65 protein-coding genes and 1 pseudogene (2 of these 66 cut by a window edge) are annotated in these 54,618 nt (G+C 67.3%); 36 read left to right on the top strand and 30 right to left on the bottom strand.

The genetic code is table 11. From position 1 onward, the window contains the following. From ACOGXD_RS08220 to ACOGXD_RS08205, 4 genes are all read left to right on the top strand, one after another. Nucleotides 1-644, top strand: partial view of a hypothetical protein gene (locus ACOGXD_RS08220; protein ID WP_419914028.1) — the 3' portion only. 556 nt of this gene lie to the left of the window's left edge; 644 of the gene's 1,200 nt are visible here — the last part of the coding sequence; its start codon lies beyond the left edge, outside the window; the stop codon is at nt 642-644. A 766-nt stretch (nt 645-1,410) separates the two neighbouring features. Beyond that, nucleotides 1,411-1,632, top strand: a complete 222-nt coding sequence (locus ACOGXD_RS08215) for a hypothetical protein (RefSeq protein ID WP_419914026.1) — start codon at nt 1,411-1,413, stop codon at nt 1,630-1,632. 108 nt (nt 1,633-1,740) lie between these two features. Beyond that, on the top strand, nt 1,741-2,196 hold the full coding sequence (locus tag ACOGXD_RS08210; RefSeq protein ID WP_419914024.1) for a hypothetical protein: 456 nt from the start codon (nt 1,741-1,743) through the stop codon (nt 2,194-2,196). Next, the gene (locus tag ACOGXD_RS08205; protein ID WP_419914022.1) at nt 2,193-2,399 is read left to right on the top strand and encodes a hypothetical protein; all 207 of its coding nucleotides are present in this window, start codon (nt 2,193-2,195) and stop codon (nt 2,397-2,399) included. Before ACOGXD_RS08210 ends, ACOGXD_RS08205 begins: the two co-directional genes overlap by 4 nt. A gap of 120 nt (nt 2,400-2,519) precedes the next feature. Here ACOGXD_RS08205 and ACOGXD_RS08200 read toward each other — a convergent pair whose 3' ends face one another. Both ACOGXD_RS08200 and ACOGXD_RS08195 read right to left on the bottom strand, forming a co-directional pair. Further along, complete coding sequence (locus tag ACOGXD_RS08200) at nt 2,520-2,804, bottom strand: type II toxin-antitoxin system RelE family toxin (protein ID WP_419914020.1); 285 nt, start codon at nt 2,802-2,804, stop codon at nt 2,520-2,522. Next, nucleotides 2,801-3,070, bottom strand: coding sequence for a type II toxin-antitoxin system Phd/YefM family antitoxin (locus ACOGXD_RS08195; protein ID WP_419914018.1), 270 nt, complete (start codon nt 3,068-3,070; stop codon nt 2,801-2,803). The genes ACOGXD_RS08200 and ACOGXD_RS08195 overlap by 4 nt, the downstream gene beginning before the upstream one ends. Nucleotides 3,071-3,143: 73 nt before the next feature. Between ACOGXD_RS08195 and ACOGXD_RS08190 the strand changes: the two genes are divergently transcribed. The 4 genes from ACOGXD_RS08190 to ACOGXD_RS08175 all read left to right on the top strand — a co-directional run bounded on the left by ACOGXD_RS08190 (nt 3,144) and on the right by ACOGXD_RS08175 (nt 6,327). Further along, the gene (locus ACOGXD_RS08190; protein ID WP_419914016.1) at nt 3,144-4,154 is read left to right on the top strand and encodes a hypothetical protein; all 1,011 of its coding nucleotides are present in this window, start codon (nt 3,144-3,146) and stop codon (nt 4,152-4,154) included. Between the two features lie 115 nt (nt 4,155-4,269). Beyond that, on the top strand, nt 4,270-4,680 hold the full coding sequence (locus ACOGXD_RS08185; protein WP_419914014.1) for an RDD family protein: 411 nt from the start codon (nt 4,270-4,272) through the stop codon (nt 4,678-4,680). A gap of 43 nt (nt 4,681-4,723) precedes the next feature. Beyond that, on the top strand, nt 4,724-5,125 hold the full coding sequence (locus tag ACOGXD_RS08180) for an RDD family protein (protein ID WP_419917378.1): 402 nt from the start codon (nt 4,724-4,726) through the stop codon (nt 5,123-5,125). 50 nt (nt 5,126-5,175) lie between these two features. After that, nucleotides 5,176-6,327, top strand: a complete 1,152-nt coding sequence (locus tag ACOGXD_RS08175; protein ID WP_419914012.1) for an NAD(P)/FAD-dependent oxidoreductase — start codon at nt 5,176-5,178, stop codon at nt 6,325-6,327. Nucleotides 6,328-6,345: 18 nt separating this feature from the next. Here the strand turns inward: ACOGXD_RS08175 and ACOGXD_RS08170 are convergent, their stop codons facing one another. After that, complete coding sequence (locus tag ACOGXD_RS08170; RefSeq protein ID WP_419914010.1) at nt 6,346-6,711, bottom strand: VOC family protein; 366 nt, start codon at nt 6,709-6,711, stop codon at nt 6,346-6,348. A gap of 219 nt (nt 6,712-6,930) precedes the next feature. On the opposite strand from ACOGXD_RS08170, the gene ACOGXD_RS08165 reads away from it, so the two are divergent. From ACOGXD_RS08165 to ACOGXD_RS08140, 6 genes are all read left to right on the top strand, one after another. Then, complete coding sequence (locus tag ACOGXD_RS08165; protein WP_419914008.1) at nt 6,931-7,665, top strand: SDR family NAD(P)-dependent oxidoreductase; 735 nt, start codon at nt 6,931-6,933, stop codon at nt 7,663-7,665. A 71-nt stretch (nt 7,666-7,736) separates the two neighbouring features. Continuing rightward, on the top strand, nt 7,737-8,942 hold the full coding sequence (locus tag ACOGXD_RS08160) for a mandelate racemase/muconate lactonizing enzyme family protein (protein ID WP_419914006.1): 1,206 nt from the start codon (nt 7,737-7,739) through the stop codon (nt 8,940-8,942). A gap of 66 nt (nt 8,943-9,008) precedes the next feature. Continuing rightward, nucleotides 9,009-10,310, top strand: coding sequence for a TauD/TfdA family dioxygenase (locus ACOGXD_RS08155; RefSeq protein ID WP_419917340.1), 1,302 nt, complete (start codon nt 9,009-9,011; stop codon nt 10,308-10,310). Between the two features lie 31 nt (nt 10,311-10,341). Beyond that, nucleotides 10,342-11,103 carry an SDR family NAD(P)-dependent oxidoreductase gene (locus tag ACOGXD_RS08150; RefSeq protein ID WP_419917339.1) on the top strand — a complete coding sequence of 254 codons (762 nt, stop codon included), beginning with the start codon at nt 10,342-10,344 and terminating at the stop codon, nt 11,101-11,103. An 80-nt stretch (nt 11,104-11,183) separates the two neighbouring features. Beyond that, on the top strand, nt 11,184-12,032 hold the full coding sequence (locus ACOGXD_RS08145) for a hypothetical protein (RefSeq protein ID WP_419917338.1): 849 nt from the start codon (nt 11,184-11,186) through the stop codon (nt 12,030-12,032). Between the two features lie 96 nt (nt 12,033-12,128). After that, nucleotides 12,129-12,926: a YbaY family lipoprotein gene (locus ACOGXD_RS08140; protein ID WP_419917337.1), complete on the top strand. Its 798-nt coding sequence runs from the start codon at nt 12,129-12,131 to the stop codon at nt 12,924-12,926. 94 nt (nt 12,927-13,020) lie between these two features. Here the strand turns inward: ACOGXD_RS08140 and ACOGXD_RS08135 are convergent, their stop codons facing one another. Then, on the bottom strand, nt 13,021-14,361 hold the full coding sequence (locus ACOGXD_RS08135; protein ID WP_419917336.1) for an MFS transporter: 1,341 nt from the start codon (nt 14,359-14,361) through the stop codon (nt 13,021-13,023). Nucleotides 14,362-14,519: 158 nt separating this feature from the next. On the opposite strand from ACOGXD_RS08135, the gene ACOGXD_RS08130 reads away from it, so the two are divergent. Continuing rightward, nucleotides 14,520-15,398: an LLM class F420-dependent oxidoreductase gene (locus ACOGXD_RS08130; protein ID WP_419917335.1), complete on the top strand. Its 879-nt coding sequence runs from the start codon at nt 14,520-14,522 to the stop codon at nt 15,396-15,398. A 60-nt stretch (nt 15,399-15,458) separates the two neighbouring features. Here ACOGXD_RS08130 and ACOGXD_RS08125 read toward each other — a convergent pair whose 3' ends face one another. The 9 genes from ACOGXD_RS08125 to ACOGXD_RS08085 all read right to left on the bottom strand — a co-directional run bounded on the left by ACOGXD_RS08125 (nt 15,459) and on the right by ACOGXD_RS08085 (nt 22,828). Then, complete coding sequence (locus ACOGXD_RS08125) at nt 15,459-15,926, bottom strand: cupredoxin domain-containing protein (RefSeq protein WP_419917334.1); 468 nt, start codon at nt 15,924-15,926, stop codon at nt 15,459-15,461. Nucleotides 15,927-15,934: 8 nt separating this feature from the next. Then, nucleotides 15,935-16,741: an enoyl-CoA hydratase/isomerase family protein gene (locus ACOGXD_RS08120; RefSeq protein WP_419917333.1), complete on the bottom strand. Its 807-nt coding sequence runs from the start codon at nt 16,739-16,741 to the stop codon at nt 15,935-15,937. A 126-nt stretch (nt 16,742-16,867) separates the two neighbouring features. Continuing rightward, on the bottom strand, nt 16,868-17,953 hold the full coding sequence (locus ACOGXD_RS08115; protein ID WP_419917332.1) for a hypothetical protein: 1,086 nt from the start codon (nt 17,951-17,953) through the stop codon (nt 16,868-16,870). A 118-nt stretch (nt 17,954-18,071) separates the two neighbouring features. Next, entirely contained in the window at nt 18,072-19,169 is a 1,098-nt protein-coding gene (locus tag ACOGXD_RS08110; RefSeq protein WP_419917331.1) for a hypothetical protein, read from the bottom strand. Between the two features lie 65 nt (nt 19,170-19,234). Then, entirely contained in the window at nt 19,235-19,654 is a 420-nt protein-coding gene (locus tag ACOGXD_RS08105; protein WP_419917330.1) for a PIN domain-containing protein, read from the bottom strand. After that, nucleotides 19,654-19,860: a DUF2191 domain-containing protein gene (locus tag ACOGXD_RS08100; protein WP_419917329.1), complete on the bottom strand. Its 207-nt coding sequence runs from the start codon at nt 19,858-19,860 to the stop codon at nt 19,654-19,656. Before ACOGXD_RS08100 ends, ACOGXD_RS08105 begins: the two co-directional genes overlap by 1 nt. Before the next feature lie 89 nt (nt 19,861-19,949). Beyond that, nucleotides 19,950-21,125, bottom strand: a complete 1,176-nt coding sequence (locus tag ACOGXD_RS08095; protein ID WP_419917328.1) for an acyl-CoA dehydrogenase family protein — start codon at nt 21,123-21,125, stop codon at nt 19,950-19,952. Then, entirely contained in the window at nt 21,122-22,321 is a 1,200-nt protein-coding gene (locus ACOGXD_RS08090; RefSeq protein WP_419917327.1) for a CaiB/BaiF CoA transferase family protein, read from the bottom strand. The genes ACOGXD_RS08095 and ACOGXD_RS08090 overlap by 4 nt, the downstream gene beginning before the upstream one ends. A gap of 99 nt (nt 22,322-22,420) precedes the next feature. Beyond that, the gene (locus ACOGXD_RS08085; protein WP_419917326.1) at nt 22,421-22,828 is read right to left on the bottom strand and encodes a hypothetical protein; all 408 of its coding nucleotides are present in this window, start codon (nt 22,826-22,828) and stop codon (nt 22,421-22,423) included. 84 nt (nt 22,829-22,912) lie between these two features. Between ACOGXD_RS08085 and ACOGXD_RS08080 the strand changes: the two genes are divergently transcribed. From ACOGXD_RS08080 to ACOGXD_RS08065, 4 genes are all read left to right on the top strand, one after another. Continuing rightward, nucleotides 22,913-24,847 carry a hypothetical protein gene (locus tag ACOGXD_RS08080; protein WP_419917325.1) on the top strand — a complete coding sequence of 645 codons (1,935 nt, stop codon included), beginning with the start codon at nt 22,913-22,915 and terminating at the stop codon, nt 24,845-24,847. A 15-nt stretch (nt 24,848-24,862) separates the two neighbouring features. Next, nucleotides 24,863-25,984 (top strand): epimerase, encoded by a 1,122-nt coding sequence (locus ACOGXD_RS08075; RefSeq protein ID WP_419917324.1) that lies wholly within the window; start codon nt 24,863-24,865, stop codon nt 25,982-25,984. A 61-nt stretch (nt 25,985-26,045) separates the two neighbouring features. Further along, a complete protein-coding gene (locus tag ACOGXD_RS08070; RefSeq protein ID WP_419917323.1) occupies nt 26,046-27,461 on the top strand; it encodes an amidase in 1,416 nt (471 codons plus the stop codon). A gap of 93 nt (nt 27,462-27,554) precedes the next feature. After that, entirely contained in the window at nt 27,555-27,860 is a 306-nt protein-coding gene (locus tag ACOGXD_RS08065; protein ID WP_323672276.1) for a putative quinol monooxygenase, read from the top strand. A gap of 50 nt (nt 27,861-27,910) precedes the next feature. Here ACOGXD_RS08065 and ACOGXD_RS08060 read toward each other — a convergent pair whose 3' ends face one another. Next, a complete protein-coding gene (locus ACOGXD_RS08060) occupies nt 27,911-28,969 on the bottom strand; it encodes an ADP-ribosylglycohydrolase family protein (protein ID WP_419917322.1) in 1,059 nt (352 codons plus the stop codon). A gap of 207 nt (nt 28,970-29,176) precedes the next feature. Between ACOGXD_RS08060 and ACOGXD_RS08055 the strand changes: the two genes are divergently transcribed. From ACOGXD_RS08055 to ACOGXD_RS08040, 4 genes are all read left to right on the top strand, one after another. Continuing rightward, nucleotides 29,177-30,475, top strand: coding sequence for a serpin family protein (locus ACOGXD_RS08055; RefSeq protein WP_419917321.1), 1,299 nt, complete (start codon nt 29,177-29,179; stop codon nt 30,473-30,475). Between the two features lie 61 nt (nt 30,476-30,536). Then, entirely contained in the window at nt 30,537-31,007 is a 471-nt protein-coding gene (locus ACOGXD_RS08050) for an FxsA family protein (protein WP_419917320.1), read from the top strand. A gap of 19 nt (nt 31,008-31,026) precedes the next feature. Further along, on the top strand, nt 31,027-31,887 hold the full coding sequence (locus ACOGXD_RS08045) for a hypothetical protein (protein WP_419917319.1): 861 nt from the start codon (nt 31,027-31,029) through the stop codon (nt 31,885-31,887). A gap of 84 nt (nt 31,888-31,971) precedes the next feature. Further along, nucleotides 31,972-32,940, top strand: a complete 969-nt coding sequence (locus ACOGXD_RS08040) for a DUF1295 domain-containing protein (protein WP_419917318.1) — start codon at nt 31,972-31,974, stop codon at nt 32,938-32,940. A gap of 5 nt (nt 32,941-32,945) precedes the next feature. On the opposite strand, the gene ACOGXD_RS08035 is transcribed toward ACOGXD_RS08040, so the two are convergent. Then, nucleotides 32,946-33,350 (bottom strand): VOC family protein, encoded by a 405-nt coding sequence (locus ACOGXD_RS08035; RefSeq protein ID WP_419917317.1) that lies wholly within the window; start codon nt 33,348-33,350, stop codon nt 32,946-32,948. Between the two features lie 193 nt (nt 33,351-33,543). On the opposite strand from ACOGXD_RS08035, the gene ACOGXD_RS08030 reads away from it, so the two are divergent. From ACOGXD_RS08030 to ACOGXD_RS08020, 3 genes are read left to right on the top strand one after another with little or no spacing between them, the layout of a single operon-like run. Beyond that, nucleotides 33,544-34,473: an alpha/beta fold hydrolase gene (locus ACOGXD_RS08030; protein ID WP_419917316.1), complete on the top strand. Its 930-nt coding sequence runs from the start codon at nt 33,544-33,546 to the stop codon at nt 34,471-34,473. After that, complete coding sequence (locus tag ACOGXD_RS08025; protein WP_419917315.1) at nt 34,470-35,036, top strand: NADPH-dependent FMN reductase; 567 nt, start codon at nt 34,470-34,472, stop codon at nt 35,034-35,036. Before ACOGXD_RS08030 ends, ACOGXD_RS08025 begins: the two co-directional genes overlap by 4 nt. A gap of 7 nt (nt 35,037-35,043) precedes the next feature. Next, nucleotides 35,044-36,696 (top strand): FAD-dependent monooxygenase, encoded by a 1,653-nt coding sequence (locus ACOGXD_RS08020; protein WP_419917314.1) that lies wholly within the window; start codon nt 35,044-35,046, stop codon nt 36,694-36,696. Between the two features lie 73 nt (nt 36,697-36,769). On the opposite strand, the gene ACOGXD_RS08015 is transcribed toward ACOGXD_RS08020, so the two are convergent. Continuing rightward, nucleotides 36,770-38,356, bottom strand: coding sequence for a DUF3179 domain-containing (seleno)protein (locus tag ACOGXD_RS08015; RefSeq protein ID WP_419917313.1), 1,587 nt, complete (start codon nt 38,354-38,356; stop codon nt 36,770-36,772). Between the two features lie 174 nt (nt 38,357-38,530). Here ACOGXD_RS08015 and ACOGXD_RS08010 point away from each other — a divergent pair, with 174 nt between their 5' ends. Genes ACOGXD_RS08010 through ACOGXD_RS08000 form a run of 3 tightly spaced genes read left to right on the top strand, consistent with a single transcriptional unit; the run spans nt 38,531 to nt 39,992 of the window. Continuing rightward, nucleotides 38,531-38,974 carry a VOC family protein gene (locus ACOGXD_RS08010; protein WP_419917312.1) on the top strand — a complete coding sequence of 148 codons (444 nt, stop codon included), beginning with the start codon at nt 38,531-38,533 and terminating at the stop codon, nt 38,972-38,974. A gap of 51 nt (nt 38,975-39,025) precedes the next feature. After that, nucleotides 39,026-39,211: a hypothetical protein gene (locus tag ACOGXD_RS08005; protein ID WP_419854619.1), complete on the top strand. Its 186-nt coding sequence runs from the start codon at nt 39,026-39,028 to the stop codon at nt 39,209-39,211. A gap of 28 nt (nt 39,212-39,239) precedes the next feature. After that, nucleotides 39,240-39,992 (top strand): SDR family oxidoreductase, encoded by a 753-nt coding sequence (locus ACOGXD_RS08000; protein ID WP_419917311.1) that lies wholly within the window; start codon nt 39,240-39,242, stop codon nt 39,990-39,992. Between the two features lie 44 nt (nt 39,993-40,036). On the opposite strand, the gene ACOGXD_RS07995 is transcribed toward ACOGXD_RS08000, so the two are convergent. Beyond that, entirely contained in the window at nt 40,037-40,663 is a 627-nt protein-coding gene (locus tag ACOGXD_RS07995; protein WP_419917310.1) for an MSMEG_1061 family FMN-dependent PPOX-type flavoprotein, read from the bottom strand. 195 nt (nt 40,664-40,858) lie between these two features. Next, a complete protein-coding gene (locus ACOGXD_RS07990) occupies nt 40,859-42,310 on the bottom strand; it encodes an HNH endonuclease signature motif containing protein (RefSeq protein ID WP_419917309.1) in 1,452 nt (483 codons plus the stop codon). Between the two features lie 316 nt (nt 42,311-42,626). Between ACOGXD_RS07990 and ACOGXD_RS07985 the strand changes: the two genes are divergently transcribed. The 4 genes from ACOGXD_RS07985 (at nt 42,627) to ACOGXD_RS07970 (ending at nt 45,076) form a co-directional block, all read left to right on the top strand. Then, nucleotides 42,627-42,770 (top strand): hypothetical protein, encoded by a 144-nt coding sequence (locus tag ACOGXD_RS07985; RefSeq protein ID WP_419917308.1) that lies wholly within the window; start codon nt 42,627-42,629, stop codon nt 42,768-42,770. A 10-nt stretch (nt 42,771-42,780) separates the two neighbouring features. Then, entirely contained in the window at nt 42,781-43,353 is a 573-nt protein-coding gene (locus tag ACOGXD_RS07980; RefSeq protein ID WP_419917307.1) for a DUF1697 domain-containing protein, read from the top strand. A 135-nt stretch (nt 43,354-43,488) separates the two neighbouring features. Beyond that, on the top strand, nt 43,489-44,355 hold the full coding sequence (locus tag ACOGXD_RS07975; protein ID WP_419917306.1) for an ABC transporter ATP-binding protein: 867 nt from the start codon (nt 43,489-43,491) through the stop codon (nt 44,353-44,355). Further along, nucleotides 44,348-45,076 (top strand): ABC transporter permease, encoded by a 729-nt coding sequence (locus ACOGXD_RS07970; protein WP_419917305.1) that lies wholly within the window; start codon nt 44,348-44,350, stop codon nt 45,074-45,076. The genes ACOGXD_RS07975 and ACOGXD_RS07970 overlap by 8 nt, the downstream gene beginning before the upstream one ends. A 20-nt stretch (nt 45,077-45,096) precedes the next feature. On the opposite strand, the gene ACOGXD_RS07965 is transcribed toward ACOGXD_RS07970, so the two are convergent. The 5 genes from ACOGXD_RS07965 to ACOGXD_RS07945 form a co-directional block, all read right to left on the bottom strand. Then, nucleotides 45,097-45,456 (bottom strand): type II toxin-antitoxin system PemK/MazF family toxin, encoded by a 360-nt coding sequence (locus ACOGXD_RS07965; protein ID WP_419909593.1) that lies wholly within the window; start codon nt 45,454-45,456, stop codon nt 45,097-45,099. Continuing rightward, nucleotides 45,453-45,686, bottom strand: a complete 234-nt coding sequence (locus tag ACOGXD_RS07960; RefSeq protein ID WP_419909595.1) for a CopG family ribbon-helix-helix protein — start codon at nt 45,684-45,686, stop codon at nt 45,453-45,455. Before ACOGXD_RS07960 ends, ACOGXD_RS07965 begins: the two co-directional genes overlap by 4 nt. A gap of 69 nt (nt 45,687-45,755) precedes the next feature. Further along, nucleotides 45,756-46,232 (bottom strand): hypothetical protein, encoded by a 477-nt coding sequence (locus tag ACOGXD_RS07955; protein WP_419917304.1) that lies wholly within the window; start codon nt 46,230-46,232, stop codon nt 45,756-45,758. Between the two features lie 11 nt (nt 46,233-46,243). Further along, nucleotides 46,244-46,726, bottom strand: coding sequence for an ArsR family transcriptional regulator (locus ACOGXD_RS07950; protein ID WP_419917303.1), 483 nt, complete (start codon nt 46,724-46,726; stop codon nt 46,244-46,246). Between the two features lie 198 nt (nt 46,727-46,924). After that, nucleotides 46,925-47,050: a hypothetical protein gene (locus ACOGXD_RS07945; RefSeq protein ID WP_419917302.1), complete on the bottom strand. Its 126-nt coding sequence runs from the start codon at nt 47,048-47,050 to the stop codon at nt 46,925-46,927. A 137-nt stretch (nt 47,051-47,187) separates the two neighbouring features. Between ACOGXD_RS07945 and ACOGXD_RS07940 the strand changes: the two genes are divergently transcribed. Continuing rightward, the gene (locus ACOGXD_RS07940) at nt 47,188-47,562 is read left to right on the top strand and encodes a helix-turn-helix domain-containing protein (protein ID WP_419917301.1); all 375 of its coding nucleotides are present in this window, start codon (nt 47,188-47,190) and stop codon (nt 47,560-47,562) included. Nucleotide 47,563: 1 nt separating this feature from the next. Continuing rightward, nucleotides 47,564-47,827 (top strand): antitoxin Xre/MbcA/ParS toxin-binding domain-containing protein, encoded by a 264-nt coding sequence (locus tag ACOGXD_RS07935; protein ID WP_419917300.1) that lies wholly within the window; start codon nt 47,564-47,566, stop codon nt 47,825-47,827. Nucleotides 47,828-48,230: 403 nt separating this feature from the next. On the opposite strand, the gene ACOGXD_RS07930 is transcribed toward ACOGXD_RS07935, so the two are convergent. The 7 genes and pseudogenes from ACOGXD_RS07930 to ACOGXD_RS07900 all read right to left on the bottom strand — a co-directional run. After that, nucleotides 48,231-48,854 carry a nucleotidyl transferase AbiEii/AbiGii toxin family protein gene (locus tag ACOGXD_RS07930; RefSeq protein WP_419917299.1) on the bottom strand — a complete coding sequence of 208 codons (624 nt, stop codon included), beginning with the start codon at nt 48,852-48,854 and terminating at the stop codon, nt 48,231-48,233. Between the two features lie 7 nt (nt 48,855-48,861). After that, nucleotides 48,862-49,209 (bottom strand): hypothetical protein, encoded by a 348-nt coding sequence (locus ACOGXD_RS07925; RefSeq protein ID WP_419917298.1) that lies wholly within the window; start codon nt 49,207-49,209, stop codon nt 48,862-48,864. Further along, nucleotides 49,206-50,000: a DUF5131 family protein gene (locus ACOGXD_RS07920; protein ID WP_419917297.1), complete on the bottom strand. Its 795-nt coding sequence runs from the start codon at nt 49,998-50,000 to the stop codon at nt 49,206-49,208. Before ACOGXD_RS07920 ends, ACOGXD_RS07925 begins: the two co-directional genes overlap by 4 nt. Before the next feature lie 96 nt (nt 50,001-50,096). Continuing rightward, nucleotides 50,097-50,732: a hypothetical protein gene (locus ACOGXD_RS07915; RefSeq protein ID WP_419917296.1), complete on the bottom strand. Its 636-nt coding sequence runs from the start codon at nt 50,730-50,732 to the stop codon at nt 50,097-50,099. A 7-nt stretch (nt 50,733-50,739) separates the two neighbouring features. Further along, nucleotides 50,740-51,177 (bottom strand): helix-turn-helix domain-containing protein, encoded by a 438-nt coding sequence (locus ACOGXD_RS07910; protein WP_419917377.1) that lies wholly within the window; start codon nt 51,175-51,177, stop codon nt 50,740-50,742. 203 nt (nt 51,178-51,380) lie between these two features. Further along, nucleotides 51,381-52,178, bottom strand: a complete 798-nt coding sequence (locus ACOGXD_RS07905) for a TIGR04255 family protein (protein ID WP_419917295.1) — start codon at nt 52,176-52,178, stop codon at nt 51,381-51,383. Nucleotides 52,179-53,022: 844 nt separating this feature from the next. Beyond that, nucleotides 53,023-53,142, bottom strand: a pseudogene (locus tag ACOGXD_RS07900) (topoisomerase DNA-binding C4 zinc finger domain-containing protein); the annotation flags it as partial. A gap of 233 nt (nt 53,143-53,375) precedes the next feature. Between ACOGXD_RS07900 and ACOGXD_RS07895 the strand changes: the two are divergent. After that, a protein-coding gene (locus ACOGXD_RS07895) for a DUF262 domain-containing protein (RefSeq protein ID WP_419917294.1) crosses the window boundary here: on the top strand, nt 53,376-54,618 show its 5' portion. It continues 596 nt past the right edge of the window; only the first 1,243 of its 1,839 coding nucleotides appear in the window; its start codon is at nt 53,376-53,378; its stop codon lies beyond the right edge, outside the window.

The following is a 54,618-nucleotide window of genomic DNA, read 5'->3' as shown; positions in this document are numbered from 1 at the left end:
CCAATCGATCGACTGGTTTGCTGACCACCCAGGCCGATGTCGGCCGGCCCAAGACCCGAGTGGTTCAGACGTGCCTTGAAGCCCTCGGCCACCGGACCCGCTTAGTCGAACGGCGCTTCGACGAACACGTGATACCCCATGAAACGGAGCCGAAGCTGGCACTCGCCGGATTCGACAGCCCCGAACCGCGGCGAGCGCTGGGCGAGAAGTTCTGGCGAGTGGTCGACTCTGGCCTCGGTGCCGGCTCGACCGGCTACCTCGACATGCTCATCTACGCATTTCCATCGCAGCTCACGCCAGAAATCGCATTTCCAAACGCGGAATCAGCGGAGCGCAAGCTCGTCGAGGCGTATGAAACCGAAATCAGTCGCCGCATCGACAAAGGCGAGCAGCCCGGTGATGCGCAATGCGGCGTCATTGAACTCGCCGGTGCTACGGCTGCGGCCTCGTTCGTGGGTGCCATCGCAGGCGCGCTGAGCGTCGCAGATCTGCTGCGGATCCTCCACGACGGCCAGCAATACGCGTCGATCAACCTGGACCTTCGCAGTCCGGGGGCCAAGCTCACTGCGTTCACGGAGGGCGTGAGCCAACCAATCAACCCTGGCTATACCGCCGCCAGCCAAAGCGCACTTCCGGCTGCGTAGGCAGGCCACTTCGGCCGCGTACCCGCTCAGTGCCGATCGCCACCGGTGCTGAAATACAGCCCGGCCGAGAATTCGAAAGTCACGGCCTCGATGAAAACGCAAGGGCCCGCCGAAGCGGGCCCTGCACCCAGCCACCGAAGCGGCTGGGGGGATATGGCCTCAGGTTAGGCGAAACCAGTGACAAACGCGACAGCGGGACGTACGCGACCTACTCGTTTTCTCGCCGGGGAGCCTCGTGCGACGGCGGTGGCGGCGGCGCCTTGGCGTTCGGCGCAGGTAGGCCGCGTACATCGCCCGAGCCCGGCCAACGCGGCCTGCGGCCTGCACCTCCCCCAAATGCCTGGCGGCGGCGCGCGGCCGCTTGTCGGAGTTCACGAGACTTGGCGCGTCTAGTCATCAGTCTTCCTTTCGGACTGTCCCCAGAATCGCATGCTGCGTGCCCGAGAGAGCCTCGGATTGCGCGCCGACGTGGACGCGGAGTCTCGCGTACGTGCCTATCGCCAAGAACCTCTGGCCATGTCCCGACGAGGGATTCGGAAGGCCATCAACTCCTACGTTCACCGGTGCTCATCGTTGCTCACATGCTGGCCGAGGATTTGGACGATCTCGGGAACCGTCGCAGCGGCTCGGTCACCAATTCGTTGGCCTCAAGCGCGGTCGGGTGCGCGCCAGCGACCGCCGGCCAGGTCGTGTGCTCCCCTTCCCAATGAGGCCAACCCACAAAACCATGCTGGTGCCGCCATGAACACGCAATAGGGTCGGGTTCATGGCGAAGGTGAGGCTCGACGACGAGGATGGTCAATTGCTGGACCGTCTCGCGCCCAAGTTCGGCGGCCGAGCCGCGGCAGTCCGAGAAGCGCTGCAGAGGCTGGCGGCGGATGAGGACCGCAAGGAGGCTTTCGACGCATTCCTCGCCGAATGGGCCAGCGAAAGCGGTCCCCCAGAAGCCGAGGCGGTCGCTGCTATGGCTGAGCGTTACGGGTTGTGATACTCGACGCCGGCTTCCTGATCTCTGTCGAACGCGGCGAAGCCTCCGCGCAGGCCTTTCTCGTCTCTCACGCCAAGGACCAGCGATGGCACAGCACGCATCCGGTCGTTGCACAAGTCTGGCGCGACGGGGCGCGACAGGCGCGGCTGGCTGACGGTCTCGGCTGCAGCGGTCACATCCGGTCTGCTCGACCGGCTCGGCCATGCTGCAGCTGAACACCTCAACCGTGCCGCGGAAGCGCTCGATGCCGACGTGCGCGGCGACCTGACCGCTGCGGGCATCGGCATCGGCATCGGCACTGCCTACGACCCCGGTGCCGACCTCGCTCGACGCCTCGCCACCGTATTGAGCGTGCTCGCAAGGCACCTCGACCGGCAAGGCGCAGGCATGGCGGTCACCGTGGACGAACTGCACGCGGGCCAAACCGACGAGCTGCGCACGCTCGGCATCGCACTGCAGGACGTGACCCGGCTCGCACGGCTGACACCGTTCGCAGATGACGACCCACCACGCTCACCGACGCTGGCCGCGCCCAAACACCTGACAGGATGGTTCACGCCATGAAGCGCACGCGGGCGCAGCGGGCGGCAGCGCTGGAAGGCTGGGCGGACCGGGTCGCGCCAAGCGATCTGGTCGAGGCCGACAGCGTTCGGCGCGCACGCGAAGGTGAAGCGATTGCCGAGTCGTACCGGCAAGTTCCGCAGGGGCCAGACGAGGACGCCGCAGCATTGGCCAATTCGATCGCCATGACCGAGGCCGAGCCGTAGCAGTTCGGCTCGAACCGCGGCTGCTTGCAACGCCGAACCAGAAGGCCCGGCCTGCGCTTGTGATCACGCGAGACCAGGCGATCCCGGTGCTGGAGTTGTCGCGATCGAGAACCGGTGCCGCTAGCTGTCGAGGCGTCTGTAGGCATCTCGACGGTGCGCCACCCGGAGTATGAAGACTTCCCGTCGCGCATCGTCGATGCGGTACACGATCTGGTACGTACCGCGGCGTGCTGCCCATCGGCCATCGAGCTCACCACCCAATGGTGTTCCGACTCGACGCGGCGCTTCCGCCAAGTCGCCTGCAATCAGCTCGAGGACGGCTGAAACGACCGACTCCGGAAGCTGTTCAGCGATCGCAGCAGCAGCGGAACGCGCGAAAACGATGCCGTACGGCGTTGCATTCACTGCGCCCGAAGCGCCCTGACAGCCTCCACGCCGCGCACGACGTCACCTTCGGCGATTTCGCGTTCCGCCTGAGCGATCTCTTTCATCGCATCGGGGTCGGACAGGATCGCCAGCGTTTCCTCAATGGACTCGAGATCGTCGGGACTCATGAGTACCGCAGCAGACATGCCGTTGCGAGTGATGAAGATCCTCTCGTGAGTGCTGTGAACCCGTTCAACGAATTCCGAGAAGCGGTCCTTCACGGTGCGCAGCGATTCAGTTGTCATGACCACAATTGTGCCACGGTGAGATACCAGACTCCAACCGGACTTGTGACAGCCCCTTCGTACGTTGCGGGCCATGACACAACTCACCACACGCATCCTTCCCGACTACGACTCCGCCGAGCGGCCGGCTTGGCTGGTGCACGGCGCCCATGAGGCGTGGCGCGCAGCGCTGCCGACGACCGAGTCCATCGATTGGTCCGAATTCGTTGTACGCGCGTGCGACGAGATGGCGACTGCCGCCGATGGGCTTCCCGGCATTCCCGGACCTGGCAGCGACCCGCCCGACGACGGGCTCCAGGTCGCCATGGCCGCGGCGCTGCTGGGCGACATCGCGACCCGGGCTGTCTCGCCGTACGACGCGAACGAGATGTGCCGCCGGGCATATCCGCGCTGCTGGGACGCGACTTTGGACGGACTGGCGAGCCGCCCGCACGCAGCGCCAGAGGCTGACCCTGTCCTCTACGACCACGGCGTTGCGCTGCGATCGTTCAGCAGCCCTGATGTGCGATGGCCTTCAGGCATGCACGAGGCCCTCCAGGCAGTCATGGAGCTAGCGAACGAGGTGAGCGCTTCGAGCTCGCTCGGGTTGTGCCTCACCCATGTCGTTCCCGGCCCGGTGGTGTGGCCGCCGCCCGTGGCTCCGCCGGCGCTCGACCGTGAAAGGTGCGACCTCGACGCCGCAGTTGCGGGAACGCTGGTCAGCCATCAGGAGCACGCCGACATGCTCCACAGCTACCTGTCAGCGCGTGATGATCCCGACGTTCCGGATCCGTCACCGGCCGAGACCGACCAGGTGCAGGCAGCAGTGCGCGACTGGTCGGCCGAGGTCGTGCCGGCCGCCGTGCGTGTTGCCACAGCTACGTTCGCCCACGCCTACGAGTGGGCCAGCACCGACACCGAGCGCTGGGATCCATCGGTCGTCGCCTACGCCCACGCCGAGGCCTACCTGTCGATCTACCACCTGCGCCAGATCACCGACTCATACGACCTCACCAACGGTGGCGTATCCAGCTACGCCTGGTGGTGGTGCCACGACCGCCAATTCGGCCTGGCCAGCCTGCGGAAGTTGGCGAGCACCTGGTAACTCCAGCCTGGTTCAGCAAGTCAGACCGCCACGGTCCGCACCGTGGCGTCGCCGTCTGCGATCTGCATGGTCCTGATGTGGGCTTGGACCTGCATCGGCCTGACAGACTCCGCTCGTGTCCGGGGAGCCTGAGCCGCCAGACGACCGCTCGGATCCCGACGGCATGGCCGCTGCACTGGCACGCCGCCTCGCCGCACTTGCGCTGGACGCTGTGATTCTGATGTCGGCCTTGGTGTTCTGGTACATCGTGATCGCGTATGCCGCGTGGTGGCTCGTCGCTCTGTCACGCGGGCAGACGCCCGGCAAGCAGGTGTTCGGGCTGGTGGCTGTGACGCCTGACGGTGAGCGGTTCGGCTGGGGTCAGATGTTGGTGCGCGAGATCTTCAAGGTCATGACTTGGGCCTTCACGCTCGGCCTCGGCATCGTCATCGACATCACGCTGCTCGTGCTCAGCGACGAACCCCGGACGGTTGCCGACCGAGTCCGCAACAGCACCATCGTCCATACCTCCGCGCTGTCGCGGTAGCCGACCGTCTCGTCGACTGTCTGCAACAATCCCGCCCGTGACGATGGAGCCCGAGCAGCCGCCTGAGCGCGATGGCTCCGTGAGCGACTTCGCAGCGGGTCCGTTTCGGCGATTGATGGCTGCGCTGATCGACGATTTCTTCCTGGTGCTGATCCTCGTGTTCTGGCCGCTCGTCTTTGTGATCCTCGTTTGGTGGCTCTTCGTGCTGGGACGAGGACAGACGCCTGGCAAGCAGCTCGCCGGGATCTTCGCTGTGCGGCGAGACGGCTCACGATTCGGCTGGGGCCGGATGTTCATCCGCGAGAACTTCAGGTTGCTCCTCTGGATCGTGACCTTCGGATTCGCCCTGGTCGTCGACGGTGCACTCATCCTGCTGCGCAAGGACCGCCGCTCGGTGACCGACCTCGTCGCGGGCAGCGTCCTCGTCTATGTCCCCAGCGAGTGACACTCACTACAGACGAGATAGCCGGCGTCGGGAGCATCTAGCTTGCTGGCGTGTCGAGCTTTGAGGTAGCGGTTGTCGGGCGAGGGCTGATCGGCAGTGCTGCCGCGAGGCATCTCGCAGAGGCCGGGCATTCGGTCGCGCTGATCGGGCCGGGTGAGCCGGAGGACTACGCCTCGTCAAACGGTCCGTTTGCGAGCCACTACGACGAGGGCCGCATCACTCGGATGATCGATCCGGATCCCGCTTGGTCACACTTGGCGATCCGCTCGATCGGCAGATACGCCGACATCGAAGAACGCTCGGGCATCGCGTTTCATTCGGGCACCGGTCTTGTCTATTCGGGGGCGAACCCGCATGCGGATCTCGCCCATGCGGTCGAACTCAATGTCGATGCACGCGAGGTCACCGCTGAGGAGGTCGCAGAGCGCTTCGGGATCGACATGTCGAGCGCGGACGCGATCATCCTCGAAGCCGCGCCGGCGGGACACATCAACCCGCGGCGGATGGTCGCGGCGCAGAGCCGGCTGGCGGCCGCGGCGGGCGGGACCGTCATCGACGCGCCCGTCTCGGCGGCCGTGCCGACGCCTGACGGCGTGCAGCTGACCTTCGGCAACGACACGGTGCTCGCGCAGGGCGTACTGCTGTGCACCGGCGCGTGGGCGGCTGAGCTGGTCGGCGTCGACCTGCCGCTCGAGCGCAGCTTGCGGACGATCCTGATGGCCGAGCTCGACGACGGCCCGGCGCTGCCGAGCCTGATCTCCCGGACCGACCCGGCCACCTGCGAGGAAGATCCGCGTCACGACGTCTACTGGGTGCCGCCCGTTCGGTTCCCCGACGGTCGGGTCATGCTGAAGATCGGCGGCTACGACCCTGCCGCCACCATGGCCGACGACGTGCCCACTGTGGTCGACTGGTTCCGCAGCGGCGGGAGCGTGGCCGAAGCGGGCGACCTTGAGGCCCGGTTGCGGGAGTTCCTCCCCGACCGCACGATCCGGTCGCGCGACTTCAAGCCCTGCGTGGTCACGAACACGCCGCACGACCTGCCGTGGATCGACTGGGTGGACGACCGCGTCGCCGTCGCGGTGGGCGGTTGCGGCTCGGCCGCCAAGTCGGCAGATGAGATCGGCCGGCTTGCAGGGACGCTGTTCACCGACGAGGGCTGGACTGACCCCGTTCTGAAACTCGAATCGTTCCGTCCCTGATTGCCGCGGCTGCGCCTGTCAGGTGCGCGGCTCCAGCAACTCAAGACGGTTGCCGAAGGGATCGTCCACGTAGACGCGGTCGTAACCCGCGAGCGGCTCGTCGTCCCGGACGTCGACGCCAGCGCCACGGAGCAGCTCAACGAGTGCGGGAAGATCCTGCACGTGCAGGGCGGGATGGGCCTTGCGAGCGGGACGGAATGGCTCCTCGACGCCCAGATGGATCTTGATCGCGTCGCTCTCGAACCAGCAGCCGCCGCGTCGCTCCAAGTGCGCCGGCTTGGGCACACGCGGCACACCGAGCAGTCCCTCGTAGAACGCCTGCGCGTCAGCCTCGGCGCCGGGCGGCATCGCCAGCTGCACGTGATCAATCGCGACAATCCTCACGACATCGAACCTCCACGCCGTCCGACTCCGCTGGCCGAGCCGCTGCGAACGCTGGGCGACACCGGGGAAGTACCGGAAGCGTGGTGCCGATGAGCCATGCTGCAAGCCTGCCAACTACCGCGACGATTCAGCGCCGCAGCGGCAGCGACCGAGCCGGCGATCAAGGGAGTGAGGAAACGGGATGCAGGGAGCGGCAGAGTCATCGACGAGGGGGCGGCCGTGAGCAGTGTGGTGGTGACGGGGGCGAGCTCGGGGATCGGCGAAGCGATTGCACGGCGGTTCCTGGCTGACGGCTGGGACGTGCTGACCGGCAGCCGGCGGGAGCCCGATCTGGCAGGCGCTGGGTGGCTGCAGACCGATGTGGCCGATCCGGCCCAGGCCGATGCGCTGGTGGCCGCCGCCGTTGAGCGGTTCGGGCGGCTGGATGTGGTGGTGAACAACGCCGGCGTGCAGGTGGAGAAGACCGTCGCCGACACCACTGATGAGGAATTCGACCGCGTCATGGACGTCAACGTGCGGGGTGTGTTCAACATGTGCCGTGCTGCCGTGCGTCACATGTCGAACCAGACCGACGGCGGCGTCATCATCAACATCGCGTCGATCGCGGCAACCCACGCCGACGCCGGCATGGCCGTCTACAACGCGTCCAAAGGTGCCGTCGAGGCCCTCACCCGGGCCATCGCGATCGATCACGGCCGTCAAGGCATCCGTTGCGTGGCGGTCAGTCCTGGCTGGATCGCGACCGCGCTCGCCGACACCGTGTTCGACCTTGAAGCGGACCCCGCCGCGGCCCGGCAGGCAGCCATCAAGCGCCATCCCATCGGCCGCCTTGGCACCCCCGATGACGTCGCCGAAGTGGTCGCCTGGCTGGCGGGCCCCGCGGCCAGTTTCGTCTCAGGCAGCGTGTTTACTGTGGACGGTGGCCTCACAGCACAGAGCCCCATCGGCGGCTGAAGTGACGGCGAATGCCACGCGGAGCGAGGCAGCCAGCAGGCGCGCCCGGCTGGTCCGGGGTTAGTGCGGACATGACGGCGACGGCCCGCAAGCCGTGCCCGGTTGCTGCGGTCGAAGCGCTCATCGTGTCGGTGCCTGCTGTCGGGAACGCCTTCGCCGAAGGCTCCGAGGAAACGCTGCTCGTCAAGGTGACCGACGAGGACGGGCGGGTCGGCATCGGCGAGTCGGTGTGCACGCCCGCCGTCGTCAAGGCGATGATCGACCAGCGCACCATTCACTTCTGGAGCCAGGGCATCACCGACGTGGTGGTGGGTGCCGATCCGATCGAAGCCGCAGCACTGTACGACCGGGCGTACCACGGCAGCTTCTACCACGGGCGCCGCGGCACCTACATCCAGGCGTACTCGGCCGTGGACATCGCTCTGTACGACCTCGCCGGGCGCCAGCTCGGCCTGCCCGTGTACAAGCTGCTCGGCGGCGCCCGCACCGAGCGCATCCGGCCGTATGCCACCTGCTACCCGGGCGACATCTACGACGGGCCGATGTCTGCGGTGCTCGACGAGATCACCCGTCAGGCCGCCATCGCCGCCGACCAGGGCCTCACCGCGGTCAAGGTGCCGGTGCTGTTCGGCGATGAGGTGTCCGACCGAGCCGTCGTGGAGTTCGTCGGCAACTGCCGGGAAGCGCTCGGCGACGAGCTCACCATGGCGCTCGACTTCGGCTACCGCTGGTGGGACTGGCACGACGCCGCCTGGACGCTGCGACGCATCGAAGACTTCGACGTGGCCTTCGCCGAAGCACCGCTGCGCCACGACGACCTGGCCGGCCATGCCCGCCTCGCAGCCGTATCGCCCATCCGGGTGGGCGGTGCCGAGTTCGCAGCCGGGCGCTGGGAGGTGCGGGAATGGCTGACCACCGGCAGGGTGTCGCTGGTGCAACCCGGCGTCAGCCGCGCCGGAGGGTTCACCGAGCTGATACGCATCGCCGAGCTGTGCGAGCTGCACGGCGCGCAGCTCATCCCCCACAGCTTCGCCACCGGCATCACCGACGTCGCCAACTTCCATCTCCAAGCAGCAGCGCTGACCATCCCGATGGTGGAATTCCGTTCGTCCCGGCTGGGACCGTCCCGCCTGCGCACCGAGCTGGTGCACCCACCCGAGCCCGACATCGTCGACGGCTACGCAGCGCTGCCGACCGGCGCCGGCCTCGGCGTGGAGCTGAATGAAGAACTCGTGGCTGCCCACACACTCGATGCGGCCGGCGACGGAAGCGATTGACCGGTGAGCGAGCCGTCGGCTGGGTTGTCGGCGTCGCCGTCGGGCCGGTCATCCCGAGCCTCGACAATGCCGGAATCTGTGCCAGTAGCGCACGATGCACACGAGACGGCGCCGAATCCGCCGACTGATGCCGCAGTGCACGGGGCTGTGGGCGGCATCACCACCTACAACCCGTATCTCGGCAACCGGCTCGGCATCGCTGACGCACCTGCCGTGACCGGCGCGGCAATCGATGGACGCCAGGTGCATGTCACCTTCGCCAACGGCCGCCAACGCACCTACTCAGCGCAGTGGCTGCGGCACTGCTGCTGGTGTGCCGAGTGCGGCAACCCCGCTGACGGCATCCGCTTCACGACCGTGGCGAGCATCCCGCCCGACATCGCGCCTGCGAGTGCCGGGCCCTGCAATGGCGACTTGGTGCTGACGTGGCCGGGCGGGCACTGTTCCACCTATGGCAGCGACTGGCTCGCGGCGAACGCCTACGACGACGAGGCTCGCCAGCGCAGGGCCGACTGGCAGCCCGCCACCTGGCGGGCCGAACTCGCCAACGACTTCCCCACCGTCGACTGGGCCGACGCCAGCGACGGCGGCGCCGGCCAACTGCACTCCTACCGGCTCTTGGCCCAATACGGCATCGTGCGCATCGACAACCTCGGCAGCGACCCCGCCTGCACCGAGCACCTCGCCAACCTCGTCGGCCCCATCCACGAGACGACCGTCTATGGCCGCATCTACGACGTGCGCGCCGAGCCCGTCGCCAAGCTGGGCGCCAAGACCGGCATGGCCCAGGCGCCCCACATCGACGACGCCTTCTACTACTCCCCGCCCGGCATCGACATCTTCCACTGCCTGGTCAACACCGATGTCGGCGGCATGAGCACCTACGTGGACGGCTTCGCCATCGCCGAGTCGCTGCGCGTCGACGAGCCCGACGCATTCGAGGCCCTCACCACGCTGCCCGTCACACATGTGCGGCGTCACCCCGGCGAGATCAACCTGCGCAGCCGCAGCCCGGTCATCCGGCTCGACGAGTTCGGACGCCTCAGCGGCATCCGCTACTTCGACCGGGCGCTCGGCCCGCTCGACGTGCCGCCAAGCGATGTCGACCGCCTCTACGACGCCATCCGGGCCTACAGCAACCGCATGCTGAGCCCCGAGTTCACCGCCGCCATCCGGGTCGAGCCCGGTCAGGGCGTGCTCATCGACAACCACCGGGTCATGCACGGCCGCACCGAGTTTGACCCCGCATCGGGCCGCCACATCCGCCTGTGCCACGTGCCCCGCGACGAGTTCCACGGCCGCCTGCGCGAGCTCAGCCTGCGGCTCGACCCATGGTGCCACGACCAGTACCTGCCGCAGGGCTCATGAGCGATCACCGATCAACGAAGGGGGCCGCCACATGATCAGCGCCGATCTCACCGGCAAACGGAGCATCGTCAGCGGCGGGGCCAGCGGCATCGGCCTCGGCGTCACCCGTACGTTCGCCGAGAACGGCTCCACGGTGGCCATCGCCGACCTGCCCGGCGAGCGGCTCACCGGCACCGTTCAGGCGCTGCGGGGGGACGACCTCGACGTGTTCGAAGCGCCATGCGACCTGCGCGACAACGACTCGGTGGTGGCCATGGTCGAAGCTGCCGCCGAGCGGATGGGCGGCATCGACTACCTGCTGAACATCGCCGGGCATCCTGTCACCCTGCAGACCATCCCGGCCGACGATCTCGAATCGCAGACCGAGGAACTGTGGGCAGAGGCGCTGTCGATCAACCTGCTGTCGGCCTTCCGCACTGCCAAAGCCGCTGCGCCGTACCTCACCGAAGCACGCGGGGCCATCGTGAACACCTCGTCCATGTCGGGCTGGCGAGGCGGCGGCTCCAGCTCGCCCTACAGCGTCGCCAAGGGCGGCCTCATCACGCTCACCAAGGAGCTGGCACGCGGCCTCGCCCCCGAGGTGCGGGTGAACGCCATCTCCCCCAGCTACGTGCACCCCGACTCCACCAACTTCCCGATCCGCTGGGCGACGGTCTTCGAAGACTCCGAGTCGCTGCCGCTCGGCCGTCCCGGCACCGCCGCCGAGTACGCCGACGCGTGCCTGTTCCTGTGCGCCGGCGCCAGCTACATCACCGGTCAGACGATCCACGTCGACGGCGGCTGGAGCGTCTGAGTGTCGGCCAGCTGCCCTGCATTCACACCCGGGGCCCGACGGACCACCGGCACAACACCGGCCGCGAGGAGGCACATCCAGTGAGCGAGTCCATCAAGCCGGCCAAGTGGGCTGACCCTGCGAAGAAGCTGTTCCCGCACCAGGTCGGCTTTACGGCGCCGCCGATGGACTTCGACGCCGCTCCTACCGACTTCCTGCGCATGTGCCCGCCGTCGGTGGGCGTGCACGGCCGCCTGCTGCACGCCCCCGGCTACGCCCACCGGCTCAGCGACCGGGCCGGGCTGTTTCACCTGCTCGAGGAAACCGTGCACTGCCTGTCCGGCAGCGGCGCCGACGTGGTGGGCCAGGTCGGCACGAACTGGGTGCATGCCGCCGGCACCGACGCTGCCGACATTCGCCGCTTCACCGCCGAGATGTCCGAGAAGTACGACACGCCGTTCCACATGGCCGGCCTGACGCTGGTGGAGGCCTGCGAGGCGCGTGGCTACGAGCGGATCGCCCTCAACGCCGTGTACTTCTGGCCCGACTGGCGCGACGGCGTCGTGCGGTTCCTGCGCAGTGCTGACATCGACGTGGTGTGGGCCGGGAACTTCGTCGATCAGGGCTGGTACGCCACCCAAGACGAGGTGAACGACTGCACTTGGATCTTCCCCGGCGACTTGGCGCTGCGATCGTGCGAGCACGCCCTGAGCCAGGCGCCCGACGTGGACGCAGTGCTGATGAACGGCATGTCCAACTACCGCGGCACCGACGGGCTGCCGCGCCGCTTCGTGAGCCTGGCCGCAGATATCGAAGCGCAGCTCGGCGTGCCGATCATCGCCTCCGACATCAGCCTGCACTGGCGCATCTTCCGCACGCTCGGCGTGGAGCCGCTGGGCCGGCAGGGCTCGCTGCTGGCCTCGCTGCAGAGCGATCCCGCGGCCGGATAGTTCTCGGAGACGGCGCCCATGTCTGCACCATTGACGTACGCACACCGTACGCGCGCAGCTCGAAGCCAGGCCCGACGCCGCGCACTCCGATCAGCGATGCCGGTCGCCTGCGTCGCGCTCATCGTCAGTGCATGCGGTTACAACGACGACACCACCGAGATCGTCACCCCAGCACCGCCGGGCGCCGACGCCTCGGTGCGCGGCACGATCACCTACCGCGAGCGCATCGCGCTGACGCCCGACGCCGTCGTGACCGTGCAGCTGCGCGACACGTCCCTCGCCGATGCGGCCTCGGTGCTCATCGCCGAGCAGATCATCAGCAGTCCGGGCCAGGTGCCCATCGACTTCGACCTGCGCTACGTCAGCGACGAGATCGACGACCGCAACGTCTACTCAGTCTCGGTGGTGATCACCGAGGGCGACGGTCGGATGGCGTTCACGAACGACAGCGCGTACGACGTGATCACCCGGGGCAACCCGCGCCGAGTCGACATGACGCTCGTGATGGTGGAGCCGCCGCCAGAGCTGGCGCCCGACGGCTGGAGCCCTACCGACCCCGACCGGGTCGAGGCACCAGTGCACGCCACCGACGTGGGAATGATCTGGGAGGGTTCAACCGGCAGCCAGAGCAGCGGCTACCTGCGGGTTGTGTTCGTGACCTCGAGCGAGGACGGCTGCTACCACATCGGCAGGGAGGAAGCCGTGCGCAGCGGCAGCCGCTTCGAGGTCGCCGTGACGGCATGGGTGCCGGCACCGGTGCCGTGGGCGCAGGACTGCTCCGAGCGAGATCTGGAACTCGACGCCATGGTCCACCTCGGCGACGGGTTCATCTCGGGCGAGATGTTCGAGGTGGTCCTGAATGGCGAGCGCACCTTCACCTTCACCGCGCCCTAGCCAGCGGAGCCGCGCACAGCGCGCCCCGGTCGGCCTTGCAACAGCAGTCCGTCCAGCGACCGCTAGGCGAGCGGCGCCCCGGCGGCGCTGTGGCTCAGCCGCCGACGGCGACTGCGGGCTGCTGGCGGCGGGGTCGGCGCATCGCCCGGCGCACGCCTGTGTAGGTGAAGAACGTCACCAGTACCAGCGCCACGCCGAACAGCGCATTCGCGTAGTTCACGCCGCGGTACTGGAACGTCTCGTACAGCGCACCCGAGCTGAGCCCTGCCATCGCACCGGCGCCGAGCATGGCGAAGTCGCCCACGCCCTGCACCGACACCCGCTGATGGATCGGATACAGCTCCACCAGCAGGCTCGACGCCGCCACCACGCCGAAGCACCAGCCCAGCCCGATCAGGAAGTTGCCCATGAACACGCCGAGCACGCCCGCGGGCGGCGTCACCGCCGCCCACCACGCGCCCCAGGTACATAGCCCGCCCGCGACATACAGCATCGGGTACTTGCCGACCGAGTCGGTGAGCCGGCCGATGAGCGGCGACAGCAGGTACATGCCCAAGATGTGGAAGCCCATCATGTGGCCGATGACGTTCTGGGACTGGTCGCCCGCGTTCATGTGCAGCGGGGTGAGCGCCATGACCCCCACCATCGTCACTTGAGAGACGATCATGGCGAACACGGCGAGACGGGCCTGGCTCTGCTGCATGATCAGCGAGACCGCCTCGCGCACTGTGGGCTTGGCCTGGGCTTTCTGGGTGCCGTTGGCAACGCCCTCGGCCGCCAGCTCGTTGGCCATGTGCAGCGGGTCGGGCCGCAGGAAGATCTCCACGATCGCCGCTGCCAGCAGGAACATCACGCCGGCGAACACGTAGGAACCGGTCTTGTCGGGCAGGCCCAGCGAGACGCCCACTTCGCTCGCGTAGCCCGACACCACCGAGCCGGTGTACGAACCGAACGTGGTGGCCCACACGATCATGCTGATCGTGCTGGCGCGCCGGTTCTCCTGCGCCAGGTCTGACGCGGCGTAGCGGGTCGCCAGGTTGGCGGCGTTGCCGGCGCCGGCGCCGAACACGCCCAGGCACAGCAGCGGGTAGCTGAGCAGGATCGCCCCCAGCACGGCCAGCGTGGCGCCCCCCGCGCCCACCAGGTAGCCGAAGCGCAGGCCCGAGCGGCGGCCGTACTTGTTCATGAGCTTCGACATGGGGGCGGCGACCGAGGCCGAGCCGATCGACAGGCTGCTCGCGGCGATCGTTGCCAGCGTGGAACTGCCGGTGATGTCCTCGGCCAGCAGGGCGCTCACGATGTAGGTGGCCACGAGGCCGAAACCGCCGGCGGCCTGGCTGGCGATGAGCACCACGACCGTGCGCCGCTGGACGCGCTCCTGGTCGGCGCGCGTGTACGCGGAGGCGCGCTGCACCGAGAACACAGCGTCGCTCACGGCGATCTCCCCCCAGGCACCGCAACAGCTTGGCGCACCGGGCCGCTGCATGCACGACTGCGCGGAGCGCTGGGCTGGCGGGCTCGGCGGACTGGCCGGATCGGCGGGGCCAGCGAAGCCACCGGCACCCGCTGCAGGTGTTGCGTACAGTCCCGCAGATGCACGTCGGCATCACCCCCATCAACTCGGCCGCCTACCTCGACCCCGGGTACCTGCGGTCGTTCGCCCAGCAGCTCGAGGAACTCGGCTACGAATCGGTCTGGACGTTCGAGCACGTGATCGTGCCGCACGACTACGAGAGCCGGTACCCGTACAACCCCAGCGGCAAGCTGGGCCTCCCAACGGACGCAGGCTTCACCGACCCGTTCATCGCGCTGACCTTCGTCGCCGGGGCCACCGAGCGGTTGCGGCTCGGCACCGGCGTCAACATCGTCACCCAGGCCAACGCCCTGTACTTCGCCAAGCAGGCGTCATCGCTCGACCACCTGTCGGGCGGGCGGCTGGAGCTCGGCATCGGCGTGGGTTGGCTGGAAGAGGAATTCGACGCGCTCGGCGTGCCGTTCGACCGCCGGGGCGCCCGGGCCGACGAGTACATCGACGCCATGACCGCCGCGTGGACCGGCGAGGATGTGGACTTCCAGGGCGAGTTCCTGGACTGGACGGGATTCTCGATGCTGCCGACACCGGCCCAGCGGCCCCGCATGCCGCTGCTCATCGGCGGCACCACGCCGCCGGCCATCCGTCGCCTGGTGGCGCGGGGCGACGGCTGGTACGTGATCCACAAGGATCTCGACGACTTCAAGCGCTTGATCGGCGAAATGCGAGCCGAGTGCGACCGGCAGGGGCGCGACCCGGCCGAGCTGGCGCTGACGGCGTACTGGAACTACCACCGCGAGGGACTTGAAGGGCTCGAGGTGTACCGCGACCACGGTGTGCAGCGGCTGCTGATCAACACTGCGGCGCTGCGCATGGGCCGGCCCGAGGATGCGGTCGTGCAGTTCGCCGATGAGGCCTTGCCGGCCTGCCGGGAGTCGTAGAGAGTCACGTGAGCCCGCTGTGGCATCTGGGCTTGCGGGTCTGATTCTTCGAAGCCTCAGCTACTCGCCGATGGAGATGCTGATGCTGCCGGAGGGGTGCAGCGAGCAATAGGCGCTGATGGCAGCCACCTCGTTGAACGAGTGCTCGGATTGCTCGCCGGGTCCTATCTCGAACGGGCCGATGGTGTGCGCCACCGAGTCACGGTTCACGATGATCAGCACGTCTCGAAGCGTGAGGTCCAGCTCGTCAGGAACGACGTCTACGTCCTGGCCGGCTGCGATGGCGGCGGCCGTTCCCGGCGGTATGTCGATGGTGTAGGTGTCGCCGGGGGGCTGGTCGACGAAGCGCGCCACTATGACGGGGATCGCCGCGATGAGCAGCCCGCCCAGCAGGTACAGCAGCAGGGTGCGCTGGTTCGGCCAGCCCCGGTCACGCCGGTTCGGCCCGCTCGCGCCGCTCGATGCGCCGCTGGGCTCGAGGTCGTCGGGCTCGACACCGTCAGACTCAGCGCTGCCGGACCCAGCCATCGCCCTGCTCAGTCGTCGGACCAGGTACGGGCGTCGGGATCGTCCCGGTCGAAGTAGCTGCGCACGGCCGTGCGGGAGCTGTCGCTCTTGCCCATGTAGCCGACGGCCACGTGGTCGAGGTGGTTGATGGCTCGGCCGAGCGGCATCGCCTGCGCATTGATCGATGCCTTCGACGACGTGACCGGCACCGGCGGCTGGTTCACGACGGCTGCGGCCAGGCGTTCAGCGGCGGGCACGAGCTCATCGTCGCCGGACACGGTCTCGGTGAAGAAGCCCCACGAATCGAGTTCTTCCATGCCGTAGGTGCGCCCGAGGATCAGCATCTCCTTGGCCCGGTGCGGCCCCACCAGGTTCACCAGCGCCGGCACCGAGTGCCAGGTGAGGTTGAAGCCGATGCTGACCTCGTTGAGCGTCAGGCTCATCGACGGGCTGCCGATGCGGAAATCGCACGCAGCGGGCAGCACCCCTCCCCCGCCGATCATGTAGCCGTGGCAGAGGCAGATCGTGATCGCGTTGAGATTCATCAGCGTGTCGTACATGCGGGCGCCCGCCTTGGAGCCGAGCATGGCGTCGAGGCTGGTGCCCCGCCCCTGCTTGAGATCGGCCCCCGAGGACAGGCTGCGGCCCTCGCCACGCACGATCACCACCCGCACGCTCGGGTCGGCGTCGAGCGCCAAGCAGGCAGCGTGAACGTCGGCGATGAGCCGGGAGTTGACGGCGTTGTGAACCTCGGGCCGGTTCAGCACCAGATGACGCACCGGCCCGTCGCCGTCCACCCGCACGGTCTCCAGAACGATCCCCGAATCTTCCGACATCGCTGCCCCCCGTTCGGACTGCTGTTTACGCGGCAGTCTGACACGCGCCTGATGCCAGCGTTCGAGCGTGATCCTTGAGGAACAAGGCGGACTGATCGACGCGGGCCACGAGACCGTCGCCCAGCATCAGCTCGCGTCAAGCAATGGGTCCATCAGGTCGCCGAAGTCGCCGACGATCTCGTCCGGCGACGGTGCTTCGATGGTGATGTCGGCGCCATAGTCGAAATACTCGGTGACATTGGAGGTATTGGACACGACGAGATCGAGAAACTCGTCGAGATCGCTTCCGTCGCCTTCAATGTCAGCTTCGTCAAGATCATCGACAAGACCATCGACGACGTCCTGCATCATCGAACCTAAGTCCATGCTCATGCGCCGGGTCAGCCCGTTATCGTCGATCCACATGTCGACGGCGACCTCGTCGATATGCATGAAGCCGAGGTACGGCGTCAAGGCGTTGCCGTCTTGGGGCTCGTCGAAGTACGGATCCATCGCGGCGCCGTAGTCCAGCGTCAAGCGCACCTGTGTCATCGGAACACCGTCGATGACCTCGCCGCCTATCACCTCCGCGTCTGTTACGTGCTCGATCATCCACAGGTTGTCGTTGGGCGCCCGGCACAATCCGTCATCCGCTGTAATGCCAGGAAGCGGTGAGGCGCAAATGATGCCCGCGGCAGCAGCGAAATCTGAGTCGAGCGTAAGCCAGCCCTCGGGCAGCGCATCGCCAGCGAGGTCTTGCATTTCCTCGGAGAGGATGTACCGCATATAGGCGACGTCGTCGACCAATCGCATCTCGAAGCCGAACCCGGGCACGTCGGTATAACTCGCCCACTCAAGGTTCATCACAATCGACATGTTCTGGTTGTTGTCGCTCTCGAACTGGGCAGATGCGCTGACGAAGCCGCCCATGTCCATGTGCATGTCGCCTCGGGCGGATCGGGTGGCGCTGTTCTCGAATGCCGTTCGAAGCAGCTCCATTGCATCCGTCGGAAGCGCTGCACGGTCGTCGTCAGCCCCACCGGTGCACGCAGTAGCGACGAGAAACAGCGCCACTAGCGCCGCGACCCATCGTGACCTGCGGATGCGATGTGTCGGCATGCCGGGGGTTGCAGCCGATACGACCTCGGCGACGGCCTCATCGACCTCCTGCCGGCTGCGCTCGGGTGCGGCGGCGCTCGGCGACGTGGCAGGGGAGGAACAAGTATCCGTCATGACTTACTTCTATCTAGCTCATGACGGCCTAGGCGCGCCAACCCACCGCGCCGACAGTACTGCCGCTAGCGGCAATGACAGCGTGCCCGCCGCTACCAACGACATCGCCGCTCTCCTGTCAGCCGGCTGCCATTCCTGCCCCCATCATGTCGCCAAAATCGCCGACAATGTCGTCCGCGGGCGGTGCCTCAATGGTGATGTCGGCGCCGTAGTCGTAGTAGTCGATGACGTTGGTGATGTCGAACAGGCTGGCGAAGGCATCCGCGAAATCGTCCGATTCAGTCTCGTCTGCACCGCCCCTGAGCTCTTCCATGGCGGCGCCCAAGTCGAGGCTCAGGCGCCTGATGAGGCCGTCGCCGTCGATCCAGGTGTCGAAGACGAACTCTTCGGGGCCGAAGTCGTCGCCGAAGGGAAGCAGGCCCCCAGCGCCGTCGCCGCCTCCGAGCGTGGCGACGGTTTGCGCCACCAGTGCCGCCGCATCGACGGTGAACCGAACGTGGGAGACAGCCAGCCCGTCGAGGTCGTCCTGACCGACGATCTCGGCGCCGATCACGTGCTCGATCATGAAGGTGTTGTCGTTCGGAAGCTGGCACACGCCACCCGCCGGCGTACCGCCGGGCATGGGCGAGGGGCACACGATTCCCACCTGGGCGGCCGTCTCTGCGTCGAGCGTGAACCACCCTTCGGGCATCGCGTCGCCGACGAGACCCTGCATGCCCTCGGGGACTATGAACTGCACGTACTGATCGCCGCCGACGAATCGGATCTCGATTCCCGGACCCTCCCCGTCGGGTCCGGTCATCTCCGCAAAGTGCATGGTGATCGAGCGGTTCTGGTTGCCGTCAGTCGCGAACTGCACGGCCACGCTCGCCATCTCGGCCATGCTGAGGCGCATCTCGCCGCGCACCGATGGCACGGCGCTGTTCTCGATTGCAGCGATCAGCAAGCCCATCGCATCGGTCGGCAGTTCATTGGCCGCAGCGACCGTTGCCGGCGGCGGCGCTGTGGTGGGAGCCGCGCTGGTCGGAGCGGCCGCGGTGGTTGCCGGCGCAGGTGTCGCCTGCGTGGCGGCATCTCCCCCACCTCCGTCGCTACCGCATGCGGCGGCAACCAGCGCCGCGGCCGCGACAGCCGTCGCGAGCCTCGCCTTGCGAGCCTTCACGTTCATCATCTCCTCGCCGGAGCGGCGGCGCCATCTGCTGGGCACCGCGGACACGAACCGGCCTTCGGCCAGTATCTCAGTAGGTCATGTCCGCAGACGGTCACCTATTTCGGCGCGTGCTAGTCGGCGGTGCCTCGTTCGACGATCCACTCGGTGGACTGGCCGGTGATCTCGGCAATGAGCTCAAAGTCGGCGTCGTAGTGCAGTACGACAAGGCCTCGGCTTTCGGCAACTGCTGCGACGAGAGTGTCGACCAGCGAGACTGCCCGGTGGAGCCCCCGGTGCACGAGGCGTTGCTGGATGTCAAGGGCGCGCCCGAAGTCTCCTTCGGTGGTCTGCGCTCGCTCGAAGGCATCGAGCCGGGTCGCGGCCGCGTCGTAGTCGGCGGCGGTGCGGGCGCTGAAGCCCAGTTCGTAGATGACTGGGGCGCAGAGTGCGATCTGGCCGGCTGCTATGCGGGCGGCGGCTGACGCGACGACATGGGGCCGGTCGAATCGAGCGAGCGCGCTCGTGTCGGCGAGATGCGTGGCGCGCGCCACTAGCTGTCTGCGCCCCACGCGGTGTCCGCGGCTGCGAAGTCGAAACGCTCAGGGTCGGCGAGCAGCCCGACGAGTTCGAGGCGGCGGCGGGCGTTGACGATCTCGCGCAGCGAGGCGTCGATCGTGTCTCGCAGGGAGGATGTGCCGAGAATCTCCGCGGCTTGTGCCACGATGTCTCGATCGATCTCGACAGATGTCTTTGCCACACAGTCAAGATATCAACCGGAATGCCGACAGGAGTACCGGCAACACCGTGACGAGTAGGAGCCCGCCGCTTCCTAGCGTCTCGTTTGGGCTACAGCGGGTGGGGGCCAGGGTCCATGCCGAGGCGGGTGCGGCCGTAGGCCTCGCCGACCGTGTCGAGATCGGCGACCTGGTGCTGAGAGGCCATCGTCACGTCCCGGAAGGCCTGCTGCAGGCGGCTGCCGTCGAAGACGGCCCGCCCGCCGGCAGCCGTGGTGACCCGATCGAGTGCCCGCCGGCACAGCTCGATGGCGTAGCTGCCCTGGTACTTGGCGTGGGCTCGTAGCGCCTTGGAGTCGTCGCCCTCGGCGGCCCGGCGCAGCAGGCCGACCGTGTCGTCGATGAGCATCTCCGCGGAGCGCACCTCGGTGTTGGCCTCGGCGAGGCGCATGTGCAGCCCCGGCCGGCGCGATTTGGCCGTGCCCATGTAGCGATCGTCCTGAACCCCGAAGCGGTCGGCGGCGTCGTCCAGCCCGGCCCGGGCGAGCCCGAGGGCGGTCGCCGCGACATGCACCGACAGTCCTGGCAGGACCGGCGTGTGGTACAGCGAGGTGCGGTGGCGGGCTGACCACGGCGAGCGGGCGCCGAGCAGCTCGCCCGAGTCGAGCATGCGGTGGGTGGGCACGAAGGCCTGCTCGGCGGTGACATCGCACGAGCCGGTGCCGCGCAGGCCGATCGCGTACCAGTTGTCGTCGACGGTGATGTCGGCGCGCGGCATCACCACGTGGATCAGGCGGGGTCGATCGCCCGGCTCGAGCACCTGCGAGCCCAGCAGGAACCAGTCGCCCCACACGGCGCCGCTCGTGAACGGCCAGCGCCCGTCGACCAGCCATCCGCCGTCGCACTCGGTGGCCGAGCCCACCGGGGCCAGCGAACCCGGCACGATCGCGTCGAGGTCGGCTCCGTACACCTCGTCCTGGAGATCTTCGCTCATGGAGCCGATCATCCAGCTGTGCCCGACCAGCACCATCAGCACCCAGGCTGCAGCGCCGTCGTACAGGGCGGCCTCTCGCACATTGGCCACCATTTCGGCGAAGGTGAGCTCGTCACCGCCGACCCGTTCGGGCACCAGCAGCCGCAGCGCCCCCGAATCGCGTAGGGCCGACAGGGAGTGCTCGGAGAGGTGGCGGTGCTCCTCGTTCCAAGCGGCGTGCTCGGCCAGCACTGCGCCAGCGCGCTCGTCGATGCGCAGGCTGCTGCCGCTTCGATCGCTGTTCGACTCGCTCACAGCACCACCCCCTCGGCACGCAACTCGGCGATCGCTTCGGCCGACCGGCCCAGCTCCGACAGGATTGCATCGGTGTCGGTGCCCCGCTCGACGGCGTGGCGCAGCTCGGGCATTCCGCCTGCGAACAGTGCGGCGGGGCGGTGCTGGCGGATCAGGCCGACGATGGGGTGGTCGACTTCCCGCACCACGCCGGAGTGCTGTACCTGCGGGTCGGCGGCGATCTCGTCGGGGCGCAGGGCCGGCGCCACCGGCACGTCGGCTGCGATGAGCCGCTCGACCACGTCGTCGCGGGCCGCATCGGCTACCACCTCGCCGAGCGTGTCGATCATGTCGCCGAAGTGCGCTGCCCGTGGTCCGGCTTCGGCGAAGCGGGGATCGGTGAGCAGATCGGGCCGGCCGAACGCATCGGCGACACCCTTCCAGTGGGCGTCGGTGAGCGGCATGACGGCCACGTAGCCGTCCCGGCACGCCAGCAGCCGGTAGTCGGCCAGCAGGTTCGGGCGGTGGTCGGCGTCGTCGGCCAGCACGGTGTGGTCCATCATCGCGTCGGGCCACATGAAGCTGACCGCCGAGTCGAGCAGCGAGAGCTCAACGTGCTCGCCTCGGCCGGTGCGCTCCCGGGCAAACAGCGCTGCGCACACGGCCTGGGTCCACGTCAGCGAAGTGACCTTGTCGGGGATGAAGCTCTTGACGAACTGCGGCTCGCCGTCGCCGCCCTGCACCGCCGCGATGCCCGACCAGCCCTGGATGACGGCGTCGTAAGCGGGCCGCTTCGAATAGGGCCCGTCACGGCCGAAGCCGCTGATCGACACGTAGATGACGTTGGGATTGCGCTTGCGCACGTCGGCTTCGCCGATGCCGAGCCGTTCGGCCACACCGGGGCGGTACGCCTGCACGAATACGTCAGCCGTAGCCAGCAGGTCGGCCATGAGTTCACGACCCTGGGGCGAGGCGATGTCCATGGCGAGCGAGCGCTTGCCGGCGTTGATGTTGGCGAACCAGCCCGACATGCCGCCCCGACTCGACCCGAACATACGCAGCGGGTCGCCGACCACCAGGTCCTCCACCTTGATGACGTCGGCACCCTGCGACGCCAGCAGGTGCGCGCCGCCGGGCGCGGCGATGAAGGTGGCGATCTCCACAACACGGATGCCCGCCAAGGGTCCCTGCGGCGCTCCCGACTCGAACGATGTCACCGCTTACGCCCCGAACGGCACTGCCGGGCAGTCATCGCCACCGAGTGCTCCGGTGAGGTGCCGGCCGAGCGAGCTGTCTGCGGGCAGAGACACGTCCATTCAGCAGGGCTTGCCGCCGCGCATCTTGAGCGGCGACCACGCTAGGAACCGGGTGCTGCGGGCACCGAAGGCACCCAAGCCGCCGTGAGCGAGGACGCCCACCGAGTTCAGACCCCCGAACGAGATCACCCCGATGCTGTTGAACCCGCCGATCGAGATGATCCCGATGGAGTTCGCTCCTCCGATGGCCACGATGCCGATGGCGTTCCATCCGCCGAACGCGACGATCCCGATGCCGTTGTTGGTGCCCACGGCGATGGCCGCGCTCTCGCTTATCGGAACATCGTCGAGCAGGCCCCATTGCGTCAAACCGAACATCAGCGCAAGGCCGCCGCCCAGCAGCACCACCCACAGGAATGTCAACCCCCGCATCTTGTCGAGTTCATGCCCGTCCATCTCACCGGCCATCGCTAGCCCCCTCGTCAATGCCCCGCGCCAGCGTCGAACCTAACCCACCGCCTCAACCCGTCGCCCAGTCGTACGATCGGCAGCGTGGACGACGACGCAGACGGAACAGGAGTGAGCTGGATCCAGCTGCTTGGCGCGCTCGTGGTCTTGGTCGCCGTCATTCTCCTTGCTTCGATGTGGCTGTTCGGTGGCGGGACCGACGACGACGATGCTGAGATCGACAGCGTCGAGACCGCTGCATTGGCCACAACAGCTCCGGCTCCCGCCACGACCTCCTCGGCTGCTCTCGCTCCCGCCGCAACCACCACGGCCGATGGGATTTCGAGCGACACGCCGACCGGCACCACTGCGCCGCCTCCGACAACCGCGGACCAGCCTGCGGACGACTCGGACGGCGCGGCCGATGACTCTGCAGCAGCAGACCGAGCAGGCGACGGCACGGCAGCCGCTCCCGTCGAGTGGTTCGAGTGGGTCTCGACCAGCGGCCTGCACACCTGCGCGGTCCGCGGCGACTACTCGCTCACCTGCTGGGGCCGCAACACTCATGGCCAAGCCGAACCGCCCGCTGGCGAGTTTGTGGACATCTCGGTCGGCGGCAATCACTCGTGTGCCATCCGCTACGACTTCGCTCTCGCCTGCTGGGGTCGCAACATTGACCGGGAGTCCGAGCCGCCGTCCGGCGACTTCACGAGGGTGTCCGCCGGCGATGGCTTCACGTGTGGTCAGCAGATCGACGGCACGTTGAGGTGCTGGGGCAACAACCGGTTCGGGCAGGCTGAGCCTCCCCCGGGCAAATTCACCCACGTGTCAGCCGGCTCGTATCACGCGTGCGGTGTGCGCTCTGACGACACGCTCGCGTGCTGGGGCTTGAACAACTCGGGACGGGCTGAACCGCCTGCAGGCAGGTTCTTGGATGTCTCCGCGGGCAACGTCCACAGCTGCGGGGTGCGCAGCGACGCCAAGCTGATCTGCTGGGGCTACAACGGTCCAGGCCGCACCGATGCGCCCAGCGGCAGCTTCTCCGCGGTATCGGCAGGAGCGCTGACATCTTGTGCACTGCGGGTCACCGGCACCATCGCTTGCTGGGGATCGGACCAGGCTGGCGAGGCCGACCCGCCGGCGGGATCCTTCCGGTCGGTGTCAGCGGGCAACTTGCAGACCTGTGGCGTCACAACTGAAGACGTACTCACCTGCTGGGGTCACGACCTAGACGACGTGATCGACGCACCAGCCGGCACCTTCAACCAGGTTTCCGCGGGCAGCGGTCACTCATGCGGAATCCGCTCGAATGAAAAAGTCGTGTGCTGGGGCGCGGACTTGTGGGGTCGTGCGTCGGCGGCGGCAGGCGTCTACTGGCATGTGTCCGCCGGCGCCCTGTACTCGTGTGGGGCGCGGACCGACGGCGCTCTCAGGTGCTGGGGCTACAGCAACTACGGCGCCAGCAAGCCGCCTGGTGGTGTCTTCGACACAGTGTCCGCCGGTCTAGAACACGCTTGTGGGCTTCGCTCAGATGCAACCTTGACCTGCTGGGGTGACGATCGCTACGGCCAGCTCGACTCGCCGTCAGGCACATTCGTCGAGGTGTCCGCAGGGGGTCATTTCTCGTGCGCTACGGGGCTTGACAGGACCGTCCAGTGCTGGGGTGACAATGGCTTTGGGCAGACTCGGGTGCCGGACAAGGAATTCCTCGGCGTCGCAGCGGGATGGGCCACCGCCTGTGCCATCGGGCTCGACGGTGAGCTGACGTGCTGGGGTCGCAACGATTCGGGCCAGGCGGAACCGCCAGCGGGCAGCTATCTGGAAGTGTCGCTGAGCCAGGACTATGGCTGCGGGGTGCGGACCAACGGTTCTGTGCGGTGCTGGGGCGATGTGACCGAGACCGACATGATCGTTCCCGAGGGTCCGTTCGCCGCGGTCTCCGTCGGCTGGGAGCACGCGTGCGGCTTGCGGCGCGATGGCACGGCGGCGTGCTGGCTGACCCGGGCCGTGCCGACGCCGCCCGAGGTGCGCCGGGACTGAGCGTCGTTTGCGCTGGTGGGCCAAGCTGACGGAGTGAACATCCTCGTCATCGGAGGGACGGGGCCGACTGGGCCCCACATTGTGAATGGTCTGGTCGATCGCGGTCACACCGTGACGATCCTGCACACCGGGCGCCACGAGGTCGACACCATTCCCGACCATCTCGAGCACATCCACACCGATCCCTTCGACGAGGATGCGTTCCGCTCGTCGATCGAGGGCCGCAACTTCGATGTGGTGTTTGCGATGTACGGCCGGTTGCGGTCGATCGTCAAAGTGCTCGTCGGCCGGACGCCCCGTCTCATCTCCATCGGCGGCGTGCCGGTGTACAGCGGGTACGCCGAGCCTGCTGTCGAGTTTCCCGAAGGGATGGCGGTGCCGACGAACGAGGACGATCTGCTGGTCGGCGATGAGCGCTCGGGACCCAAGCCGCTCAAGATGGCCGAGTCGGAGGAGCTGACGTTCTCGCTGCACCCCGACGCCACGCACTTCCGGTACCCGTACATCTACGGCCCCAACCAAGTGTTGCCGCGGGAGTGGACGCTGGTCAAGCGTGCGCTCGACGGTCGGCGGCGGGTCATCGTGCCCGACGGCGGGCTCACCGTCGCTACGTCGGCGTTCGTCGAGAACGCCACCTCGGCGGTGCTGCTGGCGGTGGATCACATCGACGGCTCGGCAGGCGAGATCTACAACGTGGGCGACGACCGGCAGTTCACGTACGCGCAGATCGCGCAGATCATCGGCGACGAGCTCGGCAACCCGTTCGAGCTTGTGTCGGTGCCGGGTGAGCTGGCCGCGACCGGCGGGCCGTTCCTGCTCAACCACTCATCGGCGCACTCGATCCTCAGTACCGAGAAGATCCGCCAGCAGCTCGGCTATCGGGACAAGATGGACCCTGAGGACGGGTTGCGGCGGACCGTGCGATGGCAGGCCGAGAACCTTCCCAGCGATGCCGGCGTGGCGGCCCGGCTGCAGGATCCGTTCGACTACGCCGCCGAGGACGCGCTGATCGCTGCGACCGAGCGCTATGCGGAGGCGGTCGGGCGCATCGAGTGGGAGCACATGCCGGGTTGGACCTTCGGCTACTACGGGCCCCGCGAGAACCCCGGGGGTCGGCGCGGCAGCTTCCGGGCGTGAGAGGGGCTGGCCGGGGCGCGAGACTGCTCGCTGCGATGAGACCGGGCTGGCGGGGGGAACTGTGACGGCGACGATTGCTGAGCTGGCGGCGGGCTACCGGGATGGATCCCGGTCGCCGGTGGAGGCCACCGAGGAATGCCTGACGGCGATTGCGTCGCTGGACGGGCGTGTGGGGGCTTGGCAAGCGGTGTACGCGGATGAGGCCCGGGCGTCGGCCGAGGCTGCCGAGGTGGCGCTGACGCTGGCGGCGGGCGAGCCGGTGGGGCCGTTCTGGGGTGTGCCGTTCGCGCTGAAGGACATCGTGGACGTGGAGGGCCGGGTGACCACGGCGGGATCGGCCGAGTGGGCCGACCGGGTGTCTCCGGCGACGGGCACGGTTGCTCGCCGGCTGCTGGAGGCCGGCGGCGTGCTGCTGGGCAAGACCAAGACCGTCGAGTTCGCCATGGGCGGCTGGGGCACTAACCAGCACATGGGTACGCCGTGGAATCCGTGGGACCGGGATGTCTTGCGTACGCCGGGCGGCTCGTCGTCTGGGTCGGGCGCGGCAGTGGCTGCGGGCATGGCGCCATGTGCGGTCGGCACCGACACGGGCGGGTCGGTGCGGCTGCCGGCGGCGCTGTGCGGGATCGTGGGGCTGAAGACCACCGAGGGTTTGCTGCCCATCGACGGCATCGTTCCCCTGTCGCACACGCTGGACACGCCGGGGCCGCTGGCTCGAACGGTGCTGGACGCGGCGCTGATGTTCGACGCCATGCTGGGCACACCTGCCGCCGAGGTTGAACGTGACTGGCTGGCCGGGGGAGGTCGTTACGGGGCGCTGCAGGCAGCGCTCGACGTCGGTTTGGGCGGCCGGCGCATCGGCTGCCTGAGCGATGCCGAGCGAGTGGGTGTGGACGCTGCTCAGCTCGCCGCCTATGACGCGGCGCTCAAGGTGCTGGTCGGGCTGGGTGCCGAGGTGGTGCCCTTCGACCCGCCGACGTCGTTCGAGGAGATGAAGAACACCCGCTTCGTGATCGTGACGGCCGAGTCGTACCACTACTACGGCGAGATGATGGAGGATCCGGCCTCGAAGGTCGACGAGCGGGTGCGGGCCAGGGTGCTGCCGGGCGCCGGCATCTCGGCCAGCGAGTACATCGCGGCGATGGTGCAGCGGCGCATCGACCTTGCCGAATTTGCCGAGGCGTTAGAGGGCTTCGATGCGATGGTGACGCCCACCACGCCGATGCTGCCGTTGCCGGTGGATGAGGCTGACGAGACGAACACCCCGGCGCTGTTCACTCGGGCCGGCAACTTCCTGGCACTGTGCTCGACGACCGTGCCGACGGGCGTGTCGCCGGCGGGACCGGGGGGCGGCTTGCCGACGTCGATCCAGTTCATGTGCCGGGGCGGCGACGAGACCCTGTCCCTGTCGCTGGCAGCGGCGTACGAGGCAGCTCGCGGCCCGATGCCCACCCCGCCACTATGGGCCGGCGGTTAGGCGACGCCGTTGCTTCAGGCCAGTTGCGAGCGTGGTAGGCATTCCGCCGCGGCGCACAGCGCCGAGGCGAATCCACCATCGGGAGCGACAGCTATGGGCAAGGCAACGGTGATCGGCAGTTTTACGTGTCAAGACGGCAAGGCTGACGAGATGGAGGCGGTGCTGGCTTCGATGGTCGAGGCCGCCAAGGGTGAGCCGGGCGTGGAGATCTACTCGTACCACCGGGGCGAGGGAAACCAGTTCTGGTTCTTCGCTCTCATGAGCGACGCTGAGTCGATGCAGCACCACGGCCAGACCCCTGCCATGCAGGAGGCGATGGCGGCGTTCGGTCCGCTGATGGGGTCTCCGCCGCAGATGCAGATGACGACGCCGATTGCGGCCATCGGACTCGATCTCTAGCCGCGTCGAACGAGCGCCGCGGACGGCGCGCTAGCTCCGCAGACAGTCGCTCAACTGCAAACAGCGACGGTTCGGGTGACGAGGTCGTCGAGGGAGAGCTCGCCGACGCCTGCGAGGGAGACCTGCACACGGCCGTTCCATGCGTCGGGCCAGTGTGCCGGGATCGGGCGGCCGGTCAGGCCCCACAGGGCGCCCACGGTTGCGCCGTTGCAGTCGGTGTCACACCCCGCGGCGACAGTGTCGCCTATGGCGGCCGAGAAGTCGTGCTCGCCGGAGAGGAGGCCCCATGTGACCAATGCCAAATTGTTCACCGTGTGCACCGGCGACATGCCGTCGTAGGCCTCGTGGATCGGGTCCGGGCCGTCGTTGGCCGTTGCGCAGCGGATGCCGAGCGCCATGGCTTCGACGCACGCCGAGTCGGCCGGCAGCAGCTCCAGGGAGGTTTCGATCGCAGCCAGCACGGACGGGCTCGACGGGATGGCTGCGCCGATCGCGGCGACGGCTTGGGCGCCGTAGACGCCCTCGCCACGGTGGGACAGGCGGGCGTCGCGGGCGGCGAGCTCCGCGGCGAGCGCGGGATCGCCGGGTGCCACCCAGCCGTACATGTCGGCACGGATCTGTGCCCCGATCCAGTCGTTGAACTCGTTGTCGCTGCATTCGTCGAGGTCGAATCCGGCGGGCTGCCCGAAGGCGAACGGCGTCGAGGCCTTGGCCATCAGCACGGCGTAGGCGGCGCGCTCGGCGGTGAAGGTGAGACCGCCGGGCAGCAGGCGGAACCAGGCCCGGGCCACGTCCTCGGTGGTGAAGCCGGTGCCGTGTTCTTCGATCAGCATCAGCGACAGCACCGTGTAGTTGATGTCGTCGTCGGGCACGGCCACGACCAGGCGGTCCTTGCAGGCGTCGGCGTTGCGCTCGACGGCCGACGGCGCTCCCGCGAGAAGCGGCACGTAGTCCCGCAGTGGCAGGGCGCCGGCCTGGGCGAGGTAGTCCTGCAGTACCGCGGGGCCTTGGCGCATCGACAGCAGTTCCACGGGCTTGCCGAGCATGCAGCCGCTGATGCGGCCGATCCAAGCACTGCGGATCCGCTGTTCGAGTTTCGGACTTGTCACAGCTCGGTCTCCCTCACCACGGCGACGACGGCACGGCATGACAGCACGGCACGCCAGCAAGGTAGGACTCGATCACAGCGCAGCCTCTCGACCCGTCAGCGACCCGACAACTTACGGCTCGCGCGCAGCGCGGCGTCGTGCGTATTCGACCATCCCGCCGCTGGGCCTGACAGAGCGGACCCGGCGGGCAGCCGTAGGGTGGGCAGGGTGCGGGTGCGACTGAAGGGGTCGCTGGTGCTGGTCGGCATCATGGCTGTGGCTTGCGGCACCTCGACGGACGCCGGTGACCCCGCGGCCGACGGAGGAGACGCTCCCGCAGCGCTGTCCACTGCCGATGCAACTGCTTCCGAGCCCGTCGTTCCCGCAGCCATCGAGCCGGTCACTGATCGTTTGGCCGCTGACCGCGGTGCTCCGACGGCTGAGTGGGTCGCGGGGGTGAACGCGGCGGGATGGGAATTCCACCGGCACCTCGAGGGCAACGCAGTGTCCAGCCCGATGAGCATCGGCGTCGCCTTCAGCCTGAGCCGGGCCGGCGCGTCAGCCGACTCCGCAGCAGTGCTCGATGACATCTTCGAGTTCCCCGAGGAGGGCAGCCACAGCGCTGCCAATGCGGTCGATCTCATGCTGGCCGAAGCTTCGGTTGCGCCGAACACTGTGGAAGTAGCCAACCGCCTCTTCCCCGATGACGAATTCTCGCCGCTGGCCGAGTTCCTCGAGACGGCCGCCTTGCACTACGGCGCGACGATGCAACCGGTCGACACGGCCGACGGCGACTCGGCGGCCGCTGTCATCAACGAGTGGGTGTCAGGGCGCACCCGCGGCCTCATCCCCGCCATCGTCAACCAAGCCACAGTCCAAGATCAGGAATTGATCCTGGTGAACACCGTCTACCTCAAGGCCGACTGGCTGGAGCCCTTCCTGGCAGACCTCACCCGCGACGGCGAGTTCACCACCAACTCTGGCCAGACGGTGACCGTGCCGTTCATGCGCGATCACGAAGCGGTGGATCGCCGCTACGTCCTGATGGACGACGCCGATGCCGTGGAACTTCCCTATGTCAGAAGCGAATTGGCCATGTGGCTCATCGTCCCCCACGCTCCCGACGGCCTCGCTGCCGTTGAAGCATCGCTCGACGCCGCAGCTCTGACCGAGCTGTCCAGCATTGCGCTTTCGGGCACAGTCAAGATCACCATGCCGAAGTGGGAGCAGACGCTGCCGCCAGCCGATCTCTTCAAATGGCTCTGCCCGCAAGGGTTCTGTGCCGGCGCATCGTTCGACGGCATCGCGCCCGGCATCTTCATCACCTCTGCGCTGCACAGCGCCAAGGTGATCGTCGATGAGAAGGGCACCGAAGCGGCCGCAGCAACAGCCATGGCGTTCGCCGAGTCCATGCCCCCGCCGCCAGATCTGACGGTGGTCGCCGACCGGCCCTTCCTGTGGGCGATCATCCACCGCGAGACACAAGCAGTGCTCTTCATCGGGCGCCTCGTTCATCCGGCAGCGTGACTCTCCGGCCCTGACGTGACGTGACGGAGCGGACCCGGCGGGCAGCCGTAGGGTGGGCGGCGTGCTGGCGGTGCTCATCCTGTTGCTCATATCGGTGCCGCTGCTGGAACTGTTCGTGATCGTGCAGGTGGCGGGCGGGCTCGGCGCCGGCCAGACCATCCTGCTGCTGGTCGTGGTGTCCGTCGTGGGTGCCTGGATGGTGCGGCGCTCCGGGCTCGGCGTGCTGAACCAGATCCGCACCCGCTTGGCACAGGGCGAGATTCCCGGCAAGGAACTCGTGAACGGGATGTTGATCCTGCTGGCCGGCGCGTTCATGCTCACACCCGGCTTCCTGACCGATGCTGCCGGTCTGATCATGCTCTTTCCGCCGACCCGCAAGGTCGTACTCTCGATACTCGTGCGTCGCTATGCCAAGCGAGTCGATATCGCTGGCTGGCCTGGCGCACAGGGCAGTCCTGGCGGTCCTCGTCGCTTCGGCTCCCCCCTCGACGCCGAGAGCTACACGAAGGACACCGATGACCGGTCCAACTGATTTTCCAGAGCCGCATGGCATGGAGCGCGCGCCTTCTGAAGGTCTCATCGCGCTGAAGGATCGACTGCCGCTGGGCGTCGCGTTGCTCGCGCTCATCGTGGCGATCGCGGCACTGGTGGTCGCCCTCGGAGACTCCGACGACGACAGCGTTGCTGCCGTCGATGACCAGCCTGAGGCCACCGCCGCCACGTCGGCACCCGTGGCAACCGCACCGGCGCCGATTCCCACCACCACCATCGGCACGGTCCAGACGCTGCCGCCCGCGCCCACGACAACGGCCGGGCAGCAGGTCGTGACGGCCACGACGGCGGCTGAAACCGGCGAAGAGGCTGAGCAGCGCCTGGTGCTGTCGGTCGTGGGCATCGGCTACGACAGCACGCTCAATGTGCGCGAAGAGCCGGGCGGTCAGATCGTGGCCAAGCTCGACTCGACGGGCACCGGCATCGTTCCCACCGGCACGAGGCAAGAGGTGTCCGGCGTGCTGTGGCACGAAGTGCACGCAGCCGGTGTGATCGGCTGGGTCAGCGGCGACTACGTGACTCCGCTGGGCGCCACCGTCGACACCACGACCGAGATCGTGGCGCGCCTCGGCCAAGCGCCCAGCGCGGCGAATCTGGCGGCGCTGGGACGCACCGTCGCAGGGGCCGTGGCATCGGAGGAACCCGAATCGCGAGTGAGGATCTCGGGCGAGCCGACCGTCGGCGAACTCAGCGAGGTCACGATGGACATCGTCGGTCAGCCCGACGATTCCATCCGCGGCTTCCGGCTGCGCGTGTTCGCCACCCGCAACAGCGACGGGACGTTCACGATGCGCAACGTCGAGGGCACCCTGATGTGCTACATCGATCGCGGCGTCAGCGCGCAGGGTCTCTGCAACTGAGTTCCGATCCGGAGTGCTGCTGTTCGGGGGCCCGGTTCGTTCCGGCTGATTGGGCAACCATGATTCGGGCAAACGGATAAGGCCGTGATCCGCGCCGGCGTGCCCGGATGGGCCGGCGTTGTCGCCATCGGAGCGGTGGCGGTGGTGCTCGGCGTCACCGTCTATCCCGATATCGACCATCCCCTCGTCGGCACGCCCTATGGCGTGGCGCTGGGAGCGTGCACGGCGGTGGCGGTGCTGAGCTGGATGGCGTCGATCCTGACCCGGGACGCCTCCTGGGTGGACCGGCTGTGGTCGATTGTGCCGGCGCTGTACTGCGGGATCGTTCTCGCCGACGTGGGATTCGGATCGGCCCGGGTCGCGGTGATGACGGCGCTGGCGAGCGCGTGGGGTGCACGGCTCACCTTCAACCTCATCCGCCGGGGCGGGTGGCGAGCCGACAGCGAGGATTACCGATGGACCTATCTCCGAGAGCAGATCAGCCAGCGGCGAGTTCTCGGCCGACAGATCGGCGAGGTGGGCTTCCAGACATTCAACGTGCTCTTCGTGTCGTTCGGCCAGATGGCGCTCATCTGGCTGTTCACGTCGCCGGTGCACCAGGCGTGGCAGCACGCCGACGTGCCGCTGGGCTGGCTGGACTACGTCGCGATCGTGGCGTTCGTGGTGCTGCTGGTGCTCGAAACCATCGCCGATCAGCAGGTGTGGCGGTTCCAGCAGAACAAGGCCCGGCTCGTGGCCGAGGGCGCCGAGGTGGAGCGGCCGTTCCTCACCGAGGGGCTGTTCCGCTACTGCCGCCATCCCAACTGCACCTGCGAGCAGGCCATGTGGATCGTGTTCTACCTGTTCGCGATCTCGGCGTCGGGCCGGCTGTGGCACTGGACCGGGCTGGGCTGGGTGATCCTGCTGCTGCTGTTCGCGGTCTCGACGAGGCTCACTGAGCAGATCTCGGGCGAGAGGTACCCCGCGTACAGCCGCTACCAGGCTGCGGTGCCGATGTTCGTGCCGAACCCGCTCAACCCGAGGCGGCGACGAGCGCAGCCGGTGTACCTGTAGTTCAGCTAGGCGGGATCGGGCATCTCGGCGGTGCCGTAGCCCTCGTCCACCACACCTTCGGTGAAGAAGGCCTCCCACCACAGGCCGTTGGGATCGGTGACCCACGACTTGTGCTGGAGCTGGTAGCCGCACACCAAGTCGTCCTGGTCGGACCGGGGCAGGGCGGCCGCATCGATGTGGGAACGCAGGTCGGTGAGCTCGTCGTGCGTTTCCACCTGGATGCCGTAGTGGGCCGAGCCGGCCGGCCCGTCGCCGTGGGTGTCGAGCGAGAAGTTGACCCGGGGATCGTCGAGCATCCACTTGGCGTAGTCGGCGCGCCGCATCGTGGGTTCGCAGCCGAATAGCCGGGTGTAGAACTCGATCGACTCGTCGAGGTCGTCGACCTGCAAACCGATGTGCATGCGCCGCATGGCTCGAACGATAGGGCGCGGCATGGCTCGCACGAAAGGACATTGACGGACGTATCTCTGGCCTGAATGGTGCTGGCCGGCATCCGGCGATGTGGCGGGTACTGCGATGGCCCTCGCGTGCAGTTCTTGCGGCAGACTCTTCGGCGCTGCCGACGCGCTGCCCGTCGCGTCGCCAGCAGGAGCAGCACCCACGATGCCGTATGCGACCGTCAACACCCATGAAGCGACAGCGATCGAGCTCTACTACGAGACCCACGGCGACCCGGCCGACCCGGCGCTGCTGCTGGTGAACGGGTACTCGTCGCAGATCCTGGGTTGGTACCCCGGCTTCCGGGAGCAGCTCGCCGAGCGGGGGCGATTCGTTGTGAGCTTCGACAACCGTGACGTCGGCCTGTCGACGCACCTGGACGGTGTCGACGTGGACCTCGGTGCGGTGAGCAAGGCTGCCGTGAAGGCTGCGGCCGCCGGTGAGCGCATGCCGCCGGTGCCGTACACACTGTCCGACTTCGCCGATGATGCTGTCGGACTGCTCGACCATCTGGGCATCGGGACGGCGCACATCGCCGGGGTGTCGATGGGCGGGATGATCGTGCAGCAGACGGCGATCGATCACCCCGACCGGGTGCTGTCGATGACGTCGATTATGTCGACGACCCGTGAGCCGGGCTACTTCGAGGCCACGCCCGAGGCCATGGCGGCGCTGACAACACCGCCGCCGCCCGACCGCGAGGGGTACATCGCGGCCAGCGTCGCTTCTCGCAAGATCAGCTCTAGCCCCCGCCACTTCGACCCCGACCAGGCGGCCGAGATGGTGGCTGCCTCGTACGACCGCATGTACTACCCCGAGGGCCTCCCCCGACAGATGGCGGCGGTGCGGTGCTCGCCGCTCGGGGTCGAGGCGCTGCGCCGGCTGGGCGTGCCGACGCTGGTGATCCACGGCCGTGACGACCCGCTGATCATGCCGAACGGCGGTGAGCGCACGGCCGCACTCGTGCCGGGTGCCAACCTGCTGATGGTGGGCGACATGGGCCACGACCTGCCGAAACCGCTGTGGCCGATCCTGATCGATGCGATCATCAGCCACACTGCCCACGCGGAGACTGCCCACGCGGAGACATCATGAAACTCTTGGCCTTTGCCGCCTCCAACAGCAGCCAGTCGATCAACCGTCAGCTTGTCGACTACGCCATCGGGCTGCTTGCCGACGGCGAGATCGAGGGCGTGCCGGCCGGTGCGCTGGAGATCAGCACGCTCGACCTGAACGACTTCGAGATGCCGATCTACAGCATCGATCGGCAGGAGGCGGGTGGCATCCCGCAGGCGGCGCACGACTTCTACAACACGCTCGGGGCGGCAGATGCGCTGCTGATCTCGTTCGCCGAGCACAACGGCTCGTACACGGTTGCGTTCAAGAACGTGTTCGACTGGGCGTCACGGATCGACATGCGCGTCTACCACGACAAGCCGATCGTGATGCTGTCGACGTCGCCGGGGGGCGGCGGGGGCGGGTTCGTGCTGCGGACCGCCGGCCATCTCGCCGGCTACTTCGGCAACGAGGTGCTGGCCAGTCTGGCCATCCCTCGGTTCGGCCAGAACTTCGACTCTGAAGGCGGAACGCTGACCGATCCCGACCTCGATGCCCAGCTACGGGAGACCCTGGCCACGCTGTCTGGGCTGTTGCCCTAATACGCCCGTGACTGATACCACTGTGCTCATCGCGGGTGCGGGGCCGGCGGGGCTGTCGATGGCGATCCTGCTCGGGCGCCTCGGGCTCGACTCGATCGTTGTGGAGCGTCGCAGCGGCATCAACCCTCATCCCCGCGCCCGGTCGGTCAACGTGCGAACGGCCGAGCTGATGCGCCAGTGGGATGTGCTCGATGAGATCGAGGCCGCCAGCCTTCCGCTGCCGTGGACAGAGCAGTTCGTGTACTGCGAGACGCTGGCGGGCACCGAGATCGGCCGCGTGATCACGGGGGTGCAGCCGGTCGTGGACGGCGTGGAGCTGTCGCCGGCGCCGTGGCTGCTGACGTCGCAGGACCGGATCGAGGAAATCCTGCTGCGCCGGCTGGCGGGCATGGACGGGGTGCAGATCTGCTGGGACACCGAGCTGGTCGAGGTGACCCAGGGCGACGAGCAGGTGACAGCCGAAGTGCGCGGACCATCGGGCACGCGGCACCTGACGGCGCGCTGGCTGGTCGGTGCCGACGGCGCGGCGTCGAGCGTGCGGCGAAGCCTCGACATCGAGATGGACGGCATCGCCAGCTTCGGCACCATGATCAACTGCCAGTTCTACGCCGACCTGGGGCCGTGGACCGACCATCGCCCCGCTGCGCTGTACTGGACGACAAGCCCGGCCCGCAATGTGTTTCAGAAGATCGACACCGACAATCGTTGGCTGTGCCAGCTCAACTACGACCCGTCGATGCACCGGGCGGAGGACTTCAACACTGAGGTGGCGGCGGAGTGGATCCGGCGTTCGATCGGGCCGGATCTTCCCGAGGACTTCGACCTGCGGGTCACCGATGTCATCCCCTGGGCCATGTCCTCGACGGTGGCTGAGCGGTTCCGGGACGGGCGGGTGTTCCTGATCGGTGATGCGGCGCACCAGCTGCCTCCGACAGGTGGCTTCGGCATGAACACGGCGGTGCAAGACGCCCACAACCTGGCGTGGAAGTTCGCGGCGGTGGCCGGCGGCCAGGCCGGCGAGGGGTTGCTCGACACCTACGAGAGCGAGCGGGCGCCGGTCGCCCAGTACAACGCTGACCGGTCTCGTGAGAATTCCCGGAGCGTGGGGCGGATCCGGCGGTTGGTCGAATCTGGCACGGCCACTGTCGAGCAGAAGCGGGAGGCCCTGCGAGCTTCCACGCAGTACGGCAACTGGCTCGGGATGGACTTGGGGCTGCGGTACGACGAGGGGTGCCTGATTCCTGACGGCACTGAGCCCCCGCAGGTGGATGACCCGGTATCCGAGTATGTGCCGACGGCGCGGCCGGGACACCGCGCTCCCCATGTGCCGATCGATCTCGACGGGGCCACGTCAACGCTGGATCTGTACGACACGCAGTTCGTGCTGCTGTGCGGTGCCGATTTTGACATCGCCGTCGCCGCTGACGGGGCAGAAGCCGGGGCGAAGGCAAGCCTCGGCAGCGCCGGCGCAGATCCGGCGCCGCGCGTGCTGCGCTTGTGTGCCGATCTCGATGATCCAGGCGGCGCGATTGCCGCCGCCTACGGCATCGGCCAGATGGGTGCCGTGCTGGTGCGGCCCGACGGCCATGTCGCGTGGCGGGATCCGCAGGCGACGGCGACTGCCGCTATGACCGCGCTCGGCAGCCTGCTCAGGCGCTGACGGCTAGCCACGAGCCGGGCTCGATTGCGGCTCCGCGTCGCGAGGAGCCGGTTTCGGGGATTGCGCCGTTGGTCTAGGGCTCCCACAGGAGCGTGTCGGCCATGAACTGGCTCCAGGCGAACCAGAACGACTGGTGGCCTTCGATCGGTTCACCGGCGGCGTCGACCGCACGCACCCCGCCGCCGTCGAGCTGCAGCGTGACGCCGCCGAGCTCCACCGTCCTGCCGGCCTCGAGCGCGGCCACGGCCGCGTCGACGGGGAATGCGACTGGCGTGCCGTCGTCGAGCACCACGCCGAAGACCTGGTCCTGCACGCTGAGACGCTCGTCGACATCGCCGACCGGGAAGATCGGCCCGTTGTCGTCACGGCCGCCCAGCGGATTGAACCGGTAGCTGCGCCCGATCCCCCCGTCGGGGGCGATGATCGTCGTGTCGGGATGGGCCGCCTTCCACTCGCCCCAGGTTGTGGTGACCACGGTGGTCTGGGGCAGCACGACACCCTGGCGGCGCAGCGGGCCCGAGATGGCTCTGCCCGTGAACGTGTTGAACACCGACTTGGTGACGAGGTCGTACATGACCTTGTTCGACCGAGACAGCAGGCCCGAGGTGCGCAGCACCGGCGTGGCCACGCCGTCGGGCACTTCCTCGGTCAGGTACGCCTGGGCCGACCCGCACAGCGTGCAATACGGCATGCCGATGCGGCGACCGCCGAGCGTGTCGTTGATCATCTCGTGGATTTCCATGATGTGGCGGGGGTACGCCCGGGCCTCCCCGCCGAGCACGACGGCGAACACGATGCCGTCGTCGGGGTACCAGGAACCGCCCTCGGCGTCGGTGACGCCGGGGTTGTCGAGGGCGGGGATGCAGCCTCGGGGACACAGTCGGGGGTCGCCGAGCTCGCGGTTGTCGATGAGCACGCCGCCCCAGCTGACGATGCGCCAGTCGATGTCTGAGTCGGCGTCGTCGAAGAACGGCTGCCAGCCGGGCTCGACCAGCGTGAACAGCCGCTCCTTGTATTCGGCGTAGCCGTCGAAGACGGGCAGGTCCCATGCGAGCAGGTGGTCGGTGACCGACTGCCATGGGCTGCGCAGGGCGACGGGGTCGTCGGCCAGCCTGACGCCGGTGAGCGACTGGAAGGCCGAGATGGCCCCGTCGGTGAGTTCGCCCGGGGGGACGAACCTGAGCAAGTCGGAGAGGATCCACCCGAGTCGAGAGTCGCCCGTCTGGCCGAGCCGGGCAATGGCGTCGCCGCTGATGCCGCCTCGCTGCAAGCCGGACCAGATCATGTTGAGGTCGTTGAGCGCGGCGCGTTGCAGCGGGCCTGTCTGCACTTCGGGTGCGGGAGGGAACGTGTAGCCGAGGAAGTTGCGCAGCTGGCCGGTTTCGCGTGGGTCCAGAACCACGTCGCTCCCGCTCTCACCCTCGCTGGCGACCCCTGCCGACGTGTCAGCAGTGGTCCCCGAGGCATCAGCAGTCACATCGGCAGACGTTGCCGACGTGGCTTGTTGGTCAGAGTCCTCGCCCGACGCTTCTGCTGACGTATCCGATGTGGGTCCGGTTCCCGGCGGCGGCGTGCTCGTGTCGGAAGTGGCACAAGCCGCTGCCAGCAGGGTGGTTGCAAACAACGCCGTGATGGATCGGGCGAGGATGCGGAACCGCACGCGGCCACCCTATGACGCGGCAGGGTTCACTCTGCCCTCGCCACCTATCCGTTGAGCAGCGTTCGAAGCTGCTTGTGCCTCATCGGTACGCTCGGTCGCGAGCAGTTGCGGGCGGCGGTTGGCGTGGTCGGCAGTGCCAGTTTCAGCGGCCGATGAGCGCCGGGAGGTTGCCCGATGTTCCGATTGACATCGCTGGACCACATTGTGCTGCGGGTCGTCGACGTCGAGCGGAGCATGGACTTCTATACGACGGTGCTGGGCTGCAGCGTCGAGCACATCAACGACGAGATCGGTCTGTACCAGTTGCGGGCCGGCGATTGCATCATCGATCTCGTCGACGTGGCTGGCGTGCTCGGGCAGGAGGGTGGCCCGCCGCCAGGCCCGACTGCGCACAACGTCGACCATTTCTGCGTTCGGATCGAGCCGTTCGACGAAGCCGATCTGCGCCGGCATTTCGCGGCCCACGGCGTCGAAGCCGGCCGCCTCTACAACAACTGGGGCGCCGACGGGCGCGGCCCGTCGATGTACGTCAAGGATCCCGACGGCAACACCGTCGAGCTCAAGGGCCCCCCGACTCAGCCGTACGACCCGGCTATCGGTTACATCGCAGCCCCGTAGGGGCAGTCAAGCAGGGACGGAGTGTCCCGCCCCAAGAGTTACTGTTTTCCTGTGTCGGCGTCCTTTCGTTTCTGGACGACCCTGCTCATGCTGGTCGGTGCCATCGTGCCGATCGCCGTAGCCGCGACAATGATCGGTGATCGCCCCGCATTGGCGCTGGCCATGTTCTTGACCGGCGCAGCAGTGCTCGTCATGGCTCGGTTCGCTTTCCGATGGATGCTCGAGGCGTCAGATTGACGACCCCGAGCTAGAGCGCTTTTCCGACATGTCGGCCGATCAACGCTTAAAGGGCAAGCGGATCGTTGTGACCGGGGCGGGGGCCGGGATCGGTGCATCCATTGCGGAAACGGCACGTGGCTACGGGGCCAAGGTGTTCGGCGCCGACATCGACCGGGACACCGATGTCGACGGGCACTACGACGTCGCCGACGAGGCCGATGTGGCCCAGCTGTTCGCAGCCGCCGTCGAGCAGATGGGTGGCATCGACGGACTGGTCAACAACGTCGGCATCGCCGGCCCGACGGGCCGCGTCGAAGACCTCGATCCGGCAGCGTTCGATCACTGCGTGAAGGTGAACGTGGGCAGCACGTTCCGCTGCACTGCGGCGGCGGTGCCGCTGCTAGGTGCGGGCGGCTCGATTGTCAACATCGTTTCCACCGCTGGCATCTTCGGCTACCCGCTGCGGAGCCCCTACGCCGCCTCGAAGTGGGCGGTGGTGGGCCTCACCAAGACGTGGGCCATGGAACTCGGCGAGCGCGGCATCCGGGTCAACGCCGTCTGTCCCGGCACCGTCGAGGGCCCGCGCATGGACGGTGTGATCGAGCGGGAGGCAGCCGCCGCCGGCACCACTGCCGAAGAGGTCAAGGCCGGCTACACCGCACAGGTGTCGATGCACACGCTCGTCACCGGCACCGACATCGGTGAAGCCTGTTGCTGGCTGCTCTCGGATGCCGCCCGCTATGTATCGGGCCAAGTCCTCAGCGTGGACGGCAATACCGAAACCCTTCGCACTGTCTGAACCACGCCGGCGGCGCGGCTTGCGTCAGGTCTTGAGTCCCGCCTTCAACCTGCGTCGGACCACAGCGTGGCTTCGTAGCCCGCTTCGAGGTTTTGGTCGATGGCGCTTGGTTCAGCCTGCAGCTCATGCTGGGAGGCGAGGATCTCGCCCGCCGTGGGCGCCTCGCCTTCCGGCCACGTCGAGGTGTCCCAGAGGTTGGCGCGTATCAGCGCCTTGCCGCAGTGGAGAAAGCACTCGTCGACATCGACGACCACGGCCGTCTTGGGCACCCGATCCCCCACCGCTGTCGCCGCACAGACGTCGGGATCGGTCGTGAGCGAAGCAGCGCCGTTCACCCGCACCGTGTGGTCGCTGCCGGGTACGAAGAAGATCAAACCGACCTGGGGGTTGTCCAGGAAGTTGGTGTACGAGTCGAGCCGGTTGTTGCCAGCGAGGTCGCCGAAGGCCAAGCGTGCGCCGTCATCGAGCACCCGGGCGAACCCCGGAGGCCCGCCACGGGGCGAAGCATCGGTCCCGCCCGGGCCATGGGTGGCCAGCACGCACAACGGCGACATCGCCAGGAATCGGGCCGACTCATCATCGATCGCCGGCACGTTCTTGTTGGCCACCAGCTTGGATGGCTGGCGGTAGATCTCCCGCAGTGCCGTGGAGTCGCTGACCTGTCCGTTCATCGCCCGTCCCTTTGCTGTCCTCATCCATTCCGCTGCGTGGAACAGTTTGGCGGTCCCCGGACGCTCAGTGCTTCGTCAAAGCCCGCTGCACTCCTCGCATGCGGCACCTCAGACTCACCTCGGCAAGTTCGAGCGTCGCCGCAACGCCAGGCAACTGCGCACGTTCGGCAAGCGGGCGGGCACGAGATCCGCAGATCAGCAGTTCTGACGGACGTGGTCTCCCGTTGGGGTGCGGGGCTTGCGGGGCGGGGCTGGTGTGACCGTCCAGCCCTCACCGGGCGGTGCCGGCGCCGTGGGCGGGTGCAGCACCAAGTTGTACTCGTGGAGGCGCTGGTGGTGGCTGTGGCACAGCAGCGCGAGGTTCGCAAGGCTGGTGGGCCCCTCGTCGAGCCAGTGCTCGATGTGGTGACCTTCGCAGTGGATCGGCGCCCGATCACAGCCGGGCCACACGCAGCGTTGGTCGCGGGCGATCAGGGCGCGGCGGATGGCTGGGGGGATGGTGCGCTTGGCTCGGCCCACGTCGAGCACCTCTCCGGGGCCACCCATGACCACCGGTATCACTTGGGTGTCGCAGGCGATGCGGCGCAGGTCGGCCGCGCCGAGCACGGTGCCGGTCTCGGTGGTCGCCGCGGCGCCCGGCACCGCCAGCAGATCATTCGGCGGCCTCGACGCTGCGCACGTGCACCGGGCAACAGGCCCACCGTCGGGCGAGCCGCCGCGCAGGTTGTCCAGGGTGGTGAGCACGATCATCTGCGTCGGACTCGGCACCACCCAGCCGTCGTCACCCGAGCCTCCGCCAGCGACAGTTGACCTATCGGGGGCTGCGGGTGCCGCTTCGAGACCACCTGGGGCCGACGCAGCATCTCGAGCCGCAGAACCTGCATGCCGTGCCGGGTCGGGCCTCGAAGCGTCACCGCTAGCGGAGTCCGCGCCCTGCGCTGGTCCCTCGCTGCCGGTGCTCCTGGAACTCGCGTCACCTTCTTCCGCGCAATCAGCGCTTTGCGCGCCGGCGGCGGTGAGCAGCCACACGAGCGCATCGGCGGCGCGCTGGGGGACGCTTCGGCGCTGGGATTCGGGCAGGTCCTTGTCGCTGCGCCAGTTCCGCTCGATCGCAGCCACCAACAGACGGTTGACGGCGTCGCCGGTCAGCGCATCGAGCTTCGCACGCAAGTGCCACATGCCGTCGTGGGGATCGACCCACATCGATGCCGACCTCGCGGCGCGCTGGCGAGCCCGCCGCTGCGCGTCGCTCTCGCGCCGCCACGCCGCCTCGGCAGCACGCACGGTCTGCCGGGTCTGGTCAGCTGTCTGGTTCTCAGCCTGCTCGCACAGCTCATGCCGCACGTCGTCAGGCACTTCTGCTGCGGCCACCATCGCGGCTTGATCGGAGTTGATGTCACCGCGCCCCAGCGCTTCCGCAACCGGCGGCTGGGCGTTCACAGCCTGCGCCTCGCGTTCGATCCGACGCGCCAGCGCACCGCTGACCGCGGTGGCGTTCACCAGCGTTTCTGCCCCCGATGCCTCCCCGCGGCGCGCATGCAGCCGACGCCGTACCGCTTCGGCGGCCAGCGCGCTGCGTGACCCCTCCAGCACGTTGATGGCGCGCTGCACCGCCTGCGCGCACCACACCAAATCCTCATCGCCCACAGACCGAACCGCCGCCGCATCCACCAACGGATCCCCACCAACCAGCGGCCCCACCGCGGCATCGACCGCGCACCGAACCACAGCACCACCGCCACCATCCACGTCGCCGCCACCGTCACTACCGTCACCACCGCACTGCTGCGCCAAGCGCGCACGCATCTCCGCCAGGCAGGCCTTCCCCGCAGGGCGACCGCCCGGACCACGCCGGACGGTCGCTGGTCGGCTTCCCACGGCGGAGGTCATGACGGTCAACGTAGAAGGGGGGTGTGACATGTGTTCGTGGCACCGACTGCCGCCGTCGCCCTACCGTTCCCTCATGGCCGGAGCAACTCACAACAACCGCGAGCGACGCGCCGAGGCTCGCCGCCCGACCGCCGACGACCAGTTCCCAGAACGCCTCGCTGCCTCCATGCAGCGCCATCGCCGCATCCTCGATCGCCTCGCCGGCGAGGCCGAGTGAGCCGCCTGCCATGACCACCCGCTGCGTCGTGCTGCCCAAAGGCATCAATGTGGGCGGGCACAACCGGGTGCCCATGGCCGAGCTGCGCCCCAAGCTGGCCGACGCCGGCTACGCCGACCCCGTCACGATCCTCCAGAGTGGCAACATCATCGTCACCGCCGACCAGCCCGACAATGCCACTGGCCCCGCCGCAGTAGCCGCCGCCGTGGCCGCATCCGTCCAGCAGCTGCTCGCCGACGAATTCGACGTCCACGTGGCCTGCGTGGCCCGCACCGCCGCCGAGGTCGAAGCCATCCTCGAGCGCAATCCCCTCCGCCACCTCGCCGACGACGGATCCCGCTACCTGGTCAACTTCCTCGCCACCGAAGCCAGCGCCAGCCTCGACCCGCACCTCGTCAGCGAGCTCACCGAGGCCGACCACGCCCCCGATGTGCTCCACGTAGAAGGCTCGGAGGCATACGTCTGGGCCCCCGAGGGCATCAAGGCGCTCCGCCTGACGTATGCGCATCTCGAGCGGCACTTCGGCGTGCCCGTCACAGCCCGCAACTGGAACACGCTCGAACGCATCGCAGCCAAGCTGTAGTCAGCCATCCCGACGTAGTCCAGACGCTGACGATTCGCGTCAGCGGCCACGGCGCCGGGTTCGACCTCGCAGCACCGCTGAGCAGCCCCGCCCCGCAACGTTGCCAGGCCACCGCGGATGGCCAGAATGTCGGTCGTGACGCTGCTGGAGGTCGAATCGCTGACCAAGCGATACGGCTCGATCACCGCCGTCGACGATCTGTCGTTCTCTGTGGCCCCCGGCGAAACGCTCGGGCTGCTGGGCCCCAACGGCGCCGGCAAGACGACCACGATGGGCTGCATCGTCGGCCTGCTGGAACCCGACGGCGGCCGCATCGCCGTCGACGGGTTGGCACCGAAGTCCAAAACGGTAAGCGCCATGGTCGGCTATGCGGCCCAGCGCACAGCGCTGTACCTGTCGCTGCGCGTGTCAGAGAACTTGGCCTACTTCGGCGGCCTGTACGGGCTGCGGGGCCGGGCGCTGGCAGAGGCGGCAGCGAAGATCGTCGACCTGTTCGACCTCGACTCGCTGACCGGCCGCCGGGTGAACGACCTCAGCGTGGGGCAGGCGAAGCTCGTGCACCTGGCATCAGCCGTGATCCATGAGCCCACGCTGCTGCTGGTCGACGAGCCGACGGCAGGCCTCGACGTGTCGGCGCGACGGCGGGTGATCGACGCCATCCGACGGCTCGCGGCCGGCGGCACTGCGGTCATCTTCAGCACCCACTACCTCGAGGAAGCCGACGAGGCGTGCGACTCGCTGGTGATCATCGACCACGGCCGGCGGGTCGCGGCCGGTCCGCTCGACGACCTGCTCGCTGCCGACCCCGACCCGGCGACGATCATCCGGCTCGGCAACGGCGACACGGTGTCATTCGACGACCGTGACCTCATGGCGGCGATCAACTCCGTCGATCAGGATCAGATCGCCGAAGTGGTGGTGGAGCGGCCGTCGGTCCGAAGGCTGTACGAGCGGGTCATCGACAGCGATACCGGCGACGGAAGCAGCAGCGCCGATGGCTAGCACCCTCCTTATCGCCCGCAACGAACTGCGCCTGCTGCAGCGCGACCCCTTCCCGTTGTTCGTGCTGATCGGCATGCCGGGCGTGCTGCTGTTCTTCGTGACCGACGCGCTCATCGGCGGACCGGCCCACTCGGTGCCCGCCCTGGCTTCGCTGTTCGCCCTCATGGGCACCGGGTCGATGGGGTTCTCGTTCTTCCGAGAGCACGGCTGGGGCACCTGGGACCGGCTGCGCGTCGCCCCGGTGCGCACGATCGAGCTCGTCGCCGGCAAGGCCATCCCGATGCTGGCCGTGACCGCCGCCCAGCAGCTCATCATGGTGGCCATCGGCATCGCCGTGTTCAGCCTCGATGTGCCCGGCGGTGCGGCCCAGCTCATCATCACGGCGCTGGTCTGCGCGGCGATGTATGTCGCCCTGGCGATCGCATTGACGTCGCTGTGCCGGACCATGTCACAGCTCAACGCCGCCTCGATGCTCGGCACCATGGCGATCGCAGGCGCCGGCGGGGCCATCGCCAAGATCGCAGCGCTGCCGGGCTGGGTGCAGGCCATCGCCCCGGCCAGCCCCGTGTACTGGGTGAGCGACGCCTACCGCAGCGTGCTCAACGGCGAGCAGGGCTTCGGCCGCGCCATCGCCATGCTGGTCGGGTTCGCAGCGCTGTTCACTGCCATCACTCTGTGGCAATTCCGAGCCCACAAGCCGAAAGAGGGCCTCGCCGGGTGACCGATTCCGCCTCAGCAGCCTCAGCGGCGCAGTGAGCTGGACAGGCCGAGCGCCAGTCGGAGACCGTCGTCGATGCGTTCCATCGTGGCCGGGCCGGCGGCGCCGACCGCTTCGGACAGTTCCGCCTTGTCGATAGTGACCACTTGGGACACGTTGGCCACCGAGTCGTGGGGCAGGCCCGCTTCGGCGGCGGGCAGGCTCACGTTGCCGGGCGCGTCGAGCAGCTGCAGATTGCTTGTCACCACTACCCCGACAACCGTCGCTATGCGGCTGCGGTTGAAGCTGTCATCGGAGACCACCACCAGCGGGTGCCGATAGCCCGGTTCCGAACCGGCCGGCTCGCCGAAGTCCACCCAGCAGACATCGCCCCGCTGAATCACCGGCGGCCTGACAGCGCCCGAGCCTGCGCCTCACGAAGGCCGGCCCCGAGATCGGAGCGCTCGGCCTCGTACACGGCATTGAGCTTGGCCGTGACCTCCTGCCGCTCCGCCTCGGCCAGCAGACGCCGCAGCGCCTCCGCATACAGGCTTGAGCGCGAGCAGCGCTCACGCGCCGCCAATTCCTCCCCTGCCCGAAACACATCGTCCGGAATCGAAACGGCGATCTTCATGCCCGCAGTATAACCAAGTCATACCACCGCTCATCTCGCCGACGGGACGGTCACGGTCGATTCGAAGCACTACTCGAACACTTCCAGGCGATCGCTCTCCAGCAAGCGGCGCGCGGCATCGAGCACACCTTCGGCTGTCTCAAGAGCGTGCTGGGCGTCGTCGGCGTTGACGCCAGGCGAGTCTGCTCTCGGGTATTCGGTCCGGTTGCGGCGTCGGCGCAATGCATGGAGGCGGCTGAACACCTCCATCCCGCCGTGACCATTGAATTGAGCTTGAACAGCGTCAATCACGGCAATGTGGCCTCCCCGGACCGATGCGCGCAATCCTTGGACGGCGAGCAGCGCAGCAGACGCCTTCCGCACGGCGTCGTAGGAGAGCTGGAGGGCGCCAGCGGGATCGTCAGCGACGCCTTTCGAAGCCAAGCCGATGTGCGCCACTGCATCGACCAGCAGACGGTTCGCCACGGCGGCCGAAGGCGTGACATGGTGGAGCTCGTCGTCGGCAAGCAAGCGCTCGACTGTTGAGCGGCCCCGTTCCCAACTCACCCCCGGACGCCTCAGTCCCCTGCGAGTTCTGCAAGATCGGTCACGAGCTGCACGTCGTCATTGTTGAGCACGACGAGCAGCGGCCGCGACTTAATTTCCTCGATGAAGCTCTCGGTCGAGGATTTCCATTGCGAGCGGGACCGGACTGTCGCATTGACCGGCATGCCGATACGACGCTCTGCTCGTTCGGCGGCATCGTCCGCAAGATCGCGGTCGGCGTTGCCGATGACGAGCACATCGATGTCGTTGGGTGCTCGGCCTTGCTCGCCGAGATAGCGCGCAGCCCACGAACCGAAGAGCAGCACCGCATCGGCGCTGGGGAGATCGCCGAACTCCTCGGCCACCACTGCCGGCGCGCCATAGGTGGCGACGATGATCCGGCGCACAGCGTCGAAGAGCGGGTGGTCGACCTTGGCACGAACCAGCCGGACAGGGCCCAGCTTCTCGGTGGTCACGATGCCGGCTTGTTCGGCGCGCCGAATCTCTCGAGTCACCGTCGGCATGCTCGTTCCCGACCACGCGACCAGATCGGTGAGACTGTGGCTCGCGTCCGGGTCGACGAGCACGCGCGCCAAGATCCGCCCCTGCGCATCGGAGCGCAAGATAGGTGCGAGCGAAGGCGCTGGAACTTTCATAAAACGTATATAACTATACGTTAAAAGGAAATAAGAAGTCCAGCAGGCTGATCTCGGCTAGGTCGAGTCGTCAGGCTGCAACTCCGAGAGCGCCCGCCGCTTGGCTTCGTCGATTCGGCGGGCTCGCTCGGGATCGCGTCGGGCCTCGTCTCGCAGTTCGCTGAACTTCCTGGTGCTCGGCATCAGCAGAATCCTCCTAGTCGCTGCGCTCCCTGAAGACGTCACGGCCTGGCTCAAGGCTTGAATCCTTGCCCAGCGCGATCGGCAACAAACTAGTCTGTCTAGTGCAGTTGACAAGTGACTGACGACGAAGCAGGACGATGAGCAGTTACACGGTGACCTACCGGCGAGACCCAGGCGACGATGCCTGGCTCGTGGACATCGAGGCCATGACCGACGTCCACACTTTCGGCCGGAACCTCGATGAAGCGGCGACGAACGCCCGCGAGGCCATCGCCGTCACGGCCGATGTCCCCGAATCCGCCGTGGAACTCGACGAGCGCATCTGCGTCGCTGATGTCGATGTCGACGAACTCGCACGCTTGCGCGACCAGGCGCTGGAGGCGCACGAGATCTACCTGGCACGCCAGCGGGCCGCCGCCCTGCGACTCACCGAGGCCGGCGTGTCGCGGCGGGATGCGGCTCGGCTACTGGGCGTGTCGCACCAGCGGGTCCAGCAACTCGTCGCCGGCTGACGTGAGTGGCACGAACTCCCGCGGCATCGCCCGCCGACGGACGCAGCCGACAGTTCCCCACCCGGAGGCCGAGGAGCAGTCGGGGGAGCTGCAAGCGGTGATCGATCTCGCCCGCACGGTCATCAGTGATGACGCCGTCAGTCCGTGGCTGCGATCTCCCAACCCGGGCCTCGACAACCGAACACCGCTAGACGTCATCGCCGCTGGCGAGTACCAACGCGTGGTCGATCTGCTGCACGCGCTGGCGGAGGGCGTCACGTCCTGACCAAACGCTAAACAGCCCCGACCGAAGTCGGGGCCGTCGGACCGGAGTAACGAGCCCCGGTGGGGTGCGCTCATGCTACCGGCAGCATCCGTCGCTGAAGCGGCACGTCGCCGAGAACGCAACTACGGCCGCCCGAAGGCGACCGTAGGACGTGACGTTCGGCCGAGGGCCTAAGCGCCGGTATTGAAGTACACGAGCACCATAAGGCACGGGCCGAGCACTAAGCAATCTGATTTCGGCCGATCCTGACGGCAACTACCCATCAGCGGCGTGGGCGCCACAGATACTGAGTCGACCGGTCTGTTGCACTGCGGATATCTGCTCCCCGCCTGCTGGGCTGCAACTTCGGTTCAGCCCCCGGGCGGGTGTTTCTTGTCATGCGACCGCTCGCGCACCTCGACGGTCAGAGCTGGTTGTCAAGGGCTTGACGCGCGGTATGCACGCAGTCGCGCAATCCGTTGTAGTCGTCGGTGTATTCGGCGAATTCAGCGGGCGGAATCCGGTCGAAGTACTCCAGGGCTGCTACTAGCTGCTCGGGAGCGAAGCCCGGATCCTTCTCGCCCGCGAGCTGGCAGAGCTGGTCGATGTCGAAGCGAGTCAGCAAGCCTCGGAAATCGATGAAGTCCCTGGATTCGCCTCGACCCGACAGCGCGAGCACCTTGTCTGCTGCCAGTTCGGCCTCTGCCAGCATGAAGCCGGTGTCGGTTGAGCGGGCCGGCAACATTCGGGCATCCGATGCGAGGTCGACATAGGTCACCTCGTCGGGCCCGCCGACACGCAGCCGAGCGAAAGTCGATGCTTCAGCGAGGCGAGTCACTTCGAGGCCCGCGTCCTCGAGGGCGGTTTGAGCAGCGTCGAGCAGGGCCTCAACAGTCTTCGGATGCTCCGTGAAGAAGTCGAGGTCATTGGTGGGGCGGTCTGCGATTCCGCTGATGATGATGGCTGCGCCGCCAGCGAGAGCGAAGTCGTCACTCTCGCCAAGCTCGGCCAGGATGCGCAGAATTCTCCGCTGAAGATCGGTGAGCACTACGCAGCTAGGTCAGTTGTCCGTGCTCGGTGAGCCAAGCACGCCACCGCTCCCGCACGTGGGGTGCCAAGTAGATCTCGTCCCACATGTCGACGAGAGCGTCGACGTCGACGAAGTACCGCACGTCGGCTTCGAGACCCTCGGTCATGACCCTGGCGTAGGCCCGGCAGCGCTGTTGACGATCTTCCAAGTCATAGACATGCGGCGGGCTCCACGCGACATGGTCTGGGAGCCTCACCGTGCCCTTTGCCTTAGGCAGCGACCGATCGCCTACGTCTGCGGGGATCGCGACTGGCATCCGCCCGAGCGGACGGCGCTTCGATTCGCGCGTATCGGTCTCGAGACGGCCAGTCATGAACTCATTGTATTTGCGGGTCCAAATCTCACGATCTGCACTGGTTCCCGCGGCACCCGAACCGGCAACTCGTCCCACAGCTTGCCCTCGAGTTCGCGGCCGCCGGCCTTGGGCGTGCGGCCTCCCCACTGCTTGAAGAAGAACGCCACGCCGGCCGAGATGCAGGCGTCGCGCAGCTCGGTGACCCAGTTCAGCTCCATGGGCCGGGCGCCGACACCGGACTCGCCGCCGGCGATCACCCAATCGATGCCCGCAAGATCGAGCTCGCCGAGCGGGCCGAGCAGCGGCTCGGCGCTGACGAACCTCACCGCTGCGGGAACCTGGCGCAGGTGGTCGATGCGGAACCCGTACCGGCGAGTCTCGACGCTCACGCCCATCCACAGGTTCGGCGGCCAGTCGAGCTCAGGCGCGATCCGGCTCAGCCGCTGCGCTCGCTTGGTGAGCACCTGGTAGGTGTGCTGGGGCGTCTCGCGGATCACCTCGAAGACCTGCGCGATGAACCCCGGCGGCACATCGTCGTGAAAGAGATCGCTCATCGAGTCCACGAACACGAGGCGGGGTGCGCTCCAGCGTCGAGGCACATCGAGCGACGACCGATGCAAGGTGAGCCCGAAGCCCGGCCCGCTCGTCGACGGGTCGCCGTCGTTCTGGTACTTCGGCGACCCCATCGCCTTCAGCCGCTTGGCCAGCGTCTGCGCATAGCAGCGGTCGCAGCCCGGCGACACCCGATCGCAGCCCGTAGTCGGGTTCCACGTCGCCTCGGTCCACTCGATCCCCGACCTGTCAGCCACGCCCCAACCGTACGGATGGGGTGTCACAGCTAGGGGCACTCTTGACTGGCATTCAGGGACTCGGATGAGACCGCTGAGCGGCGCCGTTAGCGAGCGCTATCCACCCTGACGGTCAGCCATCGCTCGGCGTATTTCTGACTGTGCCTGATATCGAGTTCGCGGCGCTTGCATCCAAGTACGAAGCCTGCGGTCGTCTGAGTCAAGCAGGGCGTGAAACTCCGCCTCTGCATCCTCACCGTGTGACTCCACCCACTCCTCGTGCAAGTTCGCCTCCATCAAGATCGGTGCGGAGAGCTCGGCCATCACCTCCAACTCAATGACTACGCGCGTCAGGTGATGGGCCATGCGCTGCTGCAGAAGTTGGATGCCTATCTCCGACATAGCGGCAATTCGCCTGGCGCTCTGCAACTCATCGGTTGGCACACTGCTCAGTTCCCGCAGACTCACCGACGTCGGCCCGAATTCTCCGACCTCTAGCTCCGGTAGAGGCATCCAGTCGTAGCCGCCCCGCCACAACATGCTCTCGCGAGCGCGCACCGGAGCGACGATCTGCGTCGGATGCAACTGCGCGCCTTGGCGCATGGAGCAGGCGTGGGTCACCACGCATACCGGGCCAGACTCAAGCACGAGAACGTCGCCCTGCAACAGCAGCCGGTGGGACGGCACCTCGTCGGGTGGGCAGATGTACCAGATGTCCGATGGTTGATCAGGTTCATCCAGCTCTCGCGACACGCCCCCATCAGCTCCGTCGGACGATGATGCGTTCACCATCGGGTCGCTCGGCAACCGCCCATTCTGAACTCGTTTCCGCCTGCCAGCGAGGATTCCAGTGATTCAGCATGTCCGTCAGGGGCAAGTGCCCTTGCGCATGCTCCAGAATGTCCTCCTCGCAACCAGCGAGATAGAGCTCCGCGGCTGACACTGTGTGTCCCTCGACCAACGGCATCATGAGCCAGCTTGTCGGTTCCCCCGTAGGGCCGGACTGCTCAAGGAGCTCAAGGAATGCAGCGAGCTTGGCCAGTGCTCGCAACCGCTCGGGGGAGAGAGAGCCGCCGCTTCGCCATTTGCGAACAGCTGAGACAGACACTCCACACAGGCGCGCAATGTCGGACCATCCCAAGCCCCGGTCCACCGCCAGCTCCTCCAAGAGCGCATCAGTGCCCGCTGCGGCTTTCATATTCGTCCGCAGGCCTAGATCAAGCGATCGGACCTCTCGACGTCCATCCTCGACGTCTTCGGCCAAGAGTCTCGCCCGCCCCGAGAGCATGCGGTAGGACTCGTTCAAGCCAGCGATAGCCCGCGAGGCCGCCGCGGTGCCGATTTCGGTCACGAAGCCGGACTCAAGCTGGCGTGACCTTGCCGATGTCTGATCGATCATGGTCACTCTGGCTCCTTCCTGAACAGCTCGCGTGCACGGTCAGTGATCGAGCGCTGGAACAGCATCCCGATGGGCTCGTGCAAGTCATCGAGCACTGAAGCGATGGACTCGGCGCTGAAGTCGATCATGTCTACACCGCTGGTGTCGCGGTAGGAATCCACATCGATCACAAAAAATGGGCCCTCCGGCGGAACTGTGCTACGCCGTAACGGCTTGTCTGCAACCACGCCGGGGCCGTTCATCGCTGCGTAGCGAACGAGCATGTGATGGCTGCCATTGTGAAGCACCGTTGCAGATGTGAATCCCGCCGGGGCCATGTCAGGCACCACGCTCAGATGGCTGAGTACGTCCTCGGCGATCCACTTCCTCCACATGGTGGCGTCCACGATGGGCTCCGGCACTCGAATCTCGTCGATGTACCGCAACCCAAGGCGTTCGACGCCTGCCACTTTGGCATTGCCCGCTACCACGTCGACGGCAGACATCACCTGCGACCTGAAGTCGGGCCATTCACGGTAAGTGGTGGTCTCGATCGACAGCGAGGTGCGGGTCAGCACTGCGGAGGAGGTGCGATCGCGATTCGAAAACCGCAGCACGCGCTGAGCATGGTCACCATCGTCTGAGTCTTCGTCGCCCCATTCCACAATTGTGGTCGCGGGAATGGGCAAGAGGTCGAAGAAGTCCTCGACCAAGCAATCCAGAGTGTCGTCCGTGGTCAAGCTCGGAACGAGCGGGAACCGAATCTCGCAGGCAACGAACACCAGCGGAGCGTTCGCGTAGACCTCACGGCTATAGCCCATGTGCCTGACACTATAGACGTGTACCGCGACTTGCACCTGAACACGTACCAAAACGTGCACCGTTCGACAGCCGAATTCGTGGACATCGACGCTGGCTTGGTGTGGGTGGACGGCGTTGGGCTCGGCGTGCTCTCACGCCTTAGCGAAGGTGACGTTGTCGCCGATGCTGGCCGCGACCAGCATGCGCTGCCAGGGCCTCCATGTCGACGGGCTTCACGCAGGTCGTTGCCAGCTAGTGGCCCTGGACGGGCTCCTGCGGCACTCGAAACTCGGAGCCGTCCTCAGCCAGCGCTACTGCGAGCGGCGACATCGTCGGATGCCGCCAACGGGTCACGTCCGCCGTGTTGCCCTTGTTCTTGTTGCAGTAGGTGTGGGACGCCTGGAGGTTGTCCAGCTTGTGCAGCTGGCTCTTGTACCGAGTGCCCCGCACCGCCTTGCCCGCCTCGCTGACGTCGAAGTAGGCGAAGATCTTCGGGACGATGTGCTCCACGTGGGCAGCCTCGATACGTGTCTCGGCACCGCACACGCCGCAACGGCCGCCGTCTCGTTCGTAGACGTAGCGCAGCACCTTGCGGCGATGTTCCGGGCTCCAGCGGCCCGACGCGTCTGGTTCCTCGGCCTCCAGCATGAAGCGCTGGACCTTGTCGTATGTCTTGAACGCGCCGATAGCTGCCCCGGCGAGCTTGTCCCGTAGACGGCGTCGTTCATTGCCACTGGGCGGCGCGTCCGTCGCCGGTGGCTCAGCGTCGGCACCCGGCTCGGCGGCCTCCGAGGTATCGCTACTTCCCGACACAGCACCGGACGGGTCCTCGAGACCGCCGCCTGTCTCCTCGGCCTCTTCGAGGGCGATCGTGTTCCGACACTTCGGAAACGTCGAGCATCCCCAGAACTGATTGCCTTGGTTCGCCCCCCTGCGAGCAGTGCGCAAGGCCATGCCGGCGCCGCAACGTGGGCAAACGGGCACAGGCCCAGCCTGGTCGGACGGCTCTTTCGGTGTCTGCTCCACGAGCGCCGAATCGTAATGACCTGTGCCGGACCGGAACGTGCCGTCCATTCAGCTCCGGGTGGCAGCGCGTCGATCACAAGAGCAGACTCCTGCCGCATGACCGCGCTTCACCAACTCATGCACATAGAACGCCTGACGTGTGGGCAGTCAACGTGCACGAGTTCAGCGGAGCCGCACGGAAGGACCAACCAGTGGCCGTCGATGTCCAGCAGATAACCGGAACTGCCCGATCCGTTCGACAGCTGCTGTCGGAGAGTCGCTACGGCCTCGACTTCTACCAGCGTGAGTACAGCTGGGAGGAAGCCCAGGTCGGTGAGCTCATCGATGACCTCACCGGCCGGTTCTTCGATGAGTACGACGAAGCCCACGAACGGCACGACGTGGCCTCCTACCGTCCGTATTTTCTGGGGCCGATCGTGACCGCCCAGCGCGATGGGGTGCGTTACCTCGTCGACGGCCAACAACGAATCACAACCCTCAGCCTCTTATTGATCTATGTGCGTCACCGACTCGTCGAATCTCAGCCGGGGGACGCGAACGCCCTCAGCTCGCTCATCTTCTCGACGGCATTCGGCAAGAAGACGTTCAACCTCGACGTCGATGAGCGCGAGAAGTGCCTGCAAGCCATCTTGGACGGCGAGCAGTTCGACACCAGCGGCGAACGCGAGTCCGTTCGCAACCTCTGGAACAGGTACCAAACGATCATCGAGCGGTTCCCGGGCGACCTTCAGGGCCACACGCTGCCGTACTTCGTCGACTGGCTCCAGCACCGGGTGATCCTCGTCGACATCGGAGCGCCCGATCAGGACATGGCGCTTGAGATCTTTGAGACTATGAACGATCGGGGACTGCGGTTGAGCAGCACCGACATGCTCAAGAGCTTCCTGCTCGCACGGGTCGGTGACGAGACTGTGATTCGCGAACTCAACGACCGTTGGCGCCAGCGGATCACCGAATTGGTCGAAACCGAGAAGAACGCCGACGCAGAATTCGTGAAGGCTTGGCTCCGGGGTAAGCACGCTGCGACACAGCGAGAACGCAGGGCCAACGCGGTACCGCGCGACTTCGACATCATCGGCACCGCGTTCCACAAGTGGGTACGCGACAACCGGGCTGAGATCGGGCTCGCAAGACAGGAGAGCTACCGACGGTTTGTCGAACGCGAATTCCTGGGGCTCAGCAGTCGCTACCTGGAGCTGCTGCACGCGTCACGGGAGATGCAGCCGGGCCTCGAAGCCGTCTTCTGCAACGCAAGAAACGGCTTCACGTTGCAGCTGCCTGTGATCCTCGCTGCCGTCACGCCCGAGGACGACGACGAGACCTTCGCGGCGAAGACCGCCCTCGTCGCCGGAGCCCTTGAGATCTTCATCGCACGGAGAATGGTGAACTACCGCAACTTCGGCTACTCGACTGTCGTCTACACGATGTTCAACC

The sequence above is a fragment of the Candidatus Poriferisodalis sp. genome (assembly GCF_965204125.1).
In the GTDB taxonomy this organism is placed as follows: Bacteria; Actinomycetota; Acidimicrobiia; order Acidimicrobiales; family Poriferisodalaceae; genus Poriferisodalis.
This window is presented reverse-complemented; position numbering and strand designations above follow the sequence as displayed.

Excerpts from the sequence above, each read along its gene's own strand:
- ACOGXD_RS08155 (WP_419917340.1), top strand. The coding sequence starts at position 9,009 with ATGCCGGAATCTGTGCCAGTAGCGCACGATGCACACGAGACGGCGCCG.
- ACOGXD_RS07970 (WP_419917305.1), top strand. The coding sequence starts at position 44,348 with ATGGCTAGCACCCTCCTTATCGCCCGCAACGAACTGCGCCTGCTGCAG.
- ACOGXD_RS08195 (WP_419914018.1), bottom strand. The coding sequence starts at position 3,070 with ATGACAACTGAATCGCTGCGCACCGTGAAGGACCGCTTCTCGGAATTC.
- ACOGXD_RS07960 (WP_419909595.1), bottom strand. The coding sequence starts at position 45,686 with ATGAAGATCGCCGTTTCGATTCCGGACGATGTGTTTCGGGCAGGGGAG.
- ACOGXD_RS08085 (WP_419917326.1), bottom strand. The coding sequence starts at position 22,828 with ATGGCCGGTGAGATGGACGGGCATGAACTCGACAAGATGCGGGGGTTG.
- ACOGXD_RS08010 (WP_419917312.1), top strand. The coding sequence starts at position 38,531 with ATGTTCCGATTGACATCGCTGGACCACATTGTGCTGCGGGTCGTCGAC.
- ACOGXD_RS08205 (WP_419914022.1), top strand. The coding sequence starts at position 2,193 with ATGAAGCGCACGCGGGCGCAGCGGGCGGCAGCGCTGGAAGGCTGGGCG.
- ACOGXD_RS08190 (WP_419914016.1), top strand. The coding sequence starts at position 3,144 with ATGACACAACTCACCACACGCATCCTTCCCGACTACGACTCCGCCGAG.
- ACOGXD_RS08150 (WP_419917339.1), top strand. The coding sequence starts at position 10,342 with ATGATCAGCGCCGATCTCACCGGCAAACGGAGCATCGTCAGCGGCGGG.
- ACOGXD_RS07980 (WP_419917307.1), top strand. The coding sequence starts at position 42,781 with ATGACCACCCGCTGCGTCGTGCTGCCCAAAGGCATCAATGTGGGCGGG.
- ACOGXD_RS08130 (WP_419917335.1), top strand. The coding sequence starts at position 14,520 with ATGCACGTCGGCATCACCCCCATCAACTCGGCCGCCTACCTCGACCCC.
- ACOGXD_RS07905 (WP_419917295.1), bottom strand. The coding sequence starts at position 52,178 with ATGGGCTATAGCCGTGAGGTCTACGCGAACGCTCCGCTGGTGTTCGTT.
- ACOGXD_RS08000 (WP_419917311.1), top strand. The coding sequence starts at position 39,240 with ATGTCGGCCGATCAACGCTTAAAGGGCAAGCGGATCGTTGTGACCGGG.
- ACOGXD_RS07940 (WP_419917301.1), top strand. The coding sequence starts at position 47,188 with ATGAGCAGTTACACGGTGACCTACCGGCGAGACCCAGGCGACGATGCC.
- ACOGXD_RS08125 (WP_419917334.1), bottom strand. The coding sequence starts at position 15,926 with ATGGCTGGGTCCGGCAGCGCTGAGTCTGACGGTGTCGAGCCCGACGAC.
- ACOGXD_RS08030 (WP_419917316.1), top strand. The coding sequence starts at position 33,544 with ATGCCGTATGCGACCGTCAACACCCATGAAGCGACAGCGATCGAGCTC.
- ACOGXD_RS07910 (WP_419917377.1), bottom strand. The coding sequence starts at position 51,177 with ATGAAAGCCGCAGCGGGCACTGATGCGCTCTTGGAGGAGCTGGCGGTG.
- ACOGXD_RS08035 (WP_419917317.1), bottom strand. The coding sequence starts at position 33,350 with ATGCGGCGCATGCACATCGGTTTGCAGGTCGACGACCTCGACGAGTCG.
- ACOGXD_RS07985 (WP_419917308.1), top strand. The coding sequence starts at position 42,627 with ATGGCCGGAGCAACTCACAACAACCGCGAGCGACGCGCCGAGGCTCGC.
- ACOGXD_RS07925 (WP_419917298.1), bottom strand. The coding sequence starts at position 49,209 with ATGACTGGCCGTCTCGAGACCGATACGCGCGAATCGAAGCGCCGTCCG.
- ACOGXD_RS08045 (WP_419917319.1), top strand. The coding sequence starts at position 31,027 with ATGGAGCGCGCGCCTTCTGAAGGTCTCATCGCGCTGAAGGATCGACTG.
- ACOGXD_RS08160 (WP_419914006.1), top strand. The coding sequence starts at position 7,737 with ATGACGGCGACGGCCCGCAAGCCGTGCCCGGTTGCTGCGGTCGAAGCG.
- ACOGXD_RS08140 (WP_419917337.1), top strand. The coding sequence starts at position 12,129 with ATGCCGGTCGCCTGCGTCGCGCTCATCGTCAGTGCATGCGGTTACAAC.
- ACOGXD_RS08115 (WP_419917332.1), bottom strand. The coding sequence starts at position 17,953 with ATGACGGATACTTGTTCCTCCCCTGCCACGTCGCCGAGCGCCGCCGCA.
- ACOGXD_RS08215 (WP_419914026.1), top strand. The coding sequence starts at position 1,411 with ATGGCGAAGGTGAGGCTCGACGACGAGGATGGTCAATTGCTGGACCGT.
- ACOGXD_RS07945 (WP_419917302.1), bottom strand. The coding sequence starts at position 47,050 with ATGCCGAGCACCAGGAAGTTCAGCGAACTGCGAGACGAGGCCCGACGC.
- ACOGXD_RS07995 (WP_419917310.1), bottom strand. The coding sequence starts at position 40,663 with ATGAACGGACAGGTCAGCGACTCCACGGCACTGCGGGAGATCTACCGC.
- ACOGXD_RS08065 (WP_323672276.1), top strand. The coding sequence starts at position 27,555 with ATGGGCAAGGCAACGGTGATCGGCAGTTTTACGTGTCAAGACGGCAAG.
- ACOGXD_RS08180 (WP_419917378.1), top strand. The coding sequence starts at position 4,724 with ATGGAGCCCGAGCAGCCGCCTGAGCGCGATGGCTCCGTGAGCGACTTC.
- ACOGXD_RS08025 (WP_419917315.1), top strand. The coding sequence starts at position 34,470 with ATGAAACTCTTGGCCTTTGCCGCCTCCAACAGCAGCCAGTCGATCAAC.
- ACOGXD_RS08120 (WP_419917333.1), bottom strand. The coding sequence starts at position 16,741 with ATGTCGGAAGATTCGGGGATCGTTCTGGAGACCGTGCGGGTGGACGGC.